This window comes from Streptomyces sp. NPDC088252 (assembly GCF_044740965.1).
GTDB lineage: Bacteria > Actinomycetota > Actinomycetes > Streptomycetales > Streptomycetaceae > Streptomyces.
Map to the genome: position 1 here is coordinate 57,672 of NZ_JBIURS010000006.1, position 57,671 is coordinate 115,342.

Genomic DNA, 57,671 nt, shown 5'->3' on the forward strand with positions numbered 1-57,671 from the left:
CTCGTCACCTCACTGCTCGGCGTCGGCCAGCACTACATCGAGCGGCACTACGCGCGCGGCACGGCCGGTGCCCGATGAACCGGACACCGGCGCTCGTCGTCATCGGCGCCGGACCGCGCGGCACCGGTCTGATCGAGCGCATCGCCGCCAACGCCCCCGGTCTGTACGAGGGCCGCCCGCTGGACATCCATCTCGTGGACCCCCACCCGCCCGGCGGCGGGCGGATCTGGCGGCACGACCAGTCGCCGCTGCTCTGGATGAACTCCATGGCCGAGGACGTCACGATGTTCACCGACGACACCGTCCGGCTGGAGGGGCCGATACGTCCGGGGCCCGCGCTGCACACCTGGGCGGCGGACATCCGGGACGGGCGTCTGAAGCTCTCGGACGAGGCCGTCCCGGAATCCGGACTCCTCGCCGAGATAAAGGCGTTGGGCGGGCAGGACTTTCCGAGCAGACGGCTGCAGAGCGTCTATCTGCGCTGGGTGTACGAGCGGGCCGTGGCCGCACTCCCCGAGGGCGTCACCGTCCACTGGCACCGGGGCAGGGCCGTGCGTGTGAGCGGGCCGCGCGAAGGGCGTCAGAGCGTCTGGCTGGAGGGGGCCGACGAGCCGCTCCTTGCCGATCTCGTCGCGGTCACCATCGGCCACCTCGACGCCGAACCGGAGCCGGAACAGGCAGAGTTGGCCGAATTCGCGCAACGGCACGGACTCGTCCACCTGCCGCCCGACTTCACCGCCGACACCGATCTGACCGAGCTGCCCGCGGGCGAACCCGTCATCGTCCGGGGCTTCGGACTCGCCTTCGTCGATCTGATGGTGCTGCTCACCGAGGGCCGCGGCGGACGCTACGAGAACGGCGAGTACAAGCCGTCCGGCAGGGAACCGGTGCTGCACATCGGATCGCGCCGGGGCGTTCCCTACCACTCCAAGATCGGCTACCCCTGGCAGGGTGAAAGACCTCCGCTGCCGCGCTTCCTGGGCCCGGACCGGACCGAGGCACTGCTGAAGACGGACGAGCCGCTCGATTTCCGGCGCGATGTGTGGCCGCATGTCGACAAGGAGCTGGGCTACGCCCACTACCACCGGCTCTTCACCGCCCACCCCGAGCGGACCACCGCCGACTGGCACGATTTCGAGGCGAAGTACGCCGCCGCGGATCCGGCCGGCCCCGAGCTGAGAGCCCTCGTGGCGGCAGCCGTACCGGACCCCGCCGACCGGCTCGATCTCGAAGCGCTCGACCGCCCCCTGGACGGGGTGCGCCATCCCTCGTACGACACACTCCAGGAAGGGATGCGTGCCTACATCTCCGCGGACCTGGAACGCCGCCACGACCCCGGCCACAGCCCGGATCTCGCCGTCTTCCTCGGACTCCTGTCCGCCTACGGGCAGTTGATCCGGCTCGGCGACATCGGCGGCTGGTGGCACGGCTTCTTCAGCTACCTCGCCTCAGGACCGCCGGGCCCCCGGCTGCACCAGCTCCTCGCGCTCTCCCGGGCCGGAGTCGTCCGCTTCCTCGGTGCCGGAATGACCGTCGAGGCCGATGAACGCCGGGGCGTCTTCCGGGCCGGCAGCGCCACCGTGCCCGGGGAGTCGGTCGAGGCCCGCGCCCTGGTCGAGGCCCGGCTGCCGGATCCCTCACTGGAACGCACCCGCAGCAGCCTGCTCCGGGAACTGTACGAGGACGGGGCGGCTGCCACCGACACCGGACTGCTCTCCGTGGACCCCGACGACGGCCGGATCCTGGGCCGGGACGGGCATCCGCACCCGCGCCGCTTCGCGCTCGGCCCGTTCACCACCGCTCGCGCCGGCGGAGCGTTCACCCGGCCGCGCACCGGCGGCCCGGCCTTCCGGCAGAACGACGCCACCGCACGCACGGCGCTCGCTTTCCTCCGGGACCTCGCCTGTAGCGACGGCCCGCTCGGCGCCTGACCGCGGATCCACGCGGAAGCCCCCCACCCCACCTCCGTACCCCGTATCCCAAGGACCCCTGATGTCCCTCACCAGTGATCCACCCATCGACAAGGCGACAGGACCACACGTCGCCACGCCCGCCGTCGCCGACCACGACGCGCTCACCGTCGTGCCCGTACGCCACCCCTGGCGCTGGGTCGCCGTCGCCGTCACCGCCGTCCTGCTCGCCCAGTTCCTGCACGGCCTGGTCACCAATCCCGGCTGGGAGTGGGACGTCTTCGTCCAGTTCTTCACGGCCGAGACCATCCTCAAGGCCGTCTGGGTCACGCTCCAGCTGACGTTCTACGGCACGGTGCTCGGCTTCGCGCTCGGCATCGTCCTCGCCTTCATGCGACTGTCGGCGAGTCCGTTCCTCAGCGCGGTCGCCTACGCGTACATCTGGGCGTTCCGCTCCATCCCGCTCATCGTCCAGCTGCTCTTCTGGTTCAACCTCGCCTATCTGTACAAGGAGTTGCAGTTCGGCGTCCCGTTCGGGCCCGGCTTCTTCTCCTTCGACACGATGAACCTGGTCGGTGCGATGAGTGCCGCCGTCCTCGGACTGGCACTGCACCAGGCCGCCTACGCGGCGGAGATCGTCCGGGCCGGCGTACTGGCCGTGGACGGCGGTCAGTTGGAGGCCGCGGCCGCGCTCGGGATCCCCCGGCACCGGCAGCTGCGGCGGATCGTGCCCCCGCAGGCGATGCGTTCCATCCTGCCGAACGCCGCCAACGAGATCATCTCGCTCTTCAAGGGCACCTCGATCGTCTCCGTGATGGCGATCGGCGAACTCTTCTACCAGGTCCAGGTCGTCTACGGACGCAGCGGCAGGGTCGTGCCCCTGCTCATGGTCGCGACGGTCTGGTACATCCTCCTGACCACCGTGCTCTCCGTCCTCCAGCACTACGTCGAACGTCACTACGCCAAGGGGGCCGCGCGATGAGCACCACCAGCGACCGCACCACCGGATCCGCGGACACCATGGTCGAGATCCGATCGGTCCACAAGCGCTTCGGCGGCCTGGAGGTGCTGCGCGGCATCGACCTCTCCGTACGCGCCGGAGAGGTGACCGTCGTCCTCGGCCCGTCCGGTTCCGGCAAGTCCACGCTGCTGCGCACCATCAACCACCTGGAGAAGGTCGACAACGGCTGGATCAGCGTCGACGGCACCCTGGTGGGCTACCGCAGGGACGGCAACAAACTGTACGAGCTCCGCGAACGCGAGGTCCTGCGCCAGCGAACCCGGATCGGCTTCGTCTTCCAGAACTTCAATCTCTTCCCGCACCTGACCGTGCTGGAGAACGTCATCGAGGCCCCGGTCGCCGCCCTCGGCCGCCCGAAGAGGGAAGCCGTCGCCGCCGCGGAGAAGCTCCTCGCCCGGGTCGGGCTCGCCGACAAGTCCGGGGCGTACCCCAAGCAGCTCTCCGGCGGACAGCAGCAGCGGGTCGCCATCGCCCGTGCGCTGGCCCTCGAACCGAAGCTGCTGCTCTTCGACGAGCCGACCTCGGCGCTCGACCCCGAGCTGGTCGGTGAAGTCCTCGACGTCATGAAGGACTTGGCGACCCAGGGCACCACGATGATCGTCGTCACGCACGAGATCGGTTTCGCCCGCGAGGTCGCCGACACCGTCGTCTTCATGGACGAGGGGCGGATCGTCGAGCAGGGCGCGCCCGGCGACGTGCTCGACCGTCCGCAGCACGAACGCACCCGCGCCTTCCTCTCCAAGGTCCTGTGAGTCCGCCCATGTCCCTTCCGCTGTTCTCTTCGAGGAGTACGCACGTGTCCGTCCGACGCACCCTGTCCACCGCGCTCGCCACCCTCGCTGCCGCGGGACTGCTCACGGCCTGCGGCAGCGGGGACGCCGCCACCACCGAGGTGAAGCCGAAGGGGCAGCGGGGTACCGGCATCGACATCGGCCCCGACCAGCATCGGATCAGAGGCAAGAAGGTCGACGCCATCGCGGCGAAGGTGCCCGAGGCCGTCCGTGAGCGCGGCACGCTGCGGCTGGGTGCGAGCGCCGACGCCTCGCCACCACTGGGCTTCTATGCGACCGACGACAAGACCCGGATCGGTTCGGAGATCGACATCGCGAGCCTGATCGCCGACACGCTCGGTCTTGAGCCCGAGTTCGAACAGGTCTCCTGGGAGAACCTCTTCGTCGGTCTCGACAGCTCCAAGTTCGACGGAGTGCTCTCGAACGTCACGGTCACCGAGGAGCGCAAGGAGAAGTACGACTTCGCGACCTACCGGCTCGACAACATCGCCTTCGAGGCCAGGAAGGGATCTGGCTGGAAGGTGAAGGAGCCGAAGGACGTGGCGGGGAGGACGATCGCCGTCTCGTCCGGGACCAACCAGGAGAAGATCCTGGTCGACTGGAACGAGCAGAACGTCGAGGCCGGACGCAAGCCGGTGGAGATCAAGTACTTCCAGAAGGACACCGACTACTACCTGGCCCTCCAGTCCGGCCGCATCGACGCCTATCTCGGCCCCAGCCCCTCCGCCAACTACCACGTCGCGTCGGCCGGCCAGTCCGAGATCGTCGGCACGCTGTCGGGGGCCGGCGACGGGCTCCAGGGCAAGATCGCCGCCACCACGAAGAAGGGCAGCGGCCTGGTCGAGGCGTACGCGGCCGCCATCGACCACATAGTGCAGGACGGTTCGTACGCCAAGGTGCTCAAGCGCTGGGGGCTCTCCGGCGAGGCCGTCGCGAAATCCGAGATCAACCCGCCGGGCCTGCCCAGGCCCAGGAACTGAGCCCCGAGAGGTAACGCCCCATGCCTTCGACCGCACCCCTTCACCTGGCCGCCGAGATCGGCGGCCCGCCCCGCTACGACCCCGGGCACCACATCGGCCTCGCCCGGCTCGCCGAGCGCGGCGCCCTCGACTTCGTCACGCTCGGCGACTCGTTCGCCAGGCCCGGACCCGACGCGCTCGCCGTCCTCTCCCGGGTCGCCCCCACCACCGGCCGGATCGGTCTGGTGCCGACCGTCACCACCACCCACACCGAGCCGTTCCACGTGTCCTCCGCCGTGGCCACCCTGGACTGGGTGAGCCGCGGCCGGGCGGGCTGGCACGTCGATGTGTCGACGACCGAGGCCGAGGCCCGGCTCTTCGGGCGGCGTCCGGCCGCGCCCGCCGAGGAACTGTGGCGCGAGGCCGGCGAGGCGGCCGACGTGGGCGCCCGGCTCTGGGACAGCTGGGAGGACGACGCCGAGATCCGGGACGTCGCCACCGGACGTTTCATCGACCGCGCCAAGCTGCACCACGTCGACTTCGAGGGCGCCTCCTTCTCGGTCCGTGGCCCGGCCATCGTGCCCCGGCCCCCGCAGGGGCACCCGGTCACCGTCGTCGACGGGACCGGTGGCCCGGCGAGGGAGACCGCGGCCCGCCACGCCGATGTCGCCCTCGTCCGGGCCACCGCCCCCGAGCGGGCCGCCGCGATCCGCACCGATCTGCGCCGGCGCGCCGCGGTGTACGGACGCGACCCCGACACCCTCCGGGTTCTGGTCGCGCTCACCGTCGACCTCGGCGACGCCGAGACCGCCCCGGAACCGGGGCTGGAGAGCGGACCCCCGCTCGCGGCCGGCGGCTCCTACTACCGGGGCGGCCCGGTCGACCTCGCCGAACTGATCACCCAGTGGCACCGAGGGGGAGCGGTGGACGGCTTCCACCTCACGCCCATCACCCCCGGGCGCGACCTCGAACGCATCGTCAACGGCACCGTGGCCCTGCTCCAGCACCGCGGCCTGTTCCGCACCTTCTATCCCGGCGGCACCCTGCGCGAGCACCTGGGGCTGGCCCGCCCCGCCAACCGTTACGCCCTCGAAGGGGGACGAGCATGAGCACCACGACGAGACGGATGCATCTCGCCGCCCACTTCCCGGGTGTGAACAACACCACCGTCTGGTCGGACCCGCGCTCCGGGAGCCAGATCGACTTCTCCTCGTTCGAGCACCTGGCCCGCACCGCGGAACGCGGCAGGTTCGACTTCTTCTTCCTCGCCGAGGGGCTGCGGCTGCGCGAGCACAACGGCCGGATCCACGACCTGGACGTGGTCGGCCGCCCCGAATCCCTCACGGTGCTGGCCGCGCTGGCGGCCGTCACCGACCGGCTGGGCCTCGCCGCGACCGTCAACACCACGTTCAACGAGCCCTACGAACTGGCCCGCCGCCTCGCCACCCTCGACCATCTCAGCGGCGGCCGGGCCGCCTGGAACGTGGTCACCTCCTCGGACACCTTCACGGGGGAGAACTTCCGGCGCGGCGGCTATCTCGACCGGGCCCACCGATACACCCGGGCGGCCGAGTTCGTCGCCACCGCCCGCGAACTGTGGGACAGCTGGGCCCCCGACGGCACCCCGCGCCCGTTCGCGCACCACGGGCGGCACTTCACCGTCGAGGGGGAGTTCACCGTCCCGCGCTCCCCGCAGGGCCATCCGGTCGTCATCCAGGCCGGGGACTCCCCGGAGGGCCGCGAGTTCGCCGCGTCCACCGCCGATGTCATCTTCACCCGGCACGGCACCCTGGAGGCCGGCCGCACCTTCTACGCCGACGTCAAGGGGCGGCTGGCGAAGTACGGCCGGGAACCGGACGATCTGAAGATCATGCCCGGGGTCACCTTCGTACTCGGCGACAGCGACGCCGAGGCACAGGAGAGAGCGGCCGAGATCCGTCTCCAGCAGGTCTCCCCGCAGAACGCGCTGCTGGCCCTGGAACAGGTCTGGGGCCGTGACCTCTCCTCCTACGACCCCGACGGACCGCTGCCCGGGATCGACCCCGACCCGGATTCCTCGCTGGTCCAGGGCCGGGTCAGGCACGGCGACCCCCTCGCTGTCGCGGCCCGCTGGCGCGCGCTGTCGAAGGAGAAGGGGCTGTCCATCCGTCAGACCGTCATCGAGACGACCGGGCGCCAGTCCTTCATCGGCAGCCCGCGGACGGTCGCGGCGCGGCTCACCGAGTTCGTGGCCGCCGACGCCGCCGACGGGTTCATCCTCGTACCGCATCTCACCCCGGGCGGCCTGGACGACTTCGTCGACCGGGTCGTCCCGCTCCTCCAGGAGCGCGGCGTGTTCCGTTCCGCGTACACGGGTCCCACGCTGCGGTCGCATCTCGGACTCGCCGAACCGGTATGGAAGGGTTGAACGCATGAGCACGGAAACACGCCGGCCGCACGATTGCGGGCAGGCGGCACAGGACTGGAAGCACTGGCACGAGGAGCGCACCGCCACGGTGTCCGCGCCGTACGGACCGCTCTCCCTCACCGGCACCCACTGGCCCTCCGACTACCCGGAGGGCCACATTCCGGGCGCGCCCGGACAGTGGCGCGGGGACGGCGAGGAGCTGCTGCTCAGCGCCTTGGCCGCAGACGGCCTGACCGTCGACGGCAAGCCCTTCACCGGCCAGGTCCGCCTCACCGCCGACCGCGGCCCGATCGGCGAGTCCCGCGTCGCGCACGGTGAGCGGCGGTTGGTCGTGCTGAGCCGCGAAGGGCTCTGGGCCGTACGGGACTTCGACCCGGCCTCGGCGGCGCGGCGCGCCTTCCGGGCCATCGAGGCCACCCCGTACGAGACCCGCTGGGCACTGCCGGGCACCTTCCGCCCGTACGAATCCGCCCGTACGGTCCGCGTCGAGAACGCCGACGGGGTAGAGCGCGGCCTCGGGCTCGGCGGTGAGATCGCGTTCGAGCTCGACGGTGCCCGGCACACGCTGCAGGTCGCGGTCGAGCCCGACGGATCACTCTGGGCGGTCTTCGCGGATGCCACCAGTGGGAACAGCAGCTACCGCTTCCGGTTCCTGCGGCCCGCGGCCCCGGCCGAGGACGGCAGCGTGACGGTGGACCTCAACCGGGCGCTGCTGCCGCCCTGTGCCTTCGCCGATCACTTCATCTGCCCCTTCCCGCCGCCCGGCAACACCCTGCCGGTCGCCATCGAGGCGGGCGAGCGGAACCGGGTCGACGGCTGACACTCCGTCGGATCGCCCTGGGGCGAAGGCCCCGGTCCGCGGCCGGAGCGCCGCAGGATCAGCCCGGGACAAAGGTCCCGGCAGCCCACGGGCTGCCGGGGCCGTCCGGTGCGACGCGACAAGTTCAGGCCAGAAGGCCCTCTTGCGCCAGAAGTTGACGCCTTGAATACTCCCGAACAGCGCTTGTCAGGAGCACGGCATTCCGGAACGCAGGCATGCCGCCGTGCGAACGACTGCGCCTCACGGGTCCGACCACCCCACAGGCGGACCCCCGATTTCCTTTCGGGAGGAATGAAAAGTGAGGATCAAGCGCACCACCCCCCTCAGCGGCACCGCCAGACGCAGCAGGGCTGTCGCCGTCGCAGCCGGTCTCGTCGCCGCCGCCGCACTCGCCGTACCCAGCGCCCAGGCAGACACCGCCCCCACCACCTTCAGCGCCAAGCAGCTCTCCGCCGCGAGCGACGCCGTGCTCGGCGCCGATGTGGCGGGGACGGCCTGGAGCATCGACCCGGCGACCGACTCCCTCGTGGTCACCGCGGACAGCACGGTCTCACAGGCCGAGATCAAGCGGATCAAGCAGTCCGCCGGAGCCAACGCCGGTGCCCTGCGGATCGAGCGCACCGCCGGAAAGCTCAGCAAACTGCTCTCCGGCGGCGACGCGATCTACGCCCCCGGCTGGCGCTGCTCCCTCGGCTTCAACGTCCACAGCGGCAGCACCTACTACTTCCTGACCGCCGGTCACTGCACCGACGGCAACCCGCCCTGGTACACCAACTCCTCGAACACGACCAGCATCGGCCCGACGGTCGGATCCAGCTTCCCGACCAATGACTACGGCCTGGTGCGGTACGACAATGCCTCGCTCGCCCACCCGGGCACCGTCGGCAGCGTCACCATCACCGGAGCGGCCAACGCCACGGTCGGCATGTCCGTCACCCGCCGCGGTTCCACCACCGGCGTCCACAGCGGCAGCGTCACGGGCCTCAACGCCACGGTCAACTACGGCAACGGCGACATCGTCTACGGCATGATCAAGACCAACGTGTGCGCGGAGCCGGGCGACTCCGGTGGTCCGCTCTACTCCGGCTCGAAGGCGATCGGTCTCACCTCGGGCGGCAGCGGCAACTGCAGCTCCGGTGGCACCACGTACTTCCAGCCGGTCACCGAGGCGCTCAGCGCGTACGGGGTCACCCTGAACTGACGCTCCAACATTCCGGTCCGACCCTGGAACACGCAGTCGACCGAGACGGAGTCCCCGCCCGAATGCTGGGCGGGGACTCCCGCTCACCCCACGGCTTTTGAGAGAATGTGGGGCAGGTCGGTCAAGCAGGAGCAAACGGGGGCGGATGCTGTGCCTTCCGGAGGGATGCCTTCCGGAGCCCCCGCAGATACTTCAGGGGGTTCCAGGTCCGTGAAACGCATCGGAGTGACCGGCCACCGCAGCATTCCGCGGGAGGCCCATGCCCATGTGCTGTCCGGGTTACGGGCCGCGCTCTGCGGCCTCGAAGGGTCCTTGGAGGCCCTCTCCAGCCTCGCGGTGGGAGCCGACCAGCTCTTCGCCGACCTCGCCCTGGCCTGTGGCGCGGATCTGACCGTGGTCATCCCCAGCGGCGACTACGAATCCTGTTTCGCCGACGCTGCCGAACTCGCCCGCTACCGGTACCTCAAGGGCCGGGCGGCCCGGGAGGTCCGGATGGGCTACCCGCACTCGACCGACGAGGCGTACTTCGCGGCCGGCGCGTACATCGCCGACCACTGCGACCGGCTGCTCGCCGTGTGGGACGGAAGGCCGGCCCGCGGCCTCGGCGGCACGGGTGACATCGTGACGTACGCCCGCAGCCTCGGCCGCCCGGTCACCGTCATCTGGCGCGAGGGCGTGGAGCGCGGCTGACGGGTGTGCGCGGCCGTCCTCGTGCACCGCCGCGCATCGCGCCAATGATCCGAGATACCGTCACATCTGGTGTCTGGCAAGCCAGTCGGTGTGTTGAGGAGAGACGATGCGCTCGGTCTCGAACACCGCCCGCGGCCACTGGCGTTCGGTCAGTGTGGTCTCCATCGCCACCTGCATCGACTCCAGATCCTGCTCTACCAGTGAGTGGGCCGAGATCAGCGGGTGATGGCGGCGCATCTCGCTCCATGCCAGACAGGCCGCCGCCGCGGCCGACAAGACCCCGGTCAGGGCGAAGGACTGGGCGGCGGAGACCGTCCTCACCAGGGCGAACACCAGGGCGAGCGCCGTCAGTACGGCAATGGTCGTCGACCAGACCAGCGTGGCTCGCCGGGAAACCTCCTGGCGCCTGCGGTACCAACTGCGCTGCTCTATCAGCCGATCCCGCACGTACGTCTCCTTGCGTACGGTGAACGCCTTGTTGCGCAACTCGCGCATGGATTCCGTGATCAGGCCGCCCGAGTCCGCGGTCAGGTCGCGGGGGTCTGCCCACCCCACCTTCCGGAGCTCCTGGAGCCCCTCTTCGAGACGGTTCGCGAACACCGCCTCGGGGTGCTGGGTGTGGGTGTCGAAAGGTGAGCCGTGCACCGCGTAGCGCCAGCACATCGACTTGATGAACTCCGCCGCCGAGCGGTTGAGTTGCCAATGCGACTTTGCTTTGCGCCGGGCGGAGAGGTACGTCGTGACCAGGACACCCACATAGGCCAACACACTGACGGCGTCGACGAGTTGAAAAGTGCCACCCAGTTCCACGTGCCAGGGGAGCGCCGCCGGGACCGTGCCGACGACCAGCAGGATCAGCTGGATCCGGGTGGTGTTCACGGCCTCCCGCTGACGGGAGATGGCGATCGCGTCCGTGTGGTGGAAGAGCTCCGGCAGATCGGCGTTCCTGAACACCATGCTCTGGAGCGGTCCGGGAATCGCCGTCATGTTCACTCCCGTCTGCGTCGTGGGGGCATGAGCGTAGGCGTGTGCCATCGGACACTGCAACGACATCGGCTGCATCAGCGGTTGTTTTCGGTCCCGTGGATGCCCTCTCGTGCGATCCGGAGCGTTATGAGACCGTGGTGCAACAGGCAGTGTTCTCAGGTGAGTTGGCGATAGAAGCGCATGCATCTGTCGGTGCTCGTCAACATGCGGGGGGAGACGGGGATGACGCAGGCGGTCCGGGATGGCAGGGCTTTGTTGTCCGACGCACAGCGCCGGATCCGTCGGAGTCCCTTGTTGTTCACTGCGCCGCTGATCTTCCTCGTGCTGCTGTCCGCCGTGCTGATCTGGGAGATGACCCGTGCCAACGTGACCGCTGAAACGCGGACCGAGTGGCCGTGGCGTCTGCAACTGATCGCCCCGGAGGCGCTGGGGAGTCTGCTGGCTGTCGCGGCGGGGGCCGTGCTGGCCCGGGCGCAATACGCCCGCACTGTGAGTCCCTACCTGGGGTGGCGGGGGGCCTGGGTGAAGGGGCAACTCACCGAGAATGCGTCTGCCTGGCGCGTCGGAATACTCAATGGGGGTCAGCATCTCGCCGTCGTCGAGTCCTGGGACTGCAGGGTGGTGATGAAGGGCGCGCGGGACCTCGCGGACGCACCGTGGGGCAGCGTCCGTTCCGCCGCCGCCGAACTGACCGATGCCGGACTGGTCGACGGGGAGGACTTCCGGCTCATCGCTTTCGGAGCCGGCTTCCCCCTGGTGGCGGCCGGGGGAGGCTACGAGACCGTGCTGGTGGGTGCGTTCTCGGAGAACTTCGTCGCGCGAGTCCAGTCCCTGTACGTGCGCGCCAGGATCACGGATGTCGTGGGCGACACCCACGAACGGATCATGGACTGCATGAAGGGCATCGGTGCCACCGGGGACCGGACGGCCGGATGAGCGCCGCGCCGCTGGTGGCGGCCACGTCGCCGGGCGGTGTTCTACGGCCGGTGGGTTGTCTCATTCACCGACCTCACCTGCGGTTTTCCGTCACTTTCCGGAGGGTTCGAGGTTTCCGGTCCGTTACGGATGAGCAGCTCGATATGCCACTCGTGTGACGAGTGGATCTCCGCGGTTGCCAAGCGGGTTGAGGGGAGTAAAGTCGTTCCGCCAGGCACTGTGGTTGTACAGAGACTGGCTGCTCTGTTCATGATCCGGAACGCTCCCCTCAAGGATGGCCGTGAAGACCTCTGAATCACCTCGTGCCTTCGCTGTTGCGAAGAAGGGCCGCGTGTCGCTCACCGAGATCGACACTCGCGGTGCAGAAGCCACCAGGAAGCTCGGCCGAGTGGTTTCGGCCTCGACTGATCGCCACACCCAGGCGTCGACTTTCAGTTCCGCTCTCTGAGTTGCCCCGCATGCTGGCTAGACTGAGGGAATGACAGGACCCCTGGTCCCATTCCGCGAAATTGTGCTAAAAGTGCACAGCAGGTGCGATCTTGCCTGCGATCATTGCTACGTCTATGAACATGCAGATCAGAGTTGGCGTACCCGCCCTAAGACAATCTCTGACGAAGTCATCTTCCGGACAGCTCAGCGCTTGGCCGAGCATGCCGCAGCGCATGCACTGCCCTCCGTGTCAGTGATCCTGCACGGAGGGGAGCCTCTACTGGCAGGCCCCGCCCGACTGCGGCGCGTCTGCGAGGAGCTCACCTCCGCCTTCGAAGGCGTCGCGGAGCTCGACCTCCGCGTCCACACCAATGGACTCCAGCTCAGCCCGCGCTATCTGGACCTCTTCGACGAGTTCGACGTCAAGGTCGGGATCTCCCTCGACGGCGACCGGGCCGCCAACGACCGGCACCGCCGCTACGCCGACGGGCGCAGCAGCCATCCCCTGGTCCTCAAGGCCGTCGAGCTGCTCCGGCAGGAGCGCTACAGCCATCTCAACCTCGGGCTCCTGTGCACCGTCGACATCGAGAACGACCCGCACGCGGTCCTCGACGCGCTCACGGAGCTCGAACCGCCGCTCATCGACTTCCTGCTTCCGCATGCCACCTGGGACGAGCCGCCGCCCCGTCCGGGCGGATCGCCCACCGCCTACGCCGACTGGCTCCTCGCGGTCTTCGACCGCTGGCAGGAGCAGGGTCGCCCGGTGCCGGTCCGGCTCTTCTCCTCGGTCCTGTCCACTCTGAACGGCGGCCCCAGCCTCACCGAGTCCCTGGGCCTGGCCCCCACCGACCTCGTCGTCGTGGAGACCGACGGTCAGCTGGAACAGGTCGACTCGCTCAAGAGCGCCTATGAGGGTGCGGCGGCCACCGGATTCGACGTCTTCACCCACACCTTCGACGAGGTCGCGGCCCATCCCGGCGTGCGGGCCCGGCAGCTCGGACTGGCCGGTGTCAGCGAGACCTGCCGCCGATGCCCGGTCGTCCGCTCGTGCGGAGGTGGTCTCTACACCCACCGGTACCGCTCCGAGGGGCCGTCCGGCGCATTCGACAACCCGTCCGTGTACTGCGCCGATCTGGCCGCCCTGGTGCGCGGTATCGAGGCACGCACGGCGGCGGCCCTCGTCGCGACCGCGGTGACCGAGCCCGTCGAGCTGCTCGCCGCCCAGCTGGACCTCACCCGCACCCTGCTCGCCCGCCTGAACGCCGACATCGCAGGGAGCGGCGGCGAGCGGTGGGCAGAGGCCTGGGAGCTGGCCACCATCATCGAGGAGTCGGAGGAGGGTGCCCGCGGTCTGGACGAGGTGCTGGCCCATCCCTACACCCGCAGCTGGCTGCTCTCCGCCCTGGAGCGGGTCCACGAACGGCCCGGGGCCGTGCGGGTGGCGGGGGAGATGTCGGCGTACCTCGCGGCCGCGGTCGTACGGGCCGGCCTCGATCTGTCCGTACCGGTGACCTTCTCGGGCGGCAGGATCTTCCTGCCCGGCCTGGGCGAGTTGCGGATCGCGGGAGAGGCGGAGCACGGCACGGCACACGTCCGGGCCACCGAGGACGGCTTCGTGGTCCGGCGGGAAGGGGGTGACGCGGCCGAACGGCGGGTTGACCGGCCGGAGGCGGCCGGTCCCGGCTGGCGGCCCTTGCGCAGGGTCGCGACGCCCGGCTCCTCGCCCGGCCTCGTGCTCGACGACCTCGATCCGTACCGCTCCTGCTTCGACGCACCCGCCGCGGACCGTCTCGACGACCGGAGCACCGCCGACCTGGGGGCCAGGATCGGCGAGGCCTGGAAGCTGATCGAGGCGAAGGCGCCCGGACGCACCGGGGAGATGGCGGGCCGTCTCACCACCCTCACTCCGCTGGCCCGTCCGGCCCCGGCGGAGCCCGCCGTCGGGCGGCACGGTTACGGCGCGCTGGGGATCTCTCCGGACGGCAGCGCGGAGGATCTGGCGTTCGCACTGCTGCGGGGCTTCCGCAGGGCCGAATTGCGGGCGCTGCTCGATGTCACGGATCTTTACGCGGCGGACGGCTCCTGGGACCATCGGACGCCTTGGCAGGAAGAACCAGTTCCGTTTTCCCGGCTGCTGGCCGACACCTACGAGCGAATGGCATGGGGAGCTTTCGAACCCCGCCATCTGGAGGGCGTACCACAGGCCCTCGACACGCTTGAGAGCGCCGCCGAACTGACCGTCAGCGGAAAACGGCTGGTGGATCTGATGCGAAAGGAGATCTGAGGCCCTTATTCCGCTTCGACCGGGTCGCCGGTGCACACAGGACAACTGGGAAGAACGGTCGCAGACCATATTCGATCAAGAAATTGATCGACTGAATCCGGGAACGTATGACTGAAAACCGGCGTTGAATGACCGAACATCATGGGGATGGAGCAACGTCCGCTCCGGAATGATGAATTCGCTCGCATTCACTTCACTCCTCGGGTGCGGGTGCTCACACAGGACGGGGGTCGTGTGCACGCAACAACGCAGCAGCGAGCGGCGGACCATCGGCCGTACTTCTTCTTGAGTTATGCGCATACACCGGGGTACGGCGGTGGAACGGACCCCGATATGTGGGTCGAGCGGCTCTTCCAGGATCTCTGTGGCCATGTGATGGCCATGACCGATCTGCCCGCCGGTGCGCCCGCCGGGTTCATCGACCGCGAGATACGGTCCGGCGAGGGCTGGTCGGAGCGGCTCGGCGAGGTGCTCGCCACCTGCCGGGTATTCGTACCGCTGTTCTCGCCGCGTTACTTCGCCAGCGAGATGTGCGGCAAGGAGTGGTACGCCTTCGCGCAGCGCGCCATTCACTACCGGGCCCGCTCCAATCAGCCGGCCGAGGCGATCGTCCCGGCGCTCTGGGTGCCGGTGCCGCCGAGTCAACTCCCGGGCCCCGCCGAGCGGTTACAGTTCAACCACCGTGACTTCGGGGACCGATACGTCAGCGACGGACTCTACGGACTGATCAAACTCAGGCTCTTCGCCGAGGAATACGAGCGCGCGGTGTACGAACTCGCCAAGCGCATAGTCAATGTCGCGGACACCATCAGGATCGGCACCGGCCGTCCCGTCGACTACCGGCTGGCGCCCAGCGCCTTCGGCCCGCCGAACAGCGGGGTCGGCGGCCCCCGCCCCATGCAGGTGACCATCGCGGCCCCCACCCGGCACGATCTGCCCGAAGGGCGCAACGCCGATTACTACGGCGACAATCCGCAGGACTGGAACCCCTACCACCCGGCCGCCGCGCGCCCCCTGGCCTATGTCGCCGAGGACCTGGTGCGCTCCCTCAACTACCAGGCCACGATCTCCTCCTTCGACGAGGAGTCGGGGCACCCGGAGGGCAAGCAACCGCCCAGCAGGCCGGAGATCCTGCTCGTCGACCGCTGGGCCCTGCAGGACGAGGACCGGCGCCGGCGGCTCGCCGCCTTCGACGCCGAGAACCGTCCCTGGGTGACGATGGTCGTGCCGTGGAACCGCGAGGACCACGAGAGCCGGGCGGCCGAGGCCGAGCTGACCGAGAAGCTCGAACAGACCATGCCGACCAAGATGCGCCAGGGGCGGGCCTACTGCCGGGTCGCCGCCAAGGGCATACCCAGCATGGATGCCTTCGGACAGATCCTGCCGCAGGTGGTCGAGGCGGCGGCCCAGCAGTATCTGAGACACGCGGCGGTCTACCCACCCGCCACCGGAGGCGGACACACCGAACGGACACGGTTGATGGGGCCGATGGCGCAGACGCACTACATCCCCGAGACACACGACCCTGCGACGGATGCGGAGGACACGGATGACGGCCAGTCGTGACGGGCGCATCGTCACCTTCTACTCGTACAAGGGCGGCACCGGGCGCACCATGGCCCTGGCCAACACCGCCTGGATACTCGCCGCCAACGGAAAGCGGGTACTGGCCGTCGACTGGGACCTGGAGGCACCGGGGCTCCACCGGTTCTTCCACCCGTTCCTCGACCCGTCGACACTCGGCGCCACCACCGGCGTCATCGATCTGATCACCGAGTACGCGTGGGCAGCGACCAGCCCCGTCCAGCGCGCCGACGACTGGCACCGCGACTACGCCCGCATCCAGCCGCACGCCGTGTCCCTCACGCCCGAGGCGCTCGGCTGGGAGTTCCCGCACGGCGGCACCCTCGACTTCGTCTCCGCCGGACGACAGAACCGCGAATACTCCGCGACCGTCTCCACCTTCGACTGGGACAACTTCTACGACCGGCTCGGCGGCGGTCACTTCTTCGACGCCCTGCGCGACGACATGAAGGCCAACTACGACTACGTCCTGATCGACAGCCGGACCGGCCTCAGCGACATCGCCGACATCTGCACCGTCCACCTGCCCGACGTCCTCGTCGACTGCTTCACCCTCAGCGACCAGTCCATCGACGGCGCCGCCTCGGTCGCCCGGCAGATCTCCGAGCGCTACACCGGACGCCCCATCTCCATCTTCCCCGTCCCGATGCGCATCGACGAGGGCGAGAAGGAGAAGGCCGATGCCGGGCGGGCGCTGGCCCGGCTGAAGTTCGACCGGCTGCCGCGCGACCTGTCCGGCGACGAACTCACCGCCTACTGGGGCGCGGTGGAGATTCCCTACCGCCCCTACTACGCGTACGAGGAGACCCTCGCCACCTTCGGCGACGAGGCCGGGCTCACCAACTCGCTGCTCTCGGCCTTCGAGCGGCTCACCTCCGTCATCACCGACCAGCAGATCACCTCGATGCCACCGGTCGGCGAAGAGGTGCGGCTGCGCATCCGTGACGCGTTCACGCGGCGCAGGCCCGCCCTGCCCGCCGATCTCTTCCTCAGCTATGTGGCGGAGAACCGGATGTGGGCCGACTGGATCGAATCCGTGCTCACCCGGGCCGGGTTCCGTGTCGTACCGCGCGATGTGTCCGCCGAGCAGGAGGCCGCGGAACCGCCCGCCGTCGCCACCGAGAACGCCACCCGTACCGTGGTGCTGCTCTCCAGCGCCTACCTCAAGTCGCAGCGTGCGGTGAACCTCTGGGACCGGGCCGTGGCGGAGGACCCCGGCGGTGGCCGACGCCATCTGCTGCCGCTCAGGGTCGGTGACGTGCGGCTGTCCGCGCCCTACATCGACCGCAACCCCGTCGATCTCTTCCGGCTCGACGAGGTGCATGCCACCGCCGCCCTGCTGCGCGCCCTGGACCGGCCCGTACAGCTCACCGACGGCGTGTCGCCCGGACCACGGTTCCCCGGTACCGTCCCCAGGATCTGGAACGCGCCGCCGCGCAACCCCGGCTTCACCGGCCGTTCCCTGGTCCTGGAACGGATGCGTGACCAGCTCGGCGGCGGCATGGCCGTCGTACTGCCCCAGCCGCAGACCCTGTACGGACTCGGCGGCGTCGGCAAGACCCAGGTCGCCCTGGAGTACGTGCACCGCTTCATGGCGGACTACGACCTGGTCTGGTGGATATCGTCCGAGCAGACCGACGACGTGGTGGCCTCTCTCGCCGAGCTGGCCGTGCGGCTCGGCGCCCAGGGCGGCGACGACATGGCTGCCGCCTCCCAGGAGGCCGTGGACCTGCTGCGGCGCGGTGTGCCCTCGGACCGCTGGCTGCTGGTCTTCGACAACGCCGACGACCCCGAGCGGCTCAGGCGCTACTTCCCGCAGGGCGGTTCCGGGCACATCCTCGTCACCTCCCGGAACCAGGCCTGGTCCCAGCACGGCGACGCCCTGCCCGTCGACGTCTTCCTGCGCGAGGAGTCCATCGAACACCTTCAGCGCCGGGCCCCGGGGCTGAGCGACGAGGACGCCGCCCAGGTGGCCACCGCGGTCGGTGACCTGCCCCTCGCCGTCGAACAGGCGGCGGCCTGGATCGCGGAGACCGCCACCCCGATCGACACCTATCTCGAACAGCTGGCGCAGCAGGCCCCCGAGGTCCTGGCGCTCAACCAGCCGGCCGGCTACCCGGAGCCGGTCGCCGCGACCTGGAACATCTCCATCCAACGGCTCAAGGAGCGTTCCCCCGCCGCGGTGCGGCTGCTCCAGCTCTGTGCCTTCTTCGCTCCCGAGCCGATCTCGGGGAATCTCCTCTACAGCAAGGAGATGATCGAGGCGCTGAAGCCGTACGACGCCTCGCTCCAGGAGAAGCTGGTGCTGGGCCGGGTCATCCGGGAGATCGGCCGGTTCGCCCTCGCCAAGGTCGACCAGGTCTCCAACTCCATCCAGGTGCACCGGCTCGTCCAGGCCGTCATCCGGGCGCAGCTCAGCGAGCAGGAGCAGCGGGACGCCCGGCACGCCGTCCACCGTATTCTGGCCGGCGCCCGGCCCGACGACGACGAGCCGATCGACAACCCCTCGACCTGGCCGCAGTTCGCCACCATCTGGCCGCACCTCGGTCCGTCCGACGCACGCAACTGCAAGGAGCCCGAGGCCCGCAGACTGCTGATCGACCGGGTCCGCTACCTCTGGAAGCGAGGCGACTTCAGGACCGCCGCCACGCTCTGCGAGGAGCTGCGCGCCATCTGGAAGGAGACGCTGGGGGAGCGGGACATCCAGTACCTCTACCTCTGCTTCCATCTCTCCAACATCTACCGCTCGCGCGGCCGTTACGTGGAGGCGAGGGAACTCGACGAGATCACCCTGGCGACGCAGCGGGAGGTCCTGGGCCCGGAGCATCCGCACACGTACATGAGTACCAGCAGCCTGGCGACGGACCTCGGCACGCTCGGCGAGTACACCAGGGCGATCGAGCTGGCGACCGAAGCCACCGACGGGTTCAACCAGATCTTCCACGATTCCCACCCCAGGACCCTGGCGGCGGCCAACAACCTGGCGTTCACCCTGCGGTCGATCGGGCAGTACGCCAGGGCCAGGGAGATCGACCAGGACGTCTTCGACCGCCGGGTCGAGGTGCTCGGTGCGGAGCACCCCTACAGCCTCTCCTCGGCCATGAACCTGGCCCGCGACCTGCGTGACGTCGGGCGGTACGAGGATTCCGTCGGCATCCTCAGCCGTACGTACGACAGCTACAAGGCCACGCTCGGCCGGGCCTTCCCCGGCACGCTGAGCGCGGCGAAGAGCCTGGCGGTGTCGCTGCGCCGGGCGGGCAGGCTGGAGGACGCCCGCAGGCTCACGGTGGCCACCCGGGCCCGGTACCGGGCCAAGTACACCGCCGCCAACCCGGAATGGCTCGCCTGTGACCTCAACCTGGCGGCGGACCTGTACGCGGCGGGTGAGGCGACCGAGGCCAGGGACACGGCCCAGGAGGTCGTCGACCAGTACATGAAGGTGCCGGGCGAGAAGCACCCGTACACCCTCGCCGCCCTGAACAACCTCGCCGTCTACCAACTGGGCGTCGGCGCGGTGGAGGAGTCGGAGCGGGTGCTGACCCGGGTGGTCGCGTCGATGCGGGAGGTGTACGGGCAGGAGCACCCCAACACCCTGTTCTGCGTCATGAACCTGGCCAACGCGACGGCCGAACAGGGCGACCTCGGCATCGTGCTGGAGACCGAACGGAAGGTGGCAGGACAGCTCAGGCGCGTCCTCGGGGCGCACCATCCCGAGACCCTGGCCATGATGTCCAACATGGCGGTCACGCTCGATGCGTTGGGCCGCAAGGACGAGGCGTTGCGGCTGCGGGCGGAGACGGGGGACGAGCTCGCCAGGCAGCTCGGCGACGACCACCCGATGACCCGGATCGCCCGGAACGAGAACCGGTTCGAGCGCGAGCTGGAGCCGATGCAGGTCTGAGGGGGCGGGAGCGTCCGGCCGTCACCGGACGCTCCCGTTTCTCCCGGGACTCACCTGACAGCAGCGGGGTCCAGCAGCCAGTTGAGGATGTCGGGCAGGGCGTGCAGCGCGTCGAAGTGCGCGGCCGCCGGCTCCACCACGACGGTGGAGTTCGGGATGCGCCCGGCCAGCCAGCGGGAGTGACCCACCGGCGAGAACACGTCCTTCTCGCCGTGCCACAGCAGCACCGGACCCGTGATGTCCGCGGGGTCGAAGCCCCAGGGCCGGCTGAACGCGAGCGCGTCGTCGATCCATCCCCATGCCGAAGTGCGCAGACCCTCACGGTAGTTGCGCAGCAGCATGGTGCGGACGCCGGCGTCGTTGACCACCATCCGGTCGGAGTCGGTCAGCTCCCGGCGCAGGTCGTCGATGAGCCGGACCGGATTCTTCCTGATCACCGCGGACCGTGAGATGAACGACTCCGCGAGCTCGTCCGGATCGGCCGCCGCGGTGGAGTACGCGAGCACATTCGAGGCGGCCATCCCGTCGAACCAGTCGAGCCCGTCGGCGCCCCAGGGGGCCAGTCCGACCAGCGCGGCGGTACGGGTCACCCGCTCCGGCATCAGCGCTGCGCAGGCCAGGGCGTGCGGGGCACCACCGGACCGGCCCACCACGGCGAACCGGTCCAGCCCGAGATGGTCGGCGATGGCCCGTACGTCCTGGACGGCGTCGGCGACACAGCGGCCCGGCAGCCGGTCGGATTCGCCGTATCCCGGCCGGTCGTAGGTGATCAGCTGTGTCTTGCGCTGGTACAGCACCATGCCGCGCGGAGCAGGCCCGAGCCTGCTGCCGGGCATTCCGTGCAGGAGGAAGACCGGTCTGCCACGGGGATCACCGAGACGCTCCACCACCAGATGCCGCCCGTCCGTTGCGCGCACCCGACTACGCACTCCGTGCCTCCTCCGTATGGTGCGGACACGGTGTGTCCGACTTTTCCCGCCCAAGTCGATGATGGCCCATCAGAGCACTTAACGGGACGGTGCGTTGGGAAACCGTGGAGGACTTCGGGGGCGCGTTCGATCGCCCGGCCGGAGGGTCAGTCGACCGTCGAGCCGAACGGTGGGCGGGCGGCGGCATCATCCGGTCCGCGGCGCATGGAGAGCAGGAGCGTGACGAGTGTGCCCGCCGCCGCCCACGCGGACAGCACCAGCAATGGTCCGGTGACCGCGTTGCCCTTGAAGTACGCGATCGAGCGGGCCACCCAGGTGCCCGCCCCGGGTGGCAGTGCGGGGCCGATCGTGCGCCAGAAGTCCGGGAGCATCGGCAGCGGGAAGGCGCCGCCGGCGCTCGGGTTGCCCGCGATCACCACGATCAGGACGGCCAGCCCGATGCCGACGATGCCGGTGAGGGCCTGCAGGGCGAGGGTGAGCATGCCGACCGCGAAGACGGTCAGCGCACCCAGTCCCGACAGGCCCCAGAAGCTTCCGGGCAGGGCGCCGAGGACCGGGCCGATGATGATCGCGCCGCCGATCCCGCCCACGACGGAGTACAGCGCCATGACGCCGGTCCGGATCAGCGCGCGCTGCGGGTTGGCGGGTTTGGATCCGGCGCTGATCGCCAGGATCGAGGCGCAGAGGTAGCCGCCCACGCACCAGCCCACGACCAGGTAGAAGGACGAGATTCCGTTGAAGTCCTGGTCGGAGGCGGGGGCCAGGTCCACGGTCCGCACGGTGCGCTGCCGGGCCAGGTCCACCTTCGTGAGGGTTCGCGTCAGGGTGTCGGCCATGGCGGTGCCCCCGCCGGAGGCGACGAGGACGGTGTCGGTGGTGCCGGTGGGACTGACGATCAGGGCGCCGTCGATCTCGCGGTTCAGGATCTGTTCGCGGGCCGTGGCCGCGTCGGCGACCGTACGGGGGTCCAGCGGGCCGCCCGGGAGATTCTTCAGTTCGGTGAGGAGTCGCGCGGACATCTGCCGGGGCGCGACGACCCCGAAGGGCACGTCCGTCGGCCTCGGCTTGTGCAGCGCCCCGACGTAGGACGCGATGAACAGCAGTTGCAGTCCGAGCACACCGATGACGAGCAGTGCGGCCCGTGGGGTGACGGCGTTCTTCACCTCGTCAGCGAAAGTCATGCCCCCCACGCTCCGGGGCGTCGGCCATTCGTGCAGGTGGGGCTGGGCCGAATGGCTGAGAGGGCCGACGGTCCGGGCCGGGTGAGGGTCCCGCCTTTCGAGTATCGTACGAATGTTCGAAACTTGGTCTATGGTGGAGAGCGAGGGGGGTGGTGAGTACGGATCGGTCCAGGAGGTGCGGGTGCCCGGGTTCACGCATCTGCACACCGTTTCCGGGTTCTCCCTGCGGTACGGGGCCTCGCACCCGGAGCGGCTGGCGGAGCGCGCCGCGGAGCGGGGGATGGGCGCCCTCGCGCTGACCGATCGCGACACGCTCGCGGGGGCGGTCCGCTTCGCCAAGGCCTGCGAGAGGGCCGGGGTGCGGCCGCTCTTCGGGGTGGAGCTCGCGGTGGGTCCCGCGGCGGCGGAGCATACGAGAGGCGACGGGCGTACGCATCGGCTGCGTCCCCCGGTCCGCGGCGGTGCCTTTGTCGATGAATCCGCACCCCGGGTCACCTTCCTCGCCCGGGACGGTGCGCGGGGCTGGGCGGAACTGTGCCGGCTCGTCACCGCGGCCCACGCCTGCGCACCCGACGGCGCCGGTGCCGGGCAGCCTCTGGTCGACCGGTCCGAGCTGCCCGCCGAAGGGCTCACCGTGCTGCTCGGCCCCGCCTCCGACGTCGGCAGGGCACTGGCCGCCGGCCGCCCGGACCGGGCCGCCGCGCTGCTCGCCCCCTGGCGGGAGATCCACGGGGACGACCTGCGCCTCGAAGTCGTCCACCACGGACGCGCGGGCACCGGCCCCGGGTCGCTGCGGCTCGCCGCCCGTACCGTCGGCTTCGCCGCCGATCAGGGGGTACGGGCCGTACTGGCCAACGCCGTCCGGTACGCCGACCCCGGGCAGGGCCCGGTCGCCGATGTGCTCGACGCGGCCCGCGGGCTGGTCCCCGTCGACCCCCGCCGGGCCCCGCTCGACAGCGGCGAACGCTGGCTGAAGGATGCCCGGGCGATGGCGCGGACCGCCGAGCGGATCACCTCCGCCGCCGGGCTCGGCCGGGACGCCGGAGCGCGGCTGCTCGCGGAGACCCGGCACACCGCCGACGCCTGCGTCGTCGACCCCGAGGGCGACCTCGGCCTCGGTGCCGTCCACTTCCCCGAACCGCATCTCGTCGGCGCCGGTCGGCGCACCGCCCAACGGGTGCTGGCCTCCCGCGCCGCCGCCGGCATGGTGCTGCGCGGCTACGACCACAGGCGCGACTACTGGGAGCGGATGCATCAGGAGCTGGACATCATCGCCTATCACGGGTTCGCCTCCTATTTCCTGACGGTCGCTCAAGTGGTGGACGACGTCAGGGCGATGAGGATTCGGGTCGCCGCCCGGGGCTCAGGCGCGGGTTCCCTGGTCAACCATCTCCTCGGGATCGCGCACGCCGACCCGGTCGAGCACGGGCTGCTGATGGAGCGCTTCCTCTCCAAGCGCCGTGCCGTGCTGCCCGACATCGACATCGACGTCGAGTCCGCCCGCCGGCTCGATGTCTACCGCGCGATCATCGGGCGCTTCGGCACCGAGCGGGTCGCGACCGTCGCCATGCCCGAGACCTACCGGGTACGCCACGCCATCCGGGACGTCGGTGCCGCGCTCTCCATGAACCCGGCCGAGATCGACCGGCTCGCCAAGGCCTTCCCGCACATCCGGGCCCGCGACGCCCGCGCGGCCATGGCGGAGCTGCCCGAACTGCGTGAGGTGGCACGGGAGAAGGACCGGTACGGGCGGCTCTGGGAACTGGTGGAGGCGCTGGACGCCCTGCCGCGCGGCATCGCCATGCACCCGTGCGGGGTGCTCCTCTCGGACGCCTCCCTGCTGCGCCGGGCACCCGTCGTGCCCACCAGCGGCGAGGGCTTCCCGATGGTGCAGTTCGACAAGGAGGACGTGGAGGACCTGGGGCTGCTCAAGCTCGACGTGCTGGGTGTGCGGATGCAGTCGGCGATGGCGCACGCGGTCACGGAGGTCAAGAGGGTGTCGGGGCGGGACGTGGACCTGGACGCCGTACCGCCGGGCGATCCGGAGACGTACCGGCTGATCAGAAGCGCCGAGACGCTGGGCTGCTTCCAGATCGAGTCCCCCGGTCAGCGCGATCTGGTCGGCAGGCTCCAGCCCGCCGGCTTCCACGACCTGGTGGTCGACATCTCACTGTTCCGCCCCGGGCCGGTCGCCGCCGACATGGTGCGGCCGTTCATCGAGGCCCGGCACGGCCGGGCGCCCGTGCGCTACCCGCATCCCGATCTGGAGGGGCCGCTGCGGGAGACGTACGGCGTGGTCGTCTTCCACGAGCAGATCATCGAGATGGTCGACATCATGACCGGCTGCGGCCGGGACGAGGCCGACCGGGTGCGGCGAGGGCTCTCCGACCCCGGGTCACAGGGCCGGATCAAGGTGTGGTTCGCGCAGCGGGCGGCGGCGAAGAAGTACAGCGCCGAAGTGATCGCCCGGACCTGGGAGATCATCGAGGCGTTCGGCAGTTACGGCTTCTGCAAGGCGCACGCGGTCGCCTTCGCCGTACCGACGTACCAGTCGGCGTGGCTCAAGGCGCACCACCCGGCGGCCTTCTACGCCGGGCTGCTCACCCATGACCCGGGGATGTACCCGAAGCGATTGCTGCTCGCGGACGCCCGGCGGCGCGGGGTGCCGGTGCTGGGGTTGGATGTGAACCGGTCGGCGGCCACTCATCAAATCGAACTGGTGTCTGATGCTGAGGGAGGGAAGGGAGCCTGGGGAGTGCGGCTGGCGCTTTCGGACGTCCACGGCATCAGCGAGGCCGAGGTCGCCCGGATCGTGGCCGGGCAGCCCTACGCCTCGCTGCTGGACTTCTGGCAACGGGCCAGGCCGGGAAAGGCGGTGGCCGAACGGCTGGCCCAGGTGGGCGCGTTGGACGCGTTCGGCGCCAATCGGCGCGATCTGCTGCTGCATCTGTCCGAACTGCACCGCGCCCAGCGGGGCGCGGGTTCCGTCGCCACCGGTGCGCAGCTTCCGCTCGGCAACGGACACCGGACCGGCTCCATCGGGCTGCCCGACCTCAACGCGGCCGAACGGCTCAGCGCCGAGCTGGGCGTACTGAGCATGGACGTCTCCCGCCATCTGATGAGTGATCACCACGCGTTCCTGAAGGAGCTCGGCGCGGTCTCCGCCAAGCGGTTGCGCGAGGCGCGGCACGGGGAGACCGTGCTGGTCGCGGGCGCCAAGGCGGCCACCCAGACCCCGCCGGTCCGCTCCGGCCGCCGGGTCGTCTTCACCACCCTGGACGACGGTACGGGCCTGGTCGACCTGGCTTTCTTCGACGACAGCCATGCCGCCTGCGCGCACACCGTCTTCCACTCCTGGCTGTTGCTGGTGCGCGGAGTGGTGCAGCGGCGCGGACCGCGGAGCCTGAGCGTGGTCGGCGCGGCAGCCTGGAATCTGGCGGAGCTGGCCGAGTTGCGGCGCACCGGCGGACTGGACGCGGTCGCCGCCCGGTTGGCGGCTGAGCCCTCGTCCGAGGAGGACGCCCCCGAGGGGGCCGAGCCCGCTCCCGACGGCGACGGCCGGCGTATCCGGATGTCCACCGGATACGAGATGAACCCCTGGTCCGACCTCCAGCCGCCCGGCGAAGGCGTCGCCACCGGAAGGAAGTTGTGGCACCAGAGCCCGGGGAGCGCGGGATGAGTACGGCACACGACGAGCCAGGAATCCTGTACCTGCGGTTCCGCAGGATCGGCGGCGGCCCCCCGGACAGCGCCGGTTACGAGGGGCTGCTCGCCCTTCTCGGCGCGTTCACCCCGATGGTCGAGGCGGTCCCGCCCGACGGGGCGTTCGCCGATGTGCGCGGCGCGCTGCGCTACTTCGGGCGGGACGTGACGGGGCTGGCCGCGGTGATCCGGATCCGCGCGCTCGCCCTGCACGGTGTGGACTGCGCGATCGGGGCCGCGGAGAACCCGATGCTGGCCCGGATGGCGGCACGGCAGGCCGCGCCCGGAACGACCTTCGTGGTGCCCGGGGGAGAGGGGGCCGGGTTCCTCGCGGCCAAGCCGGCCGCGGCGCTGGACGGCGTCGGGGCGGCGACGGCCCGTGCCCTGTGCGGGTACGGACTCGATTCCGTCGGCCGGATCGCGGCGACCCCGCTCGGCACTCTGCAGCGGATCACCGGTGTGCGGACCGGTCGCGAACTGTGGGAGCGGGCGCGCGGCATCGACCGCACGAGGGTCGTTCCGGGCGCCGCCGCCCGGTCGATCGCCGCCGAACGCTCCTTCCCGCGTGACGAACTGGACCGGGAGCGGCAGCGCCACGCGCTCATGTCGCTCACCGAGGAGCTGGGGGCCAGGATGCGCGGGGACGGACAGGTGTGCCGGGGGCTGGCGGTCTCCGTGCGCCATGCCGACCGGACCGGCTACTCGACGCTGACCCGCAGCCGTACGCTCCGGGAGCCCACGGCCCACTCCGCGGCGCTCACCGAACTCGCGTACCGGATCCATGATTCGTTCGCTCTGCAGCGGGCCCGGGTGCGGGGGATCGCGCTGCGCGCGGAAGGGCTGATGGACGGCGAACGGGCCACGCACCAGCTGTCGTTCGACCCGGTGGACGAGCGGGCGCGCCGGATCGAGGCGGTGGCGGACCGGCTGCGGGCCAGGTTCGGCCCACAGGCCGTGATGCCGGGCCGGCTCGCGGGCCGATCGGCCTTCTGACGTCACCTTGTTGACGAACGCTCAGTTTTTGCCGACGCGTAACTTCCCACGCCACCCTACTCGTGCGTAATTTGGCATGAGCACATAGAAATGCAGCAGTCTGAACTTGTGGTCCGGGCCGCAGGGCGCACCGACATCGCAACTCCCTTGAGCCGCAAGGAGACCACACGATGCTGCCCCGGAACCGTGCGCCGCGCACCCCACGTGCGCGGAGAACCCTCGCCGCACTGCTCCTCGCCGTCGCCGCAGTCGCCACCCCCACGGCCACTGCCGCTGCGGCCACCCCCACCGTCGCCACCTCCCGTGGCTGGAACGACTACTCCTGCAAGCCCTCCGCAGCCCACCCCCGCCCCGTCGTCCTGGTCCACGGAACCTTCGGGAACTCGGTCGACAACTGGCTGGTCCTCGCCCCCTATCTCGTCAACCGGGGCTACTGCGTCTACTCGCTGGACTACGGGCAGCTGCCCGGCGTGCCTCTCTTCAACGGCCTGGGCCCGATCGACAAGTCGGCCGGCCAGCTCGCCGCATTCGTCGACAGGGTGCTCGCCTCCACCGGGGCGTCCGAGGCGGATCTCGTCGGGCACTCCCAGGGCGGCATGATGCCCAACTACTACCTGAAGTTCCTCGGAGGGGCCGCGAAGGTGAACGCCATGATCGGGATCGCGCCCGACAACCACGGCACCACCCTCCTCGGCCTGACGAAACTGCTGCCGTACTTCCCGGGAGCGGAGGACCTGCTGAACGCCAACACGCCGGGTCTCGCCGACCAGGTGGCGGGCTCTGCCTTCATCACCAAGCTCAACGCGGGCGGCGACACCGTGCCCGGCGTGCGCTACACGGTCATCGCGACCAGGTACGACGAGGTCGTGACCCCGTACCGCACGCAGTTCCTGGACGGGCCGAACGTACGCAACGTCCTGCTCCAGGACCTGTGCCCGGTCGATCTCTCCGAGCACGTGGCGATCGGCACCGTCGACCGGATCGCCTACCACGAGGTGGCGAACGCCCTGGATCCGGCCCACGCCACCCCCACCACCTGCGCCTCGGTCATCGGCTAGGTCTTTCGTTCGGATCAGAGCGGAACCAGGAGACGCCCCGCCCGTGGAACCCCGGGCGGGGCGTCCTTCCGGCGGGCGGGCCGCCGCTGTCGGTGGCGGATGGCACGATCGACCCATGACGACGATCGACTGGGACTCCGCTGCCGACTCCTTCGACGAGGAGCCCGACCACGGGCTGCTCGATCCGGCGGTCCGGCACGCCTGGGCGCGGCGGCTGGAGAGCTGGCTGCCCGGCGAGCGTTCCGAGGTGCTCGACCTGGGGTGCGGCACCGGAAGCCTTGCCCTGCTCGTCGCCGGGCAGGGGCACCGGGTCACCGCCGTCGACCGGTCGCCGCGCATGGTGGAGCAGGCACGGGTCAAACTCGCCGGGACCGGCACCGGGGTGCACCTCGGAGACGCGTCCCAACCACCGGTCGGCAAGCAGCAGTTCGATGTGATCGTGGTCCGGCATGTGGTGTGGCTGCTGCCCGATCCGGGGGCGGCCCTGCGCCACTGGTTCACCCTGCTGCGCCCCGGCGGGCGGCTGATCCTGATCGAGGGCGTCTGGGGCGGAGTCGGCCTCTCCGCCGAGCGGCTGACCGGACTGCTCTCCGAGCTCACCGAGCGCATCCACCACGAGCCGCTCTCCGACGATCCGGCCCTGTGGGGCAAGCGGGTCGACGACGAGCGGTACGCCCTGGTGGCCCGCGCCGAACCGCCGCGGCGGCACACCGAGGTCGTCGATGTGCATCTGATCCTCCGCCGCGGCCCCGACGTCCTGCTCGCCCGCCGGGCCGGCACGGGTTACGCGGACGGGCTGTTCAACGGTCCGTCCGGACACGTGGAGGACGGTGAGGACGTCCGCGAGGCGATGATCCGCGAGGCCGCCGAGGAGATCGGCGTCGAGCTCGGTCCGGACGAGCTGCGGGTCGCCCTCGTCATGCAGCACCGCGGTCCCGGCGGCAGCCCGCGGACCGGCTGGTTCTTCGAGGCGGAGTACGACCCCGCCCGCCCGCCGTACAACCGCGAACCGGACAAGTGCTCCGAGCTGGCCTGGTTCCCGCTGAACGCCCTCCCGGACGACATCGTCGCCTACTGCCGGGCGGGGCTCGACGGCTACCGCGCGGGGGAACACTTCCTGATCCACTGGCACGAGGACGGCGACACCGTCGCGTACCAGCCGCACGGCATCCGCCGCGCCGTCCCGCTGCCGGCCGGCGGGGCCCGCACCGGAGGGGTGCACCACATCGAACTGTGGGTGCCCGACCTGCCGACGGCCGAGCGGGGGTGGGGCTGGCTGCTCGGCGAGCTGGGTCATGTCCCGTACCAGCGCTGGGAGAACGGACGGAGCTGGCGGCGCGGCGACACCTATGTGGTGGTCGAGCAGTCACCCGATCTGACCGGGCAGACGCACGATCGCCGCCGCCCCGGGCTCAACCATCTGGCGTTCCACGTCCGCGACCGCGCCACCCTCGACGCACTGGTGGCCGGGGCACCCGAACACGGCTGGCGGCCACTCTTCCCGGACCGCTACCCGCACGCGGGCGGCGACGGGCACACCGCCGCCTATCTGGAGGATGCGGCGGGGTACGAGGTGGAGCTGGTCGCAGGCGTCCCGCCGACCCGCCCGGAGCCGGAGGCCCCGGCGCCGCACACCGACGTATGGGCGTGGCGCCGGGACTGAAAGGGCGTTCGGCTCCGGTTCGGAGCGACTTCGCGCAGCCCACGACGCGGGACGGCGGCAGCCTCGGCAGACCGGGTCCCGCACCGGTGGCGGGTCGACCTCGAAGAGCGGGCGGCGACTTGTCCGGCCCCCGCGAAGAGCACCCGGTCCCCGGTGCCAGCGGCCTGACGCCATGTCAGAGCACCGGGACACTGCTCCAGGGCCGGACGGCCTCGATCGCCGCCGCGACACGGAACACCGTGGCGTCGTCGTAGGTGCGTCCGACGACCTGCACCCCCGTCGGTACTCCGGTCGACGCGAAACCGGACGGCACGCTCAGCACGGGGCATCGGCTGGCGATGTTGAACGCCGTGGTCATCGCGGATTCCAGGTAGAAGTCCAGTTCGACGCCGTTGATCACGACCTTGGCCGAGAGGTGGTCGTCGTCCGCCCTGAGCGCCGGGACGGCGGTCGTCGGGCACAGCAGGACGTCGTAGCGGTCCAGCAGCACACCGAGCGTCGTCTGCACCGCGGCTTCGATTTCGAGGCCCTGCAGGAAGCTGCCGGGCTCGCGGACGGCCTCGGCTGCCCGCCGGGCGAAGTCGAGCGCGTACGTGGTGAGCCGGTCGCCGTGCTCGGCGGCGACCGAGGCGATGTAGGGGCCGAAGATCGAGCCGAAGTGGATCATCGATGCCCGCATCACGTCCGCCCGCATGATGGGGACCTCCACCTCCTCGACGACGGCACCGGCCGCGCGCAGCGCCTTTGCGACCGCGCGGGTGTTGGCCTCGACCTCGGGATCGACCGGCCAGTCCCCGAGGGTGACCGAAAGCGCCACCCGCAGGCCTTCGGCGCTCTCGAACCGCTCGGGCAGGACGAGTTCGGACCGCAGCGAGACGGCGTCCAACGGGTGGGGCCCCGCGATGACGTTCTCCAACAGGGCACAGTCGGCGACGGTGCGTGCCATCGGGCCGTCGTGGCAGTACGTGTCGAGGTTGAACGGCGTCATCGCCGGCACACGCCCGTAAGGCGGCTTGAAGCCGACCGTGCCCGTGCACGAAGCGGGGATGCGGATCGAGCCGCCGATGTCGGAGCCGGTCGCGAGCGTCGTCTCACCCGCCGCGAGTGCGGCGCCCGCGCCGCCCGAGGAGCCGCCCGGGGTGAACTCCGGGTTCCACGGGTTGCGTGTGACGCCCCACAGCCGTGATTGCGTGTATCCCGCGCAACTGAACTCCGGGGTCGTGGTCCGGGCGTGCACGATGCCGCCGGCGGCCTGGACCCGCTCGATCACCGGGTGCGTCTGCTCGGCGATCTCCCCCTGGAAGGCCAGGGAGCCGTCCGTGATGAGACGGCCCGCGATGGGCTGTTCCTCCTTCGTCGCGACGGCGAGGCCCTCCAGGGCGCGAGGTGCCTCGCCCTTGCCCCCGTACCGGGCCTCGGCCTCGCGGGCAGCGGCGAGTGCCTCCTCGAAGGTCTGCTCGGCAAGGGCGTTGACCTTCGGCTCGACGGCTTCGGCACGCGCGATGATCGCGGTCATCAGCTCGACCGGCGACAGGGAGCGGTCACGGAAGCGGCGCAGGGCCTCGGCGGCCGGCAGATGGGCGAGGTCGGTGAGGTCGGTCATGTGAGGGTCCCTGGTGATGAATCAGAGGAATCGGACGAGTCGGGTGGGTGCGCGGCGCCGTGTTCGCCGGGTCAGACGGCGGTGCTGAGTTCGCCGTCGACGGTGGCGTCGCGGGTAGGGGTGAAGTAGGGCGACCGGTGGTGCCAGCGGGCCCACGCGGCGGCCAGCAGTCCGGAGCCGATCATCAGGACCGGGACGAGCAGCGCGAACCAGCCGTTGTCGGCGGAGACTTCGAAGTGATCGGCGGAGCGGTAGAAGGTCCAGGCGAGGTAGCCGCCGGTGGCGAGCAGCGCGAGCGCGCCCAGCACCGGTCCGACGACAGCGCGCAGGGCCTCCAGCGGCGACGTGCGCAGCAGGTGGCGGAAGCGCACCGCGGCGGCCGCGGCGGTGAGGGCGTAGTAGAGGGCGACGACGATGCCGATCGCGTTGACGGCGGCGAAGATCAAGTCGTTGACGGTGGGGATGACCAGCGCCATCGCGGCGAGGACCAGAGCGATCGCGGTGATCAGCAGGGTGCCGACGGCGGGGGTCCCGTGCCTGGGGTGCAGCCGCGTCCAGACGGGGCCGAGAACGCCGTCGCGGCCCATCGCGTACATCCCACGGGCGGTGGGGATGACCGAGGCCTGGAGCGAGGCGACCGCGGAGAACATGAGGGCGATGAGCGGCAGCGCGGCCAGCGGCTGCTCGGCGAGCTTCATACCGAAGTAGGCGAGTCCTTGAGCGCCGTTGTCGGCCAGTTCGTCCAGTGGCAGGACCCGTTGGAAGGCGGTTCCGGCGAGCAGGAAGAGGAGCAGCATGACGGTCAGGGCGATGAACCCGCCACGGGAGGCGTCCCGCGGGTCGCTGACCTCTTCTCCGACGCTGAAGACCGACTCGAAGCCCCAGTAGCAGAAGACCGCGAGCACCATGCCCTGGGCGAGGGCCGCTGCTGATGGGATGTCGAAGGGGTTGAACCACTGGAGCGAGAAGGGCTGGTCCCCGGCGAACAGGCCATAGCCGCAGAAGGCGAGCAGCACGCCGTACTCGAAGATCAGCAGGTACTTCTGCAGACGTGCCGCGAGGTCGAGCCCGCGAACGGCGACCAGCGCGGCGGCGACCAGGACGGCCATGCCGAGCAGGGTGGACTGGAGGGTGGAGTCCGGATCGAGGGAGAGGCCGGCGACGCTGTGGACGGAGGCCTGGCCGAGGAGCTGGATGGTCGCCGAGCCCGTCACAGTCGTGGTGTAGGCCATGAACACGATGGTGCCGACGACGTTGACCCATCCGATCAGGAATCCCAGCCAGGGACTGAAGATGTGGCCGACCCACTTGTAGCTGCTGCCGGCGTTGGGATCGACGCGGTTGAGCCGCCCGTATCCGCCGGCTATGCCGAGCACGGGCAGGAAGGCCAGCAGCATGATCGCCGGCAGGTGCAGGCCGACGATGCTCGCCATCAGACCGAGCCCGATGCCGATACTGCTGGTCGCCGCGGTGCTCGACGCGGCGAGGACGATGCCGTCGACGACGCCGATGGACTTCCGCATCGCGGCCTGTGGGGCCTGGACGCTGCTCCTCGGCGTGCTGCTTGCACTTTTCACTGGTACCACCAACGGTCGTCGCCTCGCTCGGGGAAGGTGGCCGGAGGGTCCGGATGGCAGGCCATGAAACCGTTGCCCTCTTCACACGTCAATGCTGTTGTCATAAGCTCCCCGCCATGAATGAGCGTGTGGTTCCGGAACCGCAGCGGCGGCGCAGAAGGCCGACGAAGCAGGGCACGGTACTGTCCGAGCGGATCATCGTGGAGACGGCCCTGCGGCTGGTCGGTCAGCATGGTGCGGAGGCGCTGACGGTCCGGCGGCTGGGAGCAGCTCTGGGCGCCGACCCCAGTGCGCTCTACCGGTACTTCCGCAACACCGACGACCTGCTGCTCGCGATCGCCGACGAGCTCATCGGCCGTGCGCAGCACGGCTGGAAGTCCACCGGCGAGTGGCGTACCGACCTGTGCGAGCTGGGTCTGCGCGTCCATGCCTCGTACCAGGCGCATCCGCAGGCCGCCCTGCTGGCGGCGCACCGGACGACCGGGCGGGACAACGAGATGCGGGCCGTGGAGATGATCCTCGGCGTGCTGCGGTCGGCGGGCTTCCGGGACGGGGAGGCGGTGCGGATCTATCACTCCTTCGTGGACCAGGCGCTCGCCTTCGCGGCCCTGGACGCGGCGGCGCTCGCCCTGCCGGCTCCCGCGCAGGCGGCCGATCTCCAGGTGTGGCAGGACCGCTACGGCCGCCTGGACGCGAGCTCCCATCCCCACATCGCCGCCACCGCGCAGCTGCTGGCGACCGACATGATGCTCAGTGGCTATCCGTTCGCGCTGGAGCTGCTGCTCGACGCCGTCGAAGCGAGGCTGCCCCGGGCGGGCCGGGCGGCCGACTGAGCCCGGGCCGGGTGCTCGCGCCACGCGGCCCGCCCGGACACGGGCCGGGCGGGAACGGGCCGGGATCCTGGCCGCGCCGGCCTCCGTTCCGGGTGAGCCGCGGCGCCACGAGGCTTACGTCAACGGCGTTGACACACTTCTCGGGGTGGCGTCTGATGGCGGGACCCATAGGTCCAGCCGCACAACGAACCACCCGAGGAGTCCTCCATGGATCCCGTCCACGCGCTCCGGGATGCCTGCCCCACCCCGTTCTGGCTGGACGACCCCGGTCGCCCGCAGGCCACATCGGCCCTGGTCGGCGACACCTGCTGCGATCTGCTCGTGGTCGGTGGTGGCTACAGCGGCCTGTGGACCGCTCTGATCGCCAAGGAGCGCGACCCCTCCCGTGACGTCGTCCTGATCGAAGGCGAGGAGATCGGCTGGGCCGCGTCCGGGCGCAACGGCGGATTCTGCGAGTCCAGCCTCACCCACGGTCTGGGCAATGGCTTCGAGCGCTGGCCCGACGAGCTTGCCGAGCTGGAACGGCTCGGCATCCGGAACCTCCAGGCGATCGAGGACACGATCAAGGGTTACGGCATCGAATGCGACTGGGAGCGCACCGGCGCACTCAACGTGGCGACCGAGCCGTACCAGGTCGACGACCTGCACGAGATGGCCGCGCTCGCCGCCCGCTACGGCTCCGAGCAGACGGTGCTCGACGCCGACCAGACCCGCGCCGAGATCAACTCACCGACCTTCCTGGGGGCGCTCCGGGACGACGAGGGCACGGCGATGCTCAACCCCGCACGTCTCGCATGGGGCCTCAAGCAGGTCTGTCTGGACCTCGGCGTACGCATCCACGAGCGCACCCGGGCGACGGCCGTCGAGGAGATCGGCCCAGGGATCACGGTGCGCACGCCGTACGGACGCGTCCTGGCCGACCGGGTCGCCCTCGCGACCAACGCCTTCCCCTCCCTGGTCAAGCGGCACCGCCTCTACACCGTCCCCGTGTACGACTACGCGCTGATGACGGAGCCGCTGACGGACGAACAGCTCGCCTCCGTCGGCTGGTACAACCGGCAGGGATTCTCCGACGCCGCCAACCAGTTCCACTACGTGCGGCTCTCGACCGACAACCGCATCCTGTGGGGCGGCTACGACACCCTCTACCACTACCGGGGCCGGGTGCGTGCCGAGCACGACCAGCGGCCGGAGACGTTCGCCACCCTGGCCCGGCACTTCTTCCGGACCTTCCCGCAACTGGAAGGGCTGCGCTTCACCCACGCCTGGGGCGGCGCGATCGACACCTGCACCCGCTTCTCCGCGTTCTTCGACACCACTCACCGGGGCCGGGTCGCCTTCGCGGCCGGATTCACCGGTCTCGGCGTGGGCGCGACCCGCTTCGGTGCCGAGGTGATGCTCGACCTGCTGGCGGGCGAGTGCACCGAGCGGACCCGACTGGAGATGGTGCGGCGCAAGCCCCTTCCGTTTCCGCCGGAACCGGTCCGATGGGCGGGAATCCAGGCCACCAGATGGTCTCTCGCCCGCGCGGACGAGAACTCCGGGCGACGCAACCTCTGGCTCAAGACCCTCGACCGGCTCGGCCTCGGCTTCGGAAGCTGATGTCCCGCCGTCCGGTCGAGGTTGTTCCCCGGACGAGTCGGACCATTCGCTCCGGCCGGTGATCCGGTCGGGGCGGATGCCTGGCCCGACCGGCGAGGCACCCCGGCGCCCTCGGTGCGCGCCCCCGTGCGGATCGCCGGCCGGGCCTCATCCCGTCGGACGCGTACCGCCTCGGCGTTCTGCTCGACGGTCCGCCTGTCCGGGCGCCGGGAGGGCCGGAGCCCGGTGGCGCAGGGGCCTGACCGCCCCTGCGACCACGGGACATCCCTCAGGGCCTGCCCGGCCCTGATCCCCCGGACGGGCCCCGGAGGCTGTCCGGGGCGTCATGGCCTCGGCTCACAGGGTGCGCTCCAGGCGGTCGGCCATCAGCCTGACGAATCGCGACGGGTCGCCGAGTTCGCCGCCCTCGGCCAGCAGCGCCAGGTCGTGGAGGAGCTCGGTCGTCTCCTCCAGGCCGGTGCCGGACTCCTCGCTCTTCTCGGAGTGCGCCCGCCTGAGGCCGCTGACCAGTGGGTGCTCCGGGTTGAGTTCGAGGATGCGCTTGACGTGCGGGACGGGCTGGCCCATGGCGCGGTACATGTTCTCCAGCGCCGGTGTCACGTCGTGCGTGTCCGAGACGATGCAGGCGGGCGAGACGGTGAGGCGCGAGGAGAGCCGTACCTCCTTCACGGTCCCGCTCAGCCGGTCCGTCATCCAGGCGAGCAGATCCGCGTACTCCTGCTGCCGGTTCTCGCGCTCGGTCGCGGCCTCCTTCTTCTCCTCCTCGGTACCGAGGTCGACCTCGCCCTTGGCGACGGACCGCAACTGCTTGCCGTCGAACTCGGGTTCCGCCTCGACCCACACCTCGTCGACGGGATCGGTCAGCAGCAGCACCTCGACGCCCTTGGCCCGGAACGCCTCCATGTGCGGGGAGTTCTCGATGGCCTGCCGGGACTCACCCGTGAGGTAGTAGATGTGCTCCTGGCCGTCCTCCATCCGTTCCACGTACTGCCGCAGCGTGGTCGGCTCGTCCTTGTCGTGGGTCGTGGCGAAGGAGGCGACGCCGAGGATGGCGTCGCGGTTCTCGAAGTCGCTCAGCAGCCCCTCCTTGAGGACGCGGCCGAACTCCCGCCAGAACGTGGCGTAGCGCTCCGGGTCGGCGGACATCATGTCCTTGACCGTCGACAGCACCTTCTTCGCCAGACGCCGGTGCATCAGCTGGATCTGGCGGTCCTGCTGGAGGATCTCGCGCGACACGTTGAGTGACAGGTCCTGCGCGTCGACGACACCCTTCACGAAGCGCAGGTACGGCGGCATCAGCGCTTCGCAGTCGTCCATGATGAAGACGCGCTTCACATAGAGCTGGATGCCGCGCTTGTACCCCTGCATGAAGAGGTCCTGGGGCGCGTGCGACGGGATGAAGAGCAGTGCCTGGTACTCGAAAGTGCCCTCCGCCTGCAGCCGGATGGTTTCGAGCGGAGCGATCCAGTCGTGGCTGATGTGCTTGTACAGCTCGTGGTACTCGTCGTCCGTGACCTCGTCGCGCGAGCGTGCCCAGAGGGCCTTCATCGAGTTCAGGGTCTCGGGCTCGCGCGGGGCGTCGCCGTCGGCCCCCTCGACGGGCTTCGCGGTGTCGTCGGAGGCGGTCTCCGCGGCCATGCGGACGGGCCACGTGATGAAGTCCGAATACCGCTTGACGATTTCCCTGATCTTCCACGGGGAGGTGTAGTCGTAGAGCCGGTCGTCGGCGTCCTCGGGCTTGAGCCGCAGCGTGACCGCGGTGCCCTGGGGGGCGCTGTCGACGGTCTCGATCGTGTACGTGCCCTCGCCGCTCGACGTCCAGCGCGTGCCCTGGCTCTCGCCCGCGCGCCGGGTCAGCAGCGTGACCTCGTCGGCCACCATGAAGCTGGAGTAGAAACCGACACCGAACCGGCCGATCAGCCCTTCGGCCGCGGCGGTGTCCTCGGCCTCCTTGAGTTCCCGCAGGAACTTCGCCGTGCCGGAGTTGGCGATGGTCCCGATCAGCTGGACGACTTCGTCGTGCGACATGCCGATGCCGTTGTCCCGCACGGTCAGCGTGCGGGACTGCTTGTCGGTCTCGATGTCGATGTGGAGGTCGGACACGTCGGCGCCGAGCGAGTCGTCGCGGAGTGCTTCGAGTCGCAGCTTGTCGAGCGCGTCGGAGGCGTTGGAGACGAGTTCGCGCAGGAACACGTCCTTGTTCGAGTAGATCGAGTGGATCATCATCTGCAGAAGCTGGCGCGCTTCCACCTGAAACTCGAACGTCTCAGTCGGCATAATCCGTGATTCCTTCTCAGGTCACCGGGTGGGGAACTGGCCTGAGTACTTTAGTTCAACCGGTGATCACGGAAGCCGTCCCCGGCCAGTGGGCATGGGGGCGGGAGCGAATCCCGGACCCACCGCCGGGCACGGGGCGCACTCCACGGCCCCGTGCCCGGCGGGCCGCCACGGCCGGGGTGCCGACCGCCCGGGGTCCCGGCGGCGGGAACTCCGGCGGACGGACGGGGCTCCGTGCGTCAGGCCAGCAGCGCCGCGAGACCCTCCGTGCGTGCCAGGTGTTCCAGTTCGTCCAGTGCCCGGCGGGCCGCCCCGGCCGCCGCCGGATCGCGTTCGGCGAGCCCGCTCTCCTCGAACTCGTCCTCGTCCAGCCGGAGCACGGACGAACCGTCCGCCGACACCCACAGGTCCAGGTCCAGATCCTCGACCAGGAGCTCCCCGTCCCGCAGCACGGCGGGGCGGGTGATGTCGCAGTACCAGCCCTTGAGCCCGCCCGTGCCGCCACGGACCTCCTTCACGGCGAACCAGCGGTCGCGCCAGTAGTGCTCGGTGAACACGTCCCCCGGCTCGAACCGTACGAAGCCGAAGTCGCGGACCCCCGGTGCCGCCCAGGGCGCACGCACCGTCACCCGGGTGCCGTCGTCGCGGACCACGTCCGCCGGATAGCGGATCTTGGTCCGTCCGGCCTTCACCAGGGCGACCACCAACGCGGTCTCAGCCGAGCTTGCGGACATGGCGCACCTCCGTAGCGCAGATTTCGTAGCCGAACCATCGGTTGACGGCCAGCATCGGACCGTTGTCCGCGTCATTGCCGGTGTACGCGTCCGTGTATCCGGCGGCGCGCGCCCGGTGCAGCGAGTCGTTCTTGGCGAGCCTGGCAAGGCCCCGGTTGCGGTACGCCCGGCGGGTTCCGGTCATCCCCGACATGTAGCGGGTCAGTCCGTCGGTCTGCGCCGCGCTGAACGCCGCCACTTCCCCGTCCACCATCGCGACCGAGGTGAGCTCGTGGTCGAGCGCGGGGTTGCGCCAGGTGTGATTCAGCCAGTCCTCGTAGTCGGACAGTTCCATCGGGGTGTCGCTCGGCTCGTCGGCCGTGGTCTCGGCGTCCGCCTCGAAGAGCGGGCGCGGGTCGTCCGCGAAGTCGGCGGCGGTCCGCAGCTCGACGCCCCGCGGCAGCTCCTGACGGGGCGGCAGCGCCCCGTGCGCCAGGTCGAGATGGAGGAAGTGGGCCGAGCGGCCGGCCGTGTAGCCGCGCTTCTCCGCGAAGGCGCGGTTCGACGGGGTGTCGAGCACCCAGGTGTGGATCGCGAGCGCGCCCTCCCGTGCCAGATACTCCTCGGCCGTGCTCAGCAGCAACCCACCGGCCCCGCGCCCGGTGCGATCCGGATGCGTGTACGGGTTGAAGAACGCCTGGCCGGGTTCGGGGCTGTCGTGGACGAGGCCGACCTGCGCGGTCCCGATGAGCTCCCCGTCCTCCTCGGCGACCAGCAGCCGGTAGCGCTTGCCGGGATGGGCGCAGGACAGATCGCAGGCGACCAGCTCGGGAGTCGTCACGATGTAGGGCAGTGCGGCACGCCGGACCCGCACCCAGGCCTCGGCATCGGCGGGCAGGAAGTCGCGAACGAGGACAGTCATGGGCCGGACGTTACGCGTGGGCACGCGCGGTCCGCCGCTGATTTTCCGGCCGGTGGGGGAGAATCGGGGCGTGACCCTGAAGATCGCCCTTGATCCGGACGCCGATACCGCCCCGTACGAGCAACTGCGCACGCAGATCTCCGAGCTGGCCCGCTCCGGCGCGCTGCCCGTCGGCTTCAGACTTCCGACCGTACGTGGCTTCGCCGAGGAGCTCGGCCTCGCCGCGAACACCGTGGCCAAGGCGTACCGGGCCCTGGAGACCGACGGGGTGATCGAGACCCGTGGGCGCAACGGCACGTTCATCGCCGCCGCCGGGGACGCGGCGGACCGTCATGCGGCGGCCGCCGCTCAGGAATACGCGGAGCAGGCCCGGCGGCTGGGCCTGTCGCGGGCCGAGGCGCTGTCCCTGGCCGAGGACGCGGTGCGGGCGGCGTACGCGACACGTTGATCCGTTGCCGTTGCCGTTGCCGTTGCCGTTGCCGGGGCCGACCGGTGGCGGGTCTGCCCTCGGTCGCCGGTCCCGCTCGGTCCTCCGGCCCGTCAGCGGCGGCTGAGGGCGGCGGGCCACCGGGCTCAGAGGTACAGCCCCGCGTCCGCGCCTGAATCCTGCTTCGGCACCGACGCGGGACCGCTGCCGCGCCGCAGCGCGTACAGCTCGGCGAGTGTGGCGCCCTCGCGGCCGAGCCCTTCCTCCGTACCCAGCCAGCCCACCGCCTCCTTGCGGGTGAGCGGGCCCACCTCGATCCTGGCGAGACAGCGGCCGGGCCTGACCACCGCCGGGTGGAGCCGCTCCAGGTCCTCGTTGGTGGTGACACCCACCAGCACGTTGCGTCCCTGGCCCAGCAGACCGTCGGTGAGGTTCAGCAGCCTGGAGAGCGCCTGGCCCGCCGTGTGTCTGGCCTCGCCGCGGATCAACTCGTCGCAGTCCTCCAGGAGCAGCAGCCGCCAGCGGCCCTTCGCCGTGCCGTCGTCCTCGCCGATGGCGATGTCCATCAGATAGCCGACGTCGTTGAAGAGCCGCTCCGGATCGAGCACGCAGTCGACCTGGCACCAGTCCCGCCACGAGCGTGCGAGGGTGCGCAGCGCGGAGGTCTTGCCGGTGCCGGGCGGACCGTGCAGCAGGAGCAGCCGGCCCGCGATGTCATCGGGGGTGACCTTCATCAGCCGGCCCATGGCATCGGCCACGGGCGCGGTGTAGTTGGCGCGGACCTCGTCCCAGGCGCCGGCGGCGATCTGCCGGGTGGTGCGGTACGGGCCGCGGCGCGGGGACACGTACCAGAAACCCATCGTCACGTTCTCGGGCTGCGGCTCGGGTTCGTCCCTCGCACCGTCCGTCGCCTGGCCGAGGATCTTCCGGGCCAGCTCCGCGCTGGTGGCGGTGACCGTGACGTCGGCGCCGCGGTTCCACCGCGAGACGAGCAGCGTCCAGCCGTCGCCCTCGGCCAGCGTGGCGCTGCGGTCGTCGTCGCGCGCGGCACGCAGCACCTCGGCCGCCGGAGGCAGCAGGGTCGCCCCGGCCTTGACGCGATCCAGGGAGGAGCTGTGCGAGTACGGCTGCTCGCCCGTCGCGAAGCGGCCGAGGAACAGCGCGTCGACGACGTCGGACGGGGAATCGCTGTCGTCGACGGTGAGCCGGATCGGCAGAGCGGACTCGGGGTTGGCAGGCATGGCGCCCATGATCCGGCAAGGGAGCACCCGACGCACCCGGGTTTCACCACCTTCCTCCCCGCTTCGGACGCTCGGACAGCGGATCCGACGTGTCCTCAGGGGGACGCGGGGACCAACTCGTTGGACCAACTTGGCATGGACACTTCCGGTGGAGGTGCAGGTGCTGCTACCACGGACTCGGCAGACCAGGCGGAGATCCTGCCGGTCGGTCCAAGGGAGGTTCCATGAAGATGTCCAGACTCGTGGCGTTCTCGTCATCGGTCCTGCTCGGTGCCGTACTCGCGCTGACCGGAGCGGCCACCGCCGATGCCGCCTCGTCCGTCCAGGCCGTCGACTACGTCGCGCTCGGCGACTCGTACTCCTCGGGTGTCGGATCCGGCAGCTACGACAGCGCCAGCGGCGACTGCAAGCGCAGCACCAAGGCCTACCCCGCACTCTGGGCCGCCGCCAACTCGCCCTCGTCCTTCGCCTTCACCGCTTGCTCGGGTGCCCGCACGGGTGATGTCAAGGCCGGTCAGCTCGGCCCCCTGAACGCCTCGACCGACCTCGTCTCGATATCCATCGGCGGCAACGACGCGGGCTTCGCCGACGTCATGACCACCTGTGTCCTCCAGTCGGAGGCCACCTGCCTCAGCCGGATCGCCACGGCTCGCAGCTTTGTCGACACCACCCTGCCCGGCAACCTCGACTCGGTGTACTCGGCGATCCGCGCCAAGGCGCCGTCCGCCCGCGTCGTCGTCCTCGGGTACCCGCGCTTCTACAAGATCGGCGGCAGCTGCGTCGTCGGCCTGAGCGACAAGGTGCGTACCGCGATCAACGCTGCCGCCGACTACCTGAACGCGGCGACCGCCAAGCGTGCCGCCGACCACGGCTTCACCTACGCCGATGTCGCGGGGAAGTTCACCGGCCACGAGATCTGCTCCGGAGACGCCTGGCTGCACAGCCTCAACTGGCTCAACATCGGTGAGTCCTACCACCCCACCGCGGCCGGACAGTCGGGCGGCTATCTGCCCGCACTCAAATCGGCGGCCTGATCCACGCTCGCCACGCGCCGGGCCCGTCCGGCAGGCCGGCGGGCAGGAGACCCCCGTCCGCAGGGGTCTCCGTCCGGCAGGCGGGCGGTCCATCGTGGACGAATCACTTCCGTTCTGTCCAACTCGCCCTGGAATCGGGCGGATTCGGATGTCGGCCGTCAACCTCCGTATGTGTGTGCTCAATCCTGCGACCGGGATACACGGGTGTCGTCGCGGGGGGTTAGGGTTAACCTGCCCGGGCCGGGTGCCCTCGTACGGGTGGGGAGTGACATGGAACAGATAGCGATGCGCAGCAGGCCGCGTGTGCCTGCCATCACATGCGGAAGCAGTGCGACGAGCTCGCGCCTCGACCGCCATCTCGCGGTGCTCGGCGGCCCTGCCGTCCCGCAGCGGGAGACGGCGGAGGCGACACTGCTGATGCGCGAGCTCACCTCGCGCGACGCCGCCCACAGCCATCGGAGCAGGAGTGCGCGGGTCTCGCTCTTCGCGCCGCTGCGCCGACTGCGCCGCTCGCTCTTCGGCAGCCGCCACTGACCCGACGGCCCGTCACGGCCCCATCGGTCCACTGCTCGGGCTCCCCGGCCAGGCCGCCCGCTCGGGTGACCACACCGTCCCGGCACTGCGCTGCTGTCCGACCTCCCGTCATCCCCAGGGTCCGCAGCAGCGCTTCGGTGTGCTCGCCGAGGCATCCGGCCCATGCCGAGCGGTATGCCGAAATAATTCGGCACCGAAGTACTTACTAGACTGCTCGCATGCCCGAGAAGCGAGCCGCGCGCCTGAGCCCCGACGAACGAAGGGCCCAGCTGGTCGCCATCGGGCTCGACATGCTCGCCGACCGGTCACTGGACGAGCTCTCCACGGACGAGGTGGCGCGCCGCGCCGGTATCTCCCGGGGGCTGCTCTTCCACTACTTCGACTCCAAGCGTGACTTCTACCGCGCCGTCGTGCGGCAGGAGTGCGACGGCTTCGCCGCAGCCACGGAACCGGACTCCTCACTGGAGCCCGTCCCCTGGCTGCGGTCGTTCATCACCGGCTTCGTGGCGTACGTACTGGAGCACCGCAAGGTGTACCTCGCCCTGGTCCGCGGCGCCGCCGGCAGTCAGCCGGCGGCCGAGGACATCGTCGAGCGCACCAGAGGCATCCTCGCCCGGCGGGTGGAGGAGGCCCAGCGACGGCTCGGGATGCCGGACTCGCCGCGGCTGCCTGTGGCGGCCAGGGCCTGGATGGCGTTCGCCGAGGAGGCCGTCACCAGCTGGCCGTCCGGCGGGCCCGACGGTCCGGCGGAGCTCGGCGCCTTCCTGGAGTCGAGCTTCATCAGCCTGCTCGGCGCCCTGGACCGCCCCACCGCACTGCCGCATTGACCGCGGTGCGCCGCGGTCATTCGCCGCCGCGCGCGTAACGCCGTACGGTCAGCGGCACGAACACCGCGAGAAGCACTGCCGACCAGGCGAGCGTCCCGGCCACCGGATGGGCGACCGGCCAGGCGCCGTCGGCGGACGGGGACGCGTTGCCGAACAGATCGCGGGTGGCCGAGGCCATGGCGCTGATCGGGTTCCACTCCGCGACCGTGCGCAGCCAGCCCGGCAGGTTGTCGGTCGGAATGTACGCGCTCGACAGCAGCGGCAGGATGAAGGTGGCACTGCCCAGCTGGCCGGCCACCTCCTCGTTGCGGATCAGCAGACCCAGCCAGCAGCCGAGCCAGGACGTGGCGAACCGGAGGAGCAGCAGCAGCCCGAAGGCGCCCGCAGCGGCGAGCGGGCCGCCCTCGATCCGCCAGCCCACCGCGAGTCCGGCCAGGATCAGCGGAACCATGCCGATGGCCGTGGTCAGCAGATCCGCGGCGGTCTGGCCGAACGGCACGGCGGTCCGGCTCATCGGCAGCGTACGGAACCGGTCCATCACTCCGCGGTCGCAGTCCTGCGACGCCTGGAACATCCCGACCATGATCCCGTTGGCCGCCGTCGACGCCAGCAGGCCCGGCACCAGGAACGCGCGGTACTCCTGGCCGGGCATGGCCAGCGCGCTGCCGAACACGTAGCCGAAGAACAGCAGCATCGTGATCGGCATGGTCTGGGTCAGGATCATGACGCCCGGCGCGGCCTTGATCCGCTGCAGATGGCGGCCCAGCATGGCCAGGGCGTCGGCGACCGGGGTGCTCGTGGCGGACGCGACGGCCGGCTCGTGGACCGGTGCGATGCTGCTCATGCTGCCGTCTCCTTCGGGGGCGGGGAGGTGCGGCCGTCGTTGCGGCCGGTCAGGCGGAGGAAGACCTCGTCGAGCGTCGGCGGGCGCAGGCTCGCGTCGACCAGCGGTACGCCGGCCGCGTCGAGCTCGCGGACGATGCGGGGGAGGGTGAGCGTGAGGTCGGTCGCGACGGCGCCCACGGTGCGGCGCTCGTGGTCGAGCACCGGTTCGGCGCCGGTGAGCTGATCGAGGACGGCTGCCGCCGGGACCAGCGCCGACTCATGGGCGACGACCACTTCGGCATAGCTGCCGATACGGGACTTCAGTTCGGCGGGGGTGCCGCGGTGGGCGGCCCGGCCCCGGTCGATCAGCACGATGTCGTCGGCCAGTCGATCGGCCTCCTCCAGATACTGCGTGGTGAGCAGCACGGTGGTGCCCAGGCCGGCCAGCTCGCGTACCGCCGCCCAGATCTGATTGCGGCTGTGCGGGTCGAGCCCGGTGGTCGGTTCGTCCAGGAAGAGCACCCGCGGCCGGGTCAGCAGACTGGCGGCGAGGTCGAGGCGGCGGCGCATCCCGCCGGAGTAGGTGCGGGCCGGGCGGTCGGCGGCGTCGTCCAGTTCGAAGCGGTCCAGGAGTTCGTCGGCCCGGCTGCGCGCGGCCTCGCCCCGGAACCGGAGCAGCTTGGCGAAGAGCCGCAGGTTCTGCCGGCCGGACAGTTCGCCGTCGACCGAGGCGCTCTGCCCGGTGACGCCGATCGCCGCGCGCACCGCGCCCGCCTCGCGCACCACGTCGTGGCCCGCGACCCGGGCGCTTCCGCCGTCCGGCACGGTCAACGTGGTGAGGACCCGGACCGCGGTGGTCTTGCCCGCGCCGTTCGGCCCCAGTACTCCGCAGACGGTCCCCTCGGCGACAGCGAGATCGAGCCCGCGCAGTGCGTGGACATCGCCGTACCGCTTCTCCAGACCTTCACTAAGTACAGCGTACGTAGTTGTCATGCGGCTTACCGTACCGCACTACGTACGGTGTACGTAACTACCATGGTGGGCGAGGTGATGATCCATGGTGGGGCGACCCGCTGTACCCGAAGTGATCTGGGCGCGCCCCGAGCGTGCGGGCCGCGGCCCCAGGCCCGCGTTCAGCCGCGGCGACATCGCGGCGGCCGCCGTCCGGATCGCCGACGCGGAGGGCTTCGACGCGGTCTCCATGCGGAAGGTGGCGGCGGAGCTGGGCTGCGGCACGATGTCGCTCTACAACTACGTGCCGCGCAAGGAGGACCTGTACGAGCTGATGCTCGACGCGGTCAGTGCCGAGTACGAGTACCGGGAGCCCACCGGCGACTGGCGCGCCGATCTCGTCGCGCTGGCCCATCAGGCCCGCGCGATGATGCACCGCCACACCTGGGTGCCCCGGCTGATGTCACCCGTGTACGGCTTCAGCCCGAACTCCCTGCGGTATCTGGAGTACTCGCTCAGCTGCCTGGACGGGGTCGACGCACGGTTCGGCGAGAAGATGGAACTCATCGCCTTGATCAACGGCGTGATCACCACCTATGTGGCCAACGAGATCGCCACGGCGGAGCGCAGCCGGTCGCTGCCGTGGTCCGAGGAGCAGGAGCACGCCGTGCGCACCGGCTATCTGGTCAGCCGGATCGCGACGGGGAAGTATCCACGGATCGCCGCGGGATTCGCCGAGGATCCCGGACCGATCGATCTGGACGGGGTCTTCGACCGGATGCTCGACCGGGTGCTGGACTCCTTCGACCGGTAGCGCGCGGCCACCGGCGCCCCGTCACAGCAGCGCGAACTGCCCGTCCGGGCCCTCCTCCTGGTGATCGAGCACCGACGCGGGCCGCCGGGCCGCCGCCGGGACTGGCAGGACGCCCGCCGCGCGGAGCTCGCCGGCCGTGATCCTCGGGCCGTCGGCCAGGCCCTCCCGCCGGGGCCGGAGCCCGTCGAGCAGCGCGAGCACGGTGATCAGTTCCAGCAGCTCCGAGGTCCACTCCTGGGGCCAGACGCGGGGCCGGACCGCTTCCAGGGCATCCGTGTCCGCCGCTCCCGCACCCGCGCGCCGCTCGAACCACAGCTCCAGCATCCGGACCCCGCCGACCCGGAACTCCCAGGCCCCGGCCGGCACGGGCGAGATCCGGCCCGTGCCCAGCGTGAGCGTCTCGTCGGCCGGCTCGTACCCCAATGCGGTCGGTACGGGCGGAACCGAGGCCCGCACGTAGGGGCGGCGCCCACCGGGCAGCCGCGGGCGCTCCCCGCCACGGGCACCGCGCAGCTCCAGCCGCAACAGCTCCTCCCCCAGTTCCACCCCCGCCGACCAGCGCTCCGGGTCGGCGGGCAGGGGCACCACGCAACCGGCCGCGGAGTGGCGGGCCGCCGCGACCGTCCAGGCCAGCACCGAGCGCTCGGTGACCGTGTCCCCGTGGCGGTCACGGAGCAGGGCGAGCAGTCCGGGGGCCAGATTGGGTTCGAGACCGCCGGGGCGCCGGTACAGCGGCCGGATCCGGCCCGGCCGACCGGCGGGGGAATGGCCGTCCGGCAGCAGCGCCGTCACGGACAGGGCGGGCCCGGTGTCCTGGGGCACGTACCCGTGCTCGACGGCGAAGAGCTGCTGCCCGTCGGCGACCCGCCACAGCTCGGGACGGGCGGCATCGATCAGCCGGTGGTCGGGGATCAGCCACTGTTCGTCGAACGGTCCGTGCAGGATCCGTACCGGCTCGGGACACGGCCCTGACTCGCGGGCGAACCGGCCGGTGCCGGTGGCCTGCCCAGGAAGCGCCGCCACCGGGGTCTGCGGGGTACGGGAACGAGTGGGCCGGAACAGCCGTTCGCGCTCGGCGGCCCCGGCCCGGACCAGCCGCTCCCAACGGGCCTTGAGCGAACCGGCGTCCGGGGCGGTCACCCAGGGGCGACCGGTCCGCAGGGGCCGTACGGACCACGGCATGAGGTCGTCGAGCAGCGGGCTGTCGTCGTCCCCGCCGGCTCCGGCCGCCGCCTGTGCTGCCACCGTGTCGTCCTCCCCGTCGCCACGCCGCCCTGGCATCGTAACGGCGACGGAGGGCGGGCCGTCAGTGCGCTTCCACCGTCACCGAGAACGAGAACCGGTCGCCCCGGTAGCGGATCTGCGCCACATCCACCACCTGTCCGCTCTCGTCGTACGTCACGCCCGTGTAGAACAGGATCGGGCTCAGCAGCGGTACTCGGAGGAGTTCGGCCGTGACCGGGTCGGCGAGGCGCGCCTCGACCGTGTCGGTGATGCGCGCGATCCGGACACCGACCCGGTCGCGCAGCACCTTGGTCATCGGCCAGCGTTCGAGGTCGCGGACGTCGAGCCGGGCCGCGACCTCGGGACGCACCGCGTTCTGCGCCCAGTTGGTGGGCTCACCGCTGTCCCCGTCGCGGCGCAGCCTGCGGTAGCTGACCACCTCCGCGCACTCGGGGAAGTACTCGGCGAGATCGCCCGGTACGGCGACCGGACCATGGCCGAGGACCGCGGTCCGCTCGCCCGACTGCTGGGCCACGATCGCGTCGATCGAGCCCAGCAGCCGGACCGGCGAGACCCGGCGGGCGCGCGGCTCGATGAAGGTGCCGCGCCGCCGGTGCCTGCTGATCAGCCCCTCCGTCTCCAGTTCCTTGAGTGCCTGGCGCATCGTCAGCACGCTGACGCCGTAGTGCGCGGCGAGCTGTTCCTCGGTCGGCAGCCGGGCCGAGGCGTCCTTGGCGCGCCCCAGTATCGAGGCGCGCAAGGACTGCGAGACCTGGTACCAGAGCGGCAGTTTGCGGTTCAGCACCAGCGAATCGGGAGCGAAGGCGGTCCCCTGGGACGTCTTGGGCATATGAGGCACCTGGGTCACCTGGTCTCTCCGTACTGCGACACGGTGGCCGCGACGACGCGGGGGCCGGGAAGCGGCGTCGTTGCCTACGGCCTGAAGCTGCGGCTCAGACCCTGCCACACGTCGTCGTAGCCGTGCTGCAGATGCCCGGCGGTCGCCGCCTGCCCGGTCGCCGTCACCGGCCAGCGGGTCTCGAACATGAAGGCGAGACCGTCATCGACCTTCTGCGGTTTCAGCTCCGTCGCGCTCGCCCGGTCGAAGGTCTCCCGGTCCGGGCCGTGCGCCGACATCATGTTGTGCAGCGAGCCGCCGCCCGGGACGAAACCGCCCTTGCCGGCCGTCTTCGCGTCGTACGCGCCCTCGATCAGGCCCATGTACTCGCTCATCACGTTGCGGTGGAAGTACGGGGGCCGGAAGGTGTCCTCGCCGACCAGCCAGCGCGGCGCGAAGACGACGAAGTCGACACCTGCCAGACCGGGGGTGTCGGACGGCGCGGTCAGCACCGTGAAGATCGACGGGTCGGGGTGGTCGTAGCTGATCGAGCCGATGACGTTGAAACGGTGCAGATCGTAGACGTAGGGAGCGTGGTTGCCGTGCCAGGCGACCACATCCAGCGGCGAGTGGTCATAGGTCGCGGACCAGAGATTCCCGCAGAACTTGTTCACCACCTCCACCGGACGTTCGGCGTCCTCGTACGCGGCGACGGGGGCGAGGAAGTCCCGGGCGTTCGCCAGGCCGTTGGCGCCGATCGGGCCGAGGTCGGGGAGCGTGAACGGCTGGCCGTAGTTCTCGCAGACGTAACCGCGGGCGGTGGCATCGAGCAGCTCCGCGCGGAAGCGGACGCCGCGCGGGATCAGTGCGATGTGCCCCGGATCGGCGCGCAGCAGCCCCAGTTCGGTACGGAGCAGCAGGCCGCCCCGCTCCGGGACGATCAGCAGCTCGCCGTCCGAATCGCTGAACACCCGGTCGGTCATGGACGCGTTGGCGTGGTAGAGATGCACGGCCATGCCGGTGCGCTGCGTCGCGTCGCCGTTGCCGCCGAGGGTCCACAGACCGGTCAGGAAGTCCGTCCCGGGCGCGGGCTCGGGGAGCGGATCCCAGCGCAGCCGGTTGGGATCGGGCACGGATTCGGTGAACGGGGCGGTCCGGATCGCGCCGTTGTCGATGCGGGCGAACGGCGGATGAGCGGCCGACGGACGGATTCGGTAGAGCCAGGAACGGCGGTTGTGCGCCCGTGGTTCGGTGAAGGCCGAGCCGCTCAGCTGCTCCGCGTAGAGCCCGAGGGGCGCGCGCTGAGGCGAGTTGCGGCCGATCGGCAGCGCTCCCGGCACCGCCTGCGAGCTGTGCTGATTGCCGAAACCGGCGGAATGCTCCAGCCCTTCCGCCGTCTTCCTCGCCTGCTCGATGCCGCTCATGTGCGCTCCCGGTGCCGAAGGAATCCTATGGACAACCGTAGGAATCGGAACGGGGCGCGTCAACGGTATTCAGGGCGCACAAGGGGGTTGCAAGAGTTGAACAATGCTCTACTCTCCCGCACATGTCGTGGACACGAAGACTCCTGGTGGTCCTGGCGGCGCTCGTCGCCGCCCTCCTCGCGGCTCCGGCCGCCCAGGCGCACGAGGAACGACCGGTCACCCTGCCCGACGGAACCGGCAGCGTCCCCGTGTATCGCACCGGCGAACCGGATCTGCTGGTCTGCAAGAGCGACCGGGCGGACTTCGAACGCCGCATATCCGGATTTCCGCAGGAACTGCGGGCCCGGAACCTGAAGCTGTTCGACCGCTGCCAGAAGTCCGGCTACCGCCATCTGCAGCAGGCCGTCGACGCGGTCGGCAGGCCCGGCATGAACATCGCGATCCTGCCCGGCCTGTACGAGGAGGAGCCCTCGCTGCCCAAGCCGACGGGGGAGTGCGCCCGGCTGAAGGCGCCCAACTCCAAACTCGGCTACCAGATCCTGTCCTACGCGCAGCAGGCGCGGTGCCCGCACAACCAGAACCTGGTGGCGATCCTCGGGAAGAAGGACCTCCAGATCGAGGGGACGGGCGCCGAGCGCACGGATGTCGTCATCGACGCCAAGTACCAGAAGCTCAACGCGATCCGCGCGGACGGCTCCGATGGCGTCTACTTCAAGAACTTCACCGCCCAGCGCACCACGTTCAACTCCCTGTACGTCCTCGCCCAGGACGGCTTCGTCATCGACTCCGTCCTCACCCGGTGGAACGACGAATACGGCTTTCTGACCTTCGCGAGCGACCACGGGCTGTACAAGAACTGCGAGTCGTACGGCAACGGGGACTCGGGCATCTACCCCGGCAGCGCGTCGAACATCAACGACGGGTACGGCTACGAGGTGCCGCGCTACTCGATCGAGATCACCGGCTGCCGCAGCCACCACAACATGGTCGGCTACTCCGGCACCGCGGGCGACTCCGTCCACGTCCACGACAACGAGTTCGACCACAACATGGGCGGCGCCTCGATGGACAGCGCCTTCCCCGGCCACCCCGGACTGCCCCAGAACCACGCCCGCTTCGAACGCAACCTGATCCACGACAACAACGCCGACTACTACCCGTACGTCGCCGACGGTACCTGTGCCAAGCCGCCCGTGGACCGGGGGTACGAGGACGGGGTCGTCTGCCCGCAGATCTCCATGCCGCCGGGCACCGGCATCATCACCGCGGGCGGCAACTGGAACCTGTACGAGAACAACTGGATCTACGGTCAGAAACGCGCCGCGTTCTTCCTGAGCGCGGTCCCGGCCTTCATCCGCGGCGAGAACGCGCTGTCCGAGCAGACCGACACCTCCCACCACAACCGGTACGCGGGCAACCACCTCGGCACGGACAGGGCGGGCAACTCCCGGCCCAACCGCTCCGACGTGTGGTGGGACGGCCAGGGCGACGGCAACTGCTGGCAGTCCGACACCGGTCCGTCCTCCCCGCGCGCCCTGCCCGGCTGCGGATCCGAGCGCGGCGCCGTGTCCGGGCGCACCGACCGGCTCGTCGGCGAGCCGGTCAAACTCGCCCAACTGCTGGTCTGCGCCGACTACAACGTGCAGGCCCGGCGGCTGCCGGCCGGCTGCGACTGGTACGGAGCACGGGGCATCGAGCGCATCGAGCGCATCGAGGTGCAGTTGGCGCTGGCGGTCGCGGTGGTGCTCGCGCTGGTCGGCGGGGTGCTGTGGTGGCGCAGACTGCGCGACAGCCGGCTCGCGACCGTGGTCACGGTGCTCGGTGCGATCGGCCTCGGACTGGATGTGGCCGGATCGACCACGGGGCTGGCCGCCACCCATGTGCCCGCGCTGGCCCTGCTGCTGACCGGGGTGTGGTGGACGGGGATCGGGCTGGCGCTGCGGGGTGAACGGCCCTGGCTGGGCTGGACCACGGTGGTCCTGGGGGCGCTCACCCTGCTCGACGCCGTCGACAAGGCCGTGTTCATGATCCCGTGGATTCCCCTCAGCCCGGCCTGGGTGCGTGGACTGCTCGGTGTGATCTGGGTGGTGTGGGCCGTGGTGGCCTCCGCCCGGCACGGCGAACGGGGCGACGAACGCCACGGCGGACGGGGTGCGCCCGACGGCGGCCCGGGTGCGTCGGACGGAAGGGGCCCGTCGGCGCAGGACGCGGTGCCGGACCCGGGCGCGGTGCCGGCCCGGGGCTCGGGCCGCGCCCCGGCCCCGGCGCAACCCGCCACCCCGACGTCCGCTCCTGAAGGAGACGCATCATGAACCGCTCTCGCGGGCACGGGCGTTCCGACCGGTTCACCCGCACCGCCCTCCGTGCCGTCACCGTGCTCACCGCAGGCGTCCTCGTGTTCGGTGCGAGCGCCTGTGGCGGGCGGGCCACCACCCACCACAAACCCGGCACCAGCCACGAGCAGGCCGGCGGCAGCGTCGGCCGGCTCCTGACGGCCGACGACGGTTCCGGCCACCGGCTGCGCCAGGTCGACGCCAAGGGTGCCCCCGCGGTGACGGTCGCCGTGCGGCCGGACTCCGAGGACGGGTGGAACGTCCATCTCTCCGTACGCAACTTCCGGTTCACCCCGGACAGCGTGGGCGGCGCCGCCCTTCTCGGGCGCGGCCACGCCCGGCTGTTCCTCGACGGCCGCCCCCTCGCCCGGGTCTACGGCCCCTGGTACCACCTTCCCGCGTCCCTCGTCCGCAGCGCCGGTGGCGGTACCGGCCTCACCGCCCGGCTCTACGCCGACGACCACACCGCCTGGGCCGTCGGCTCCGCCCCCGTCCAGGCCGCCGCTTCCCTCGCCGCCACCGCACAGCCCTCCGCCCCCGTCGATCCCCGTTCCGAAACGGCGCCGCCCGCATCGCCCCGGCCCGACACGACCCTGGAGATCGTTGTCTCCCACGGCAGGGTCAGCCCGGCCCCCGGCCGCACCGAGATCGAGAAGGGCCGGACCGTCGAGCTCCGGGTCCGCAGCGACCGCGCCGACACCCTCCATGTCCACGGCTACGACAAGGAGTCCCGACTGCCCGCGGGAAAGACCGTCTCCCTCACCTTCACCGCCGACCGCACCGGGCTCTTCGAGGTCGAGACGCACGAGTCCGACCTGCTCCTGACCCAACTCGTCGTACGGTGAGCGTCCTCGCCCATGGCATCGGTGCCCAGCACGACCTTCCGCTGTCCCCCTTCTACGCCTTCGCGGGAGCCTTCGCCGCGCTCTTCGTCTCCTTCCTCGCGCTCGGCCTGCTCTGGTCCGCCTCCCGATTCCGCGGCGACCGGGCGGGCCGCCCGGTCCCGGCGGCCGTCCAGCGTCTCGCCGACGCCCGGCCCACCCGTACCGCCGTGCGCGTACTCGGGCTGGCCGCCGCCTCGTTCGTCACGCTCCACCTCCTCCTCGGACCGGACGACCCGGACCGCAACCCGGCCCCCGGTGCCGTCTACGTACTCCTCTGGGTCGGGCTCGTCCCCGCCTCACTCCTGCTCGGCCCCGTCTGGCGACCGCTCAACCCGCTCCGTACCGTCCACCTCCTCGGCTGCCGCGCGCTCGGCCGTGACCCCGCCGCAGGCCGCCCCCTTCCCGAACGCCTCGGTCTCTGGCCCGCCGCGACCGGGCTCCTCGCCTTCACCTGGCTCGAACTCGTCGCCCCCGACCCCGCGTCGACCACCACCCTCCTGCTCTTCCTCTCCCTCTACACCGCCGTCCACCTCGCCGGCGCCGCCCGGTACGGTGCCGGATGGTTCGACCGGGCGGACGCGTTCGAGGTCTACTCGGCCCTGCTCGCCCGGCTCTCCCCGCTCGGCCGTCGCACCACCGACCGCCGCCTCGTGCTCCGCTCCCCGTTCAACGGCCTCGACGGCACCCCGCAGATTCCCGGACTCGTCGCCACCGTCTGCGTCATGCTCGGCTCCACCGCCTACGACGGCTTCTCCGACGCCCCCTCCTGGATCACCACCGTCCAGACCTCACCCATGGGCCGCACCACCGCCGCCACGCTCGGGCTCCTGGGCGCCGTCGCCCTCGTGGCCACCTTCTACGCCCTCTGCACCGGCGCCACCCGGCTGATCTCCGGCCGACTCGTCGACCCCCTCACCTCCTTCGCGCACTCGCTCGTCCCGATCGCCCTCGGCTATCTCGTCGCGCACTACTTCACGCTCTTCGTCACCGAAGGGCCACGCACAGTCATGGTGGCATCCGGCACTGACGATCCGCTCCCGCCCGAGCCGCCGCTCGGGCCCGGCGGCGTCGCCACGCTCCAGGTCGCCGCGATCGTCCTGGGGCACGTACTCGGGGTCATCGCCGCCCACGACCGGTCCGTGCGCCTCTTCCCGCCCGGCCGGGCCGTCGCGGGGCAACTCCCGCTGCTGGTCCTGATGATCGCCTACACCATCGGCGGGCTCTCCCTGTTCATCGCATGACGGCCGCGCCCCGCACCGACCCGTCACCCGCAGAGGAGACCCACGGCATGATGGAGCCCGTGCCCCAAGCGAACACGAACCTCCGCCGCGCCCCCGTGCAGCAGCGCAGTGCCGAACGCCTCGCGCGGATACTCGACGCCTGCGCCGAACTCCTCGACGAGACCGGCTACGAGCAGTTGTCCACCCGGGCCGTCGCCGTCCGCGCCGAGGTCCCCATCGGCTCCGTCTACCGGTTCTTCTCCAACAAGCGCGCGCTGACCGACGCGCTCGCCCGACGCAACCTGGACAGCTACGCCGAACGCATCACCGCCCGCCTCGCCGCCATCGAGGCCGCCGACTGGCGCAGCGCCATCGACGCCGTCCTGGACGAGTACCTGGCGATGAAGCGCTCCGTGGCCGGTTTCGCGCTCGTCGACTTCGGCGCACCCGCACCCGACGACGACCCGGCCAGTGAAGCCAACCGCCGGGTGGCGGGCCGGCTCACCGAACTGCTCTCCGGGCACCTCGGCCGGACCCCCGACGACGACCTGCTCCGGACGGTCCTCGTCTGCGTCGAGGCCGCCGACGCCCTTCTCCAACTCGCCTTCCGCACCGACCCGGCGGGCGACCGGGCCATCGTCGCCGAGACCCGCGTCCTGATCCGGGCCTACCTGGCCCAGGCCCTGGACTGAGCGGGAGGGTTCCTTCCAGGGATCGCCGACATCGTCGCGACTGCGTCTCCCCGCCGTGCGTACCGGTCGGTATGCTCGACCGTGCTTGCCCACGTACGCGCGCCACCGCTGTCGCCGCCCCGGGGAGGGCCCATGTCGCACGAACTCAGCAGCTCCCGCACCGCTTTGCGCATCTGCCCCCTGTGCGAGGCCACCTGCGGACTCACCCTCACCATCGAGGGGACGAGGGTCACCGGTGCCCGGGGCGACCGGGACGATGTCCTCAGCCGCGGCTTCATCTGCCCCAAGGGTGCGTCCATCGGCGGGCTCGACGCCGACCCCGACCGGCTGCGCGCCCCGCTCGTCCGCAAGAACGGCCGCCTGACGGAGGCGAGCTGGAGCGAGGCGTTCGACGTGATCGCCGACACCCTGCCCGCACTGGCCCAGGAACACGGGCAGCAGGCCGTCGGCGTCGTCCTCGGCAACCCGAACGTGCACACCATGGCCGGCGCGCTCTATCCCTCCGTCCTGCTCTCCGCACTCCGTACCCGTTCCCTGTTCACCGCGAGCACCCTCGACCAGATGCCCAAGCACGTCTCCAGCGGACTGCTCTTCGGTGACCCGAACGCCATCGCGGTGCCCGACCTCGACCGCACCGACCATCTGCTCCTCCTCGGCGCCAATCCCCTCGAATCCAACGGCAGTCTCTGCACCGCCCCCGACTTCCCCGGCAGGCTGAGGGCGCTGCGTCGCCGCGGCGGCACCCTCACCGTCGTCGACCCGCGCCGTACCCGAACCGCCCGCCTCGCCGACCGGCACGTCGCCATCCGTCCCGGTACCGACGCCCTCCTCCTCGCCGCGCTCACCCATGTCCTCTTCGAGGAGAAGCTCACCGCGACCGGCGCACTCGCCGGGCATGTCGAAGGGATCGACGAAACCGCCGACGCCGTGAAGGAGTTCACGCCCGAGGCGGTCGCCGGGGCCTGTGACATGGAGGCCGCCACCATCCGTACGATCGCCCGTGAACTGGCCGCGGCCCGCACCGCCGCCGTCTACGGGCGCATCGGCAGCTGCACCGTCGAGCACGGCACCCTCGCCAGCTGGCTGGTCGACGTCCTCAACATCCTCACCGGCAACCTCGACCGCCCCGGCGGCGCGCTCTTCCCGCTCTCCGCCACCGCCCGCACCCCCCGTCCCGCCGCTCCCGGCAGGGCTTCGCCCTCGGGCGCTGGACGAGCCGGGTCTCCGGACACCCCGAGGCCAAGGGCGAACTGCCCATCTCCGCGCTGGCCGAGGAGATCGAGACACCGGGAGAGGGCCGGATCCGCGCCCTGATCGTCCTCGCCGCCAACCCCGTACTCTCCGCCCCCGACGGCGACCGGCTCGACCGGGCCCTGGCCGGGCTCGACTTCATGGTCGTCGTCGACCCGTACCTGGGCGAGACCTCGCGGCACGCGGACGTGGTGCTGCCTCCGCCGCCGCCCTCGCAGAGCGCCCACTTCGATTTCGCGTTCAACGCCTTCGCCGTGCGCAACCAGGTCCGTTACACCCGCCCCGCCGTCCCCCTCGGCGCCGGTCTGCTCGACGAGAGCGAGATCCTCGCCCGGCTCGTCCTCGCGGTCTCCGGGATGCACGGCGCCGCCCCGTCCACCGTCGACACCGTGGTCATCGACCGGATGCTGACCAGGGCCGTCGCCGACCCGCACTCGCCCGTGCACGGCCGCGTCCCCGCCGAACTCTCCGCCGCCCTCACCGGCCGCACCGGCCCCGAGCGCCGACTCGACCTGATGCTCCGCCTCGGCCCGTACGGCGAAGGCTTCGGCGCCGATCCCGAGGGCCTGACCCTGGAGCGCCTGCTCGCCCACCCGCACGGCATCGATCTCGGCCCGCTCCGGCCCCGGATCCCCGAGGTCCTCGCCACCCGCAGCGGGCGCGTCGAACTCCTCCCCGCGCCGATCGCCGCCGACCTGCCGAGACTCCGCCGCGCCCTCGCCGACCGGCACGGACCGGACGCGCTCCTTCTCGTCGGCCGCCGCCATCTGCGATCCAACAACAGCTGGATGCACAACATCGCCGAACTGAGCGGCGGTTCGAACGCCTGCACGCTGCAGATGCATTCCGCCGACGCGGCCCGGCTCGGGCTCGCGGACGGGGCCCCGGCCACCGTCGCGTCTGACGGCGGCGCGGTGACCGTGCCGGTCGAGATCGACGACGGCGTACGGACCGGAGTGGTGAGCCTCCCGCACGGGTGGGGGCACGACCGCCCCGGCACCCGGCTGTCCCTCGCCGCAGCCCACCCCGGCGTCAACGTCAACCAACTCCTCGACGGCAGCAGGCTCGACCCGCTCTCCGGCACCGCCGTGCTCAACGGCATCCCGGTCACGGTGACGCCCGCCGCGGCCGCGGGAGCGCCACCGGGTATGTGATCTCCGGACGGGACGGCACCATGGCGCGTACGAGCGCACCCGCCCTGATCGTCTCGGCGGCCGTCGCCGCCAAACGTGCCCGAAACGCCGAAGCGGCCCCGGCCGGGCCGGTGTCCCGGCACCGACCGCCCGCGGAGAGCCGGAACCGCACCTGACAATTCCGGCTCACCCACCCCAGGACCGCGCAACCTTTGCGCGAGTCATTCCCACCACCCGGGACCGTGGGCTAATTTCGGCCCACTGCAGCCGCTGCCCACCGCTCCACCCCACCAGCCCCGGGCGGAACCACATGACTCGCGCCATCTCCCTGCACAATGTCAGCAAGACGTACGGACGGACCACGCGTGCCGTCGACCGTCTCTCACTCTCCGTCGACCCGGGCGAATTCGTCGTCCTGCTCGGCCCCTCGGGGTGCGGCAAGTCGACCGTGCTCCGCATGATCGCCGGCCTGGAGGAGATCACCGAGGGCGAGCTGTTGCTCGACGGCGAACACGCCAACGACCTGGCGCCCCGCGAACGCGGGATGGCCATGGTCTTCCAGAACTTCGCGCTCTATCCGAGCATGACCAACCGGGCCAACATCGGCTTCCCACTGAAGCTGGAGAACCCCGGCCTGGACCACACCGACCGCGTCGAGCACACGGCCAGGATGCTCGGCATCGAAACGGTTCTCGACCGCTATCCCGGTCAGCTCTCCGGCGGTGAACGCCAGCGGGTCGCCATGGGCCGGGCCATTTCGCGCCGCCCCTCCGTCTTCCTGATGGACGAGCCCCTCTCCAACCTCGACGCGAAACTGCGCAACCATCTGCGGGCCGAAATAGCGCACCTCACAAAGGAGTTGGGTGTCACCACCGTCTATGTGACGCATGATCAGGCGGAGGCGATGTCGCTGGGCGACCGGGTCGCCGTGATGCGTGGCGGACAGCTCCAGCAGGTGAGCCCGCCGCGCGAGGTCTACGCCCTGCCCGAGAACGTCTTCGTCGCCGCGTTCATCGGCACCCCGCGCATCAACCTGTTGCAGGCCG

Annotated in this window: 45 protein-coding genes and 1 pseudogene (2 of these 46 cut by a window edge); 32 read left to right on the forward strand and 14 right to left on the reverse strand. The window is 70.8% G+C overall.

Going from position 1 to position 57,671, the window contains the following annotated elements:
• The 10 genes from ACIOHC_RS14250 to ACIOHC_RS14295 all read left to right on the forward strand — a co-directional run.
• On the forward strand, positions 1 to 78 hold the 3' portion of the coding sequence (locus tag ACIOHC_RS14250; protein ID WP_351074786.1) for an amino acid ABC transporter permease. The gene continues 789 nt to the left of window position 1, outside the view; 78 of the gene's 867 nt are visible here — the last part of the coding sequence; the start codon falls outside the window, past its left edge; it ends in the stop codon at positions 76 to 78.
• On the forward strand, positions 75 to 1,931 hold the full coding sequence (locus tag ACIOHC_RS14255; protein ID WP_351074787.1) for an FAD/NAD(P)-binding protein: 1,857 nt from the start codon (positions 75 to 77) through the stop codon (positions 1,929 to 1,931). The genes ACIOHC_RS14250 and ACIOHC_RS14255 overlap by 4 nt, the downstream gene beginning before the upstream one ends.
• A gap of 61 nt (positions 1,932 to 1,992) precedes the next feature.
• A complete protein-coding gene (locus ACIOHC_RS14260; protein WP_351074789.1) occupies positions 1,993 to 2,892 on the forward strand; it encodes an amino acid ABC transporter permease in 900 nt (299 codons plus the stop codon).
• Between the two features lie 38 nt (positions 2,893 to 2,930).
• Positions 2,931 to 3,683, forward strand: a complete 753-nt coding sequence (locus tag ACIOHC_RS14265) for an amino acid ABC transporter ATP-binding protein (protein WP_351074905.1) — start codon at positions 2,931 to 2,933, stop codon at positions 3,681 to 3,683.
• 44 nt (positions 3,684 to 3,727) lie between these two features.
• On the forward strand, positions 3,728 to 4,702 hold the full coding sequence (locus ACIOHC_RS14270; protein ID WP_351074790.1) for an ABC transporter substrate-binding protein: 975 nt from the start codon (positions 3,728 to 3,730) through the stop codon (positions 4,700 to 4,702).
• 20 nt (positions 4,703 to 4,722) lie between these two features.
• Complete coding sequence (locus ACIOHC_RS14275) at positions 4,723 to 5,790, forward strand: LLM class flavin-dependent oxidoreductase (protein WP_351074792.1); 1,068 nt, start codon at positions 4,723 to 4,725, stop codon at positions 5,788 to 5,790.
• A 17-nt stretch (positions 5,791 to 5,807) separates the two neighbouring features.
• Positions 5,808 to 7,088 (forward strand): NtaA/DmoA family FMN-dependent monooxygenase, encoded by a 1,281-nt coding sequence (locus ACIOHC_RS14280; RefSeq protein WP_351074907.1) that lies wholly within the window; start codon positions 5,808 to 5,810, stop codon positions 7,086 to 7,088.
• Positions 7,089 to 7,092: 4 nt separating this feature from the next.
• Positions 7,093 to 7,908, forward strand: coding sequence for a DUF1684 domain-containing protein (locus tag ACIOHC_RS14285; protein WP_401842874.1), 816 nt, complete (start codon positions 7,093 to 7,095; stop codon positions 7,906 to 7,908).
• A gap of 298 nt (positions 7,909 to 8,206) precedes the next feature.
• Entirely contained in the window at positions 8,207 to 9,109 is a 903-nt protein-coding gene (locus tag ACIOHC_RS14290; protein WP_351074796.1) for a S1 family peptidase, read from the forward strand.
• Positions 9,110 to 9,319: 210 nt separating this feature from the next.
• A complete protein-coding gene (locus ACIOHC_RS14295; protein WP_365690888.1) occupies positions 9,320 to 9,799 on the forward strand; it encodes a hypothetical protein in 480 nt (159 codons plus the stop codon).
• Positions 9,800 to 9,859: 60 nt separating this feature from the next.
• Here ACIOHC_RS14295 and ACIOHC_RS14300 read toward each other — a convergent pair whose 3' ends face one another.
• Positions 9,860 to 10,756, reverse strand: coding sequence for a DUF4231 domain-containing protein (locus ACIOHC_RS14300; RefSeq protein ID WP_401842988.1), 897 nt, complete (start codon positions 10,754 to 10,756; stop codon positions 9,860 to 9,862).
• 321 nt (positions 10,757 to 11,077) lie between these two features.
• On the opposite strand from ACIOHC_RS14300, the gene ACIOHC_RS14305 reads away from it, so the two are divergent.
• The 5 genes from ACIOHC_RS14305 to fxsT all read left to right on the forward strand — a co-directional run bounded on the left by ACIOHC_RS14305 (position 11,078) and on the right by fxsT (position 19,920).
• Entirely contained in the window at positions 11,078 to 11,722 is a 645-nt protein-coding gene (locus ACIOHC_RS14305) for a hypothetical protein (protein ID WP_351074799.1), read from the forward strand.
• 274 nt (positions 11,723 to 11,996) lie between these two features.
• Positions 11,997 to 12,170: an FxSxx-COOH cyclophane-containing RiPP peptide gene (fxsA, locus tag ACIOHC_RS14310; RefSeq protein WP_351074801.1), complete on the forward strand. Its 174-nt coding sequence runs from the start codon at positions 11,997 to 11,999 to the stop codon at positions 12,168 to 12,170.
• Positions 12,171 to 12,200: 30 nt separating this feature from the next.
• A complete protein-coding gene (gene fxsBH, locus ACIOHC_RS14315; RefSeq protein ID WP_401842877.1) occupies positions 12,201 to 14,435 on the forward strand; it encodes a radical SAM/SPASM protein FxsBH, inactivated beta-hydroxylase extension form in 2,235 nt (744 codons plus the stop codon).
• Between the two features lie 210 nt (positions 14,436 to 14,645).
• Positions 14,646 to 16,001 carry an FxsC protein gene (gene fsxC / locus ACIOHC_RS14320; protein WP_365690943.1) on the forward strand — a complete coding sequence of 452 codons (1,356 nt, stop codon included), beginning with the start codon at positions 14,646 to 14,648 and terminating at the stop codon, positions 15,999 to 16,001.
• A complete protein-coding gene (fxsT, locus tag ACIOHC_RS14325) occupies positions 15,985 to 19,920 on the forward strand; it encodes an FxSxx-COOH system tetratricopeptide repeat protein (protein WP_351074805.1) in 3,936 nt (1,311 codons plus the stop codon). Before fsxC ends, fxsT begins: the two co-directional genes overlap by 17 nt.
• Positions 19,921 to 19,970: 50 nt before the next feature.
• Here fxsT and ACIOHC_RS14330 read toward each other — a convergent pair whose 3' ends face one another.
• On the reverse strand, positions 19,971 to 20,849 hold the full coding sequence (locus ACIOHC_RS14330; protein ID WP_351074806.1) for an alpha/beta fold hydrolase: 879 nt from the start codon (positions 20,847 to 20,849) through the stop codon (positions 19,971 to 19,973).
• 146 nt (positions 20,850 to 20,995) lie between these two features.
• Positions 20,996 to 22,030: a DUF3533 domain-containing protein gene (locus tag ACIOHC_RS14335; RefSeq protein WP_351074807.1), complete on the reverse strand. Its 1,035-nt coding sequence runs from the start codon at positions 22,028 to 22,030 to the stop codon at positions 20,996 to 20,998.
• Positions 22,031 to 22,160: 130 nt separating this feature from the next.
• Here ACIOHC_RS14335 and ACIOHC_RS14340 point away from each other — a divergent pair, with 130 nt between their 5' ends.
• The 4 genes from ACIOHC_RS14340 (at position 22,161) to ACIOHC_RS14355 (ending at position 29,446) form a co-directional block, all read left to right on the forward strand.
• On the forward strand, positions 22,161 to 25,709 hold the full coding sequence (locus ACIOHC_RS14340) for a DNA polymerase III subunit alpha (RefSeq protein ID WP_401842879.1): 3,549 nt from the start codon (positions 22,161 to 22,163) through the stop codon (positions 25,707 to 25,709).
• Positions 25,706 to 26,725, forward strand: coding sequence for a DNA polymerase thumb domain-containing protein (locus ACIOHC_RS14345; RefSeq protein ID WP_365690896.1), 1,020 nt, complete (start codon positions 25,706 to 25,708; stop codon positions 26,723 to 26,725). Before ACIOHC_RS14340 ends, ACIOHC_RS14345 begins: the two co-directional genes overlap by 4 nt.
• Before the next feature lie 170 nt (positions 26,726 to 26,895).
• Positions 26,896 to 27,783: an esterase/lipase family protein gene (locus tag ACIOHC_RS14350; RefSeq protein WP_401842881.1), complete on the forward strand. Its 888-nt coding sequence runs from the start codon at positions 26,896 to 26,898 to the stop codon at positions 27,781 to 27,783.
• Between the two features lie 115 nt (positions 27,784 to 27,898).
• The gene (locus ACIOHC_RS14355) at positions 27,899 to 29,446 is read left to right on the forward strand and encodes a trifunctional class I SAM-dependent methyltransferase/NUDIX hydrolase/VOC family protein (RefSeq protein WP_351074813.1); all 1,548 of its coding nucleotides are present in this window, start codon (positions 27,899 to 27,901) and stop codon (positions 29,444 to 29,446) included.
• Positions 29,447 to 29,621: 175 nt separating this feature from the next.
• On the opposite strand, the gene ACIOHC_RS14360 is transcribed toward ACIOHC_RS14355, so the two are convergent.
• Both ACIOHC_RS14360 and ACIOHC_RS14365 read right to left on the reverse strand, forming a co-directional pair.
• On the reverse strand, positions 29,622 to 31,049 hold the full coding sequence (locus ACIOHC_RS14360; RefSeq protein WP_351074814.1) for an amidase: 1,428 nt from the start codon (positions 31,047 to 31,049) through the stop codon (positions 29,622 to 29,624).
• 71 nt (positions 31,050 to 31,120) lie between these two features.
• On the reverse strand, positions 31,121 to 32,572 hold the full coding sequence (locus tag ACIOHC_RS14365) for an APC family permease (RefSeq protein WP_365690901.1): 1,452 nt from the start codon (positions 32,570 to 32,572) through the stop codon (positions 31,121 to 31,123).
• Between the two features lie 170 nt (positions 32,573 to 32,742).
• Between ACIOHC_RS14365 and ACIOHC_RS14370 the strand changes: the two genes are divergently transcribed.
• Together ACIOHC_RS14370 and ACIOHC_RS14375 are read left to right on the forward strand one after the other, a co-directional pair.
• Entirely contained in the window at positions 32,743 to 33,459 is a 717-nt protein-coding gene (locus tag ACIOHC_RS14370; protein WP_351074818.1) for a TetR/AcrR family transcriptional regulator, read from the forward strand.
• A gap of 207 nt (positions 33,460 to 33,666) precedes the next feature.
• Entirely contained in the window at positions 33,667 to 35,061 is a 1,395-nt protein-coding gene (locus ACIOHC_RS14375; RefSeq protein WP_401842883.1) for an NAD(P)/FAD-dependent oxidoreductase, read from the forward strand.
• Between the two features lie 336 nt (positions 35,062 to 35,397).
• Here ACIOHC_RS14375 and htpG read toward each other — a convergent pair whose 3' ends face one another.
• The 3 genes from htpG to ACIOHC_RS14390 form a co-directional block, all read right to left on the reverse strand.
• A complete protein-coding gene (htpG, locus tag ACIOHC_RS14380) occupies positions 35,398 to 37,338 on the reverse strand; it encodes a molecular chaperone HtpG (RefSeq protein WP_351074821.1) in 1,941 nt (646 codons plus the stop codon).
• Positions 37,339 to 37,577: 239 nt separating this feature from the next.
• Positions 37,578 to 38,072, reverse strand: coding sequence for a DUF402 domain-containing protein (locus ACIOHC_RS14385; protein WP_351074823.1), 495 nt, complete (start codon positions 38,070 to 38,072; stop codon positions 37,578 to 37,580).
• A complete protein-coding gene (locus tag ACIOHC_RS14390) occupies positions 38,053 to 38,973 on the reverse strand; it encodes a GNAT family N-acetyltransferase (protein ID WP_351074825.1) in 921 nt (306 codons plus the stop codon). The genes ACIOHC_RS14385 and ACIOHC_RS14390 overlap by 20 nt, the downstream gene beginning before the upstream one ends.
• A gap of 70 nt (positions 38,974 to 39,043) precedes the next feature.
• Here ACIOHC_RS14390 and ACIOHC_RS14395 point away from each other — a divergent pair, with 70 nt between their 5' ends.
• On the forward strand, positions 39,044 to 39,421 hold the full coding sequence (locus ACIOHC_RS14395) for a GntR family transcriptional regulator (protein ID WP_351074827.1): 378 nt from the start codon (positions 39,044 to 39,046) through the stop codon (positions 39,419 to 39,421).
• Positions 39,422 to 39,546: 125 nt separating this feature from the next.
• On the opposite strand, the gene ACIOHC_RS14400 is transcribed toward ACIOHC_RS14395, so the two are convergent.
• Entirely contained in the window at positions 39,547 to 40,641 is a 1,095-nt protein-coding gene (locus tag ACIOHC_RS14400) for a DUF5925 domain-containing protein (RefSeq protein WP_389637177.1), read from the reverse strand.
• Positions 40,642 to 40,865: 224 nt separating this feature from the next.
• On the opposite strand from ACIOHC_RS14400, the gene ACIOHC_RS14405 reads away from it, so the two are divergent.
• From ACIOHC_RS14405 to ACIOHC_RS14415, 3 genes are all read left to right on the forward strand, one after another.
• Positions 40,866 to 41,675 carry an SGNH/GDSL hydrolase family protein gene (locus ACIOHC_RS14405; RefSeq protein WP_351074831.1) on the forward strand — a complete coding sequence of 270 codons (810 nt, stop codon included), beginning with the start codon at positions 40,866 to 40,868 and terminating at the stop codon, positions 41,673 to 41,675.
• Positions 41,676 to 41,945: 270 nt separating this feature from the next.
• Complete coding sequence (locus tag ACIOHC_RS14410) at positions 41,946 to 42,209, forward strand: hypothetical protein (protein ID WP_351074833.1); 264 nt, start codon at positions 41,946 to 41,948, stop codon at positions 42,207 to 42,209.
• Positions 42,210 to 42,427: 218 nt separating this feature from the next.
• Complete coding sequence (locus tag ACIOHC_RS14415; protein WP_351074835.1) at positions 42,428 to 43,036, forward strand: TetR/AcrR family transcriptional regulator; 609 nt, start codon at positions 42,428 to 42,430, stop codon at positions 43,034 to 43,036.
• A 16-nt stretch (positions 43,037 to 43,052) separates the two neighbouring features.
• Here the strand turns inward: ACIOHC_RS14415 and ACIOHC_RS14420 are convergent, their stop codons facing one another.
• Both ACIOHC_RS14420 and ACIOHC_RS14425 read right to left on the reverse strand, forming a co-directional pair.
• A complete protein-coding gene (locus ACIOHC_RS14420; RefSeq protein WP_351074910.1) occupies positions 43,053 to 43,805 on the reverse strand; it encodes an ABC transporter permease in 753 nt (250 codons plus the stop codon).
• Positions 43,806 to 43,876: 71 nt separating this feature from the next.
• Positions 43,877 to 44,854 carry an ATP-binding cassette domain-containing protein gene (locus ACIOHC_RS14425; protein ID WP_351074836.1) on the reverse strand — a complete coding sequence of 326 codons (978 nt, stop codon included), beginning with the start codon at positions 44,852 to 44,854 and terminating at the stop codon, positions 43,877 to 43,879.
• A 64-nt stretch (positions 44,855 to 44,918) separates the two neighbouring features.
• On the opposite strand from ACIOHC_RS14425, the gene ACIOHC_RS14430 reads away from it, so the two are divergent.
• Positions 44,919 to 45,626: a TetR/AcrR family transcriptional regulator gene (locus ACIOHC_RS14430; protein ID WP_351074838.1), complete on the forward strand. Its 708-nt coding sequence runs from the start codon at positions 44,919 to 44,921 to the stop codon at positions 45,624 to 45,626.
• Positions 45,627 to 45,647: 21 nt separating this feature from the next.
• Here the strand turns inward: ACIOHC_RS14430 and ACIOHC_RS14435 are convergent, their stop codons facing one another.
• The 3 genes from ACIOHC_RS14435 to hmgA all read right to left on the reverse strand — a co-directional run bounded on the left by ACIOHC_RS14435 (position 45,648) and on the right by hmgA (position 49,112).
• Positions 45,648 to 46,871: a type ISP restriction/modification enzyme gene (locus tag ACIOHC_RS14435; protein ID WP_389637174.1), complete on the reverse strand. Its 1,224-nt coding sequence runs from the start codon at positions 46,869 to 46,871 to the stop codon at positions 45,648 to 45,650.
• Between the two features lie 61 nt (positions 46,872 to 46,932).
• Complete coding sequence (locus ACIOHC_RS14440) at positions 46,933 to 47,700, reverse strand: GntR family transcriptional regulator (protein WP_351074841.1); 768 nt, start codon at positions 47,698 to 47,700, stop codon at positions 46,933 to 46,935.
• Between the two features lie 83 nt (positions 47,701 to 47,783).
• Positions 47,784 to 49,112: a homogentisate 1,2-dioxygenase gene (gene hmgA, locus ACIOHC_RS14445; protein WP_389637173.1), complete on the reverse strand. Its 1,329-nt coding sequence runs from the start codon at positions 49,110 to 49,112 to the stop codon at positions 47,784 to 47,786.
• A 122-nt stretch (positions 49,113 to 49,234) separates the two neighbouring features.
• Here hmgA and ACIOHC_RS14450 point away from each other — a divergent pair, with 122 nt between their 5' ends.
• From ACIOHC_RS14450 to ACIOHC_RS14475, 6 genes and pseudogenes are all read left to right on the forward strand, one after another.
• On the forward strand, positions 49,235 to 51,424 hold the full coding sequence (locus ACIOHC_RS14450; protein ID WP_401842888.1) for a right-handed parallel beta-helix repeat-containing protein: 2,190 nt from the start codon (positions 49,235 to 49,237) through the stop codon (positions 51,422 to 51,424).
• Positions 51,421 to 52,290, forward strand: a complete 870-nt coding sequence (locus ACIOHC_RS14455; RefSeq protein WP_401842889.1) for a hypothetical protein — start codon at positions 51,421 to 51,423, stop codon at positions 52,288 to 52,290. The genes ACIOHC_RS14450 and ACIOHC_RS14455 overlap by 4 nt, the downstream gene beginning before the upstream one ends.
• Positions 52,287 to 53,570 (forward strand): hypothetical protein, encoded by a 1,284-nt coding sequence (locus ACIOHC_RS14460; RefSeq protein WP_401842890.1) that lies wholly within the window; start codon positions 52,287 to 52,289, stop codon positions 53,568 to 53,570. The genes ACIOHC_RS14455 and ACIOHC_RS14460 overlap by 4 nt, the downstream gene beginning before the upstream one ends.
• 50 nt (positions 53,571 to 53,620) lie before the next feature.
• The gene (locus tag ACIOHC_RS14465) at positions 53,621 to 54,241 is read left to right on the forward strand and encodes a TetR/AcrR family transcriptional regulator (protein WP_365690945.1); all 621 of its coding nucleotides are present in this window, start codon (positions 53,621 to 53,623) and stop codon (positions 54,239 to 54,241) included.
• Positions 54,242 to 54,373: 132 nt separating this feature from the next.
• Positions 54,374 to 56,646, forward strand: a pseudogene (locus ACIOHC_RS14470) (molybdopterin-dependent oxidoreductase).
• Between the two features lie 289 nt (positions 56,647 to 56,935).
• Positions 56,936 to 57,671, forward strand: the 5' portion of a protein-coding gene (locus ACIOHC_RS14475) for an ABC transporter ATP-binding protein (RefSeq protein ID WP_351074850.1). Its footprint extends 626 nt past the window's final position; 736 of the gene's 1,362 nt are visible here — the first part of the coding sequence; the start codon lies at positions 56,936 to 56,938; its stop codon lies beyond the right edge, outside the window.

Bases quoted from the DNA above. Each gene is read 5' to 3' on its own strand.
- hmgA (WP_389637173.1), bottom strand. From the start codon at position 49,112: ATGAGCGGCATCGAGCAGGCGAGGAAGACGGCGGAAGGGCTGGAGCAT.
- ACIOHC_RS14440 (WP_351074841.1), bottom strand. From the start codon at position 47,700: ATGCCCAAGACGTCCCAGGGGACCGCCTTCGCTCCCGATTCGCTGGTG.
- ACIOHC_RS14365 (WP_365690901.1), bottom strand. From the start codon at position 32,572: ATGCGGAAGTCCATCGGCGTCGTCGACGGCATCGTCCTCGCCGCGTCG.
- ACIOHC_RS14350 (WP_401842881.1), top strand. From the start codon at position 26,896: ATGCTGCCCCGGAACCGTGCGCCGCGCACCCCACGTGCGCGGAGAACC.
- ACIOHC_RS14360 (WP_351074814.1), bottom strand. From the start codon at position 31,049: ATGACCGACCTCACCGACCTCGCCCATCTGCCGGCCGCCGAGGCCCTG.
- ACIOHC_RS14385 (WP_351074823.1), bottom strand. From the start codon at position 38,072: ATGTCCGCAAGCTCGGCTGAGACCGCGTTGGTGGTCGCCCTGGTGAAG.
- ACIOHC_RS14465 (WP_365690945.1), top strand. From the start codon at position 53,621: ATGGAGCCCGTGCCCCAAGCGAACACGAACCTCCGCCGCGCCCCCGTG.
- ACIOHC_RS14450 (WP_401842888.1), top strand. From the start codon at position 49,235: ATGTCGTGGACACGAAGACTCCTGGTGGTCCTGGCGGCGCTCGTCGCC.
- ACIOHC_RS14425 (WP_351074836.1), bottom strand. From the start codon at position 44,854: ATGACAACTACGTACGCTGTACTTAGTGAAGGTCTGGAGAAGCGGTAC.
- ACIOHC_RS14255 (WP_351074787.1), top strand. From the start codon at position 75: ATGAACCGGACACCGGCGCTCGTCGTCATCGGCGCCGGACCGCGCGGC.
- ACIOHC_RS14355 (WP_351074813.1), top strand. From the start codon at position 27,899: ATGACGACGATCGACTGGGACTCCGCTGCCGACTCCTTCGACGAGGAG.
- ACIOHC_RS14345 (WP_365690896.1), top strand. From the start codon at position 25,706: ATGAGTACGGCACACGACGAGCCAGGAATCCTGTACCTGCGGTTCCGC.
- ACIOHC_RS14340 (WP_401842879.1), top strand. From the start codon at position 22,161: ATGGTGGAGAGCGAGGGGGGTGGTGAGTACGGATCGGTCCAGGAGGTG.
- ACIOHC_RS14390 (WP_351074825.1), bottom strand. From the start codon at position 38,973: ATGACTGTCCTCGTTCGCGACTTCCTGCCCGCCGATGCCGAGGCCTGG.
- ACIOHC_RS14405 (WP_351074831.1), top strand. From the start codon at position 40,866: ATGAAGATGTCCAGACTCGTGGCGTTCTCGTCATCGGTCCTGCTCGGT.
- ACIOHC_RS14280 (WP_351074907.1), top strand. From the start codon at position 5,808: ATGCATCTCGCCGCCCACTTCCCGGGTGTGAACAACACCACCGTCTGG.
- htpG (WP_351074821.1), bottom strand. From the start codon at position 37,338: ATGCCGACTGAGACGTTCGAGTTTCAGGTGGAAGCGCGCCAGCTTCTG.
- ACIOHC_RS14375 (WP_401842883.1), top strand. From the start codon at position 33,667: ATGGATCCCGTCCACGCGCTCCGGGATGCCTGCCCCACCCCGTTCTGG.
- ACIOHC_RS14400 (WP_389637177.1), bottom strand. From the start codon at position 40,641: ATGCCTGCCAACCCCGAGTCCGCTCTGCCGATCCGGCTCACCGTCGAC.
- fxsT (WP_351074805.1), top strand. From the start codon at position 15,985: ATGACGGCCAGTCGTGACGGGCGCATCGTCACCTTCTACTCGTACAAG.
- ACIOHC_RS14410 (WP_351074833.1), top strand. From the start codon at position 41,946: ATGGAACAGATAGCGATGCGCAGCAGGCCGCGTGTGCCTGCCATCACA.
- ACIOHC_RS14335 (WP_351074807.1), bottom strand. From the start codon at position 22,030: ATGACTTTCGCTGACGAGGTGAAGAACGCCGTCACCCCACGGGCCGCA.
- ACIOHC_RS14275 (WP_351074792.1), top strand. From the start codon at position 4,723: ATGCCTTCGACCGCACCCCTTCACCTGGCCGCCGAGATCGGCGGCCCG.
- ACIOHC_RS14300 (WP_401842988.1), bottom strand. From the start codon at position 10,756: ATGGTGTTCAGGAACGCCGATCTGCCGGAGCTCTTCCACCACACGGAC.
- ACIOHC_RS14260 (WP_351074789.1), top strand. From the start codon at position 1,993: ATGTCCCTCACCAGTGATCCACCCATCGACAAGGCGACAGGACCACAC.
- fxsA (WP_351074801.1), top strand. From the start codon at position 11,997: ATGGCCGTGAAGACCTCTGAATCACCTCGTGCCTTCGCTGTTGCGAAG.
- ACIOHC_RS14455 (WP_401842889.1), top strand. From the start codon at position 51,421: ATGAACCGCTCTCGCGGGCACGGGCGTTCCGACCGGTTCACCCGCACC.
- ACIOHC_RS14430 (WP_351074838.1), top strand. From the start codon at position 44,919: ATGGTGGGGCGACCCGCTGTACCCGAAGTGATCTGGGCGCGCCCCGAG.
- ACIOHC_RS14370 (WP_351074818.1), top strand. From the start codon at position 32,743: ATGAATGAGCGTGTGGTTCCGGAACCGCAGCGGCGGCGCAGAAGGCCG.
- ACIOHC_RS14420 (WP_351074910.1), bottom strand. From the start codon at position 43,805: ATGCTGGGCCGCCATCTGCAGCGGATCAAGGCCGCGCCGGGCGTCATG.
- fxsBH (WP_401842877.1), top strand. From the start codon at position 12,201: ATGACAGGACCCCTGGTCCCATTCCGCGAAATTGTGCTAAAAGTGCAC.
- ACIOHC_RS14415 (WP_351074835.1), top strand. From the start codon at position 42,428: ATGCCCGAGAAGCGAGCCGCGCGCCTGAGCCCCGACGAACGAAGGGCC.
- ACIOHC_RS14285 (WP_401842874.1), top strand. From the start codon at position 7,093: ATGAGCACGGAAACACGCCGGCCGCACGATTGCGGGCAGGCGGCACAG.
- ACIOHC_RS14265 (WP_351074905.1), top strand. From the start codon at position 2,931: ATGGTCGAGATCCGATCGGTCCACAAGCGCTTCGGCGGCCTGGAGGTG.